This window comes from Serratia sp. T13T92, from assembly GCF_047530105.1.
GTDB classification, from domain to species: domain Bacteria; phylum Pseudomonadota; class Gammaproteobacteria; order Enterobacterales; family Enterobacteriaceae; genus Chania; species Chania fonticola.
In genome coordinates this window covers 57,672-113,249 of sequence record NZ_JBLJAK010000003.1, presented here as the reverse complement: position 1 = coordinate 113,249, position 55,578 = coordinate 57,672, and the positions used below count along the sequence as shown (strand labels likewise).

The window sequence follows — 55,578 nt, the reverse complement described above, 5'->3', positions numbered from 1 at the left end:
GGGTATTGAGGTCATTCGGTTTAAAAAATACACCCTCGACAACGACGATGAATAACAGCACAGCCGCCATCACCGGCGGCATTTTTTACACCTACACAGTAACGCTCTCAGACGCCCGTCACGCCACGCAATCCCTTACCCCGCTCCTGATTTAATTTCAAAAATTCAACGCCGCCACGACGCGAAAAATAAATTATTTTTTGAAAATAAAATTCAATCTGCGCGCAATACTATCCCCGCCACGCCTGCACGCTTCATGGGGCGGTTTTAATGCACTTGCATGACTCGGTGAAAACGGCACCAGCACTGGTGCCACAAGTAAGAAATGAGAGTAAATCACTCATGCATTTTAATGCAGCATGGACATGCAAGTGCAATTTAGCGCTTTTTACTCCAATCACTCCCCTCATTATCTGCTCTAACGCAAGCTAAAATCTCATCGATCAAAGAAATGGCAACCTCACGATCGCGAGGCCGAAGATGGACAGTCGGATCAGCGACCAAGCGTGCAATCATCTCAATACGTTCTACCGCAACAGCATGTTTTAACTGCAAATTCATTCTAAAAAGCCCCAAAGCCATCATAGTGAAATTACGTTAATCATAAATAACCACATACTATTTAATGTGCATTAAATACGTAGCACGATAATAAACTGTCTGATGATAGCCAGGTCGGCAGCTCTATCTTTAATCATTTGGAAATCCTCATTTAATCAAACGAAAGATTCCCCTGGAAATTAAAAAACTCACAAAATCACTGCATTTTTTGGCTGCACGTTATGATTGTTTTCCGCTTCAAGATACCTGTCAGAAAGCGTTATGCAACACTGGCTGAAAGCTCACTTTCCCACTCCCTGCCAAGCATCTGTAATGTTACTCGAAGCAATCATTCATGATGCTAACATTAATTTTATGTTGTAATTTATGGTATTGATAGTAACAAGGTGTTACTACTTGCAGAGAAGGAAAAGTAATATGATGAAAAATTTTTCAGAAGAAATTGGCGCTGCCAAACTTGACGCAGCGGTCGGGATCGCAATTGCAACACTTTCACGCGGACAGCAGTTAACCATTTTCGGGACTCGAATGCAGGCAGGAAAGAAGGTCAGTTGCCATTCTCATAGTGAAGGGGAGGAGTGGTATATTATTTTGTCCGGTAAAGGACTGATTTACCTTGCAGATGAGGACAAAAGCACTTTGACAAACCAGCGCTCCCACTTTGTCACAAAGGGAGATGTCTTTTGCATACATCCCCACACAGCACACCAGCTAGTCGCCGATACTGACCTTGACTTAATTTTCTTATGCCCGGAGTCACACCTCTCGACTGACAGACTCATGTTTGGTGATTTGTGCTAAATCATAAAACATTGGCAAAAGTGACTTAATGAAACCCAGTTAATAATAAAACAAATTCCATCAAATTATTAACATAAAGGATTCACATAACTTTACAATTACGTTACACAAAAAAAGAAATCATTGGGTATAAAGACGCCTCCTAGACACGCCGAGGTGTCGAAGGATCATCCCTACTTATTGCTGGTTTTCGGCGCAGGCTAAGTTAGCCTGCGCTTTTTTTATTAAAACGAGATGGATTAAAACAGGCGATTGCCTCCACCCACAACTTACAACTCAAGCAAGATATGTTTTTTGCGTATAAATGCCGATGGAACATAGGAAGCCCACCCCTTAGCCTCACAAAAATCAAATAGCGATAAGTTATTGGACACTTGCGCCTTTTGATAAATCAAATGAACTTTTTGCCGAACCGTCCCGGGCGTCACGTTTAAAACTTGTGCAATTTGCTTTTGACTCATTCCTCTAAACATTAAAAATATCACCTCCCACTCTCTTGTTGTAAAGAAGCTTGATGGTTCAGAAAAGATAATTGAGGCGGGTTTCCTGTCTGTAATAAAATATTTTAATGAATGATGCGTTTGTTGTTGCGCATGAAAAACTGTGCCAATACACTCACCCTCAGCATTATAGAAAGGGGTTTTATTGAAGATATACCCTTTCAATGTTTGTTCACGACCAAAGGGATGGATCTCCAGCGAGCTTAAGCGCTGCCCCAAAGCTTCAACCTTACGGTCATGCCGTTGAAAACTGGCCGCATACTCCGCCGTTATCGCAGGCAACTCACTGTCAAGTCGCCCCTCAACATTGAAGCCTTTGGGTAGATCCAACAAATCACTGTATGCAGCATTTGCATAGACAAACTCTGACTTAAGGGATTTTACCCCGTAAGGCTCATTCATTCTTTCCCAAAGTGATATTAATTGACGCGGAATTTCCTTTTTCATTATGTACTATGCCCCGGCATTGTGCACTAATATTGGCAACACTGACACTTCAGTCATAATTACTAACAAAGGAAAACGACGCCCAGCGACTTCACAAAAAACCGTAAAGCCGAGAGGGGTTATAGTAGAACCCTATAATATGACAATGTTTATTTTATAGATGGTGACACCTCACAATAAATAAGATGAAAGATTTTATGTCTGTTGACTGACACACGTCAGCCCTTAATGATTGGTATAGCAAAACTGTATTTTTTAACAAGGGCAGATGATTGCATTTGACACAATAATGATATTTAATTTTGTAACAGGCTACATATTTATAGCAGGTATTTAATTTTATTCTGTTTTTTCCTGCATGGCGTATGCCTCAACTCCTGCTGCGCAGCATTCATCCAAATATTCGCGCAAAGATAGCTCCCCTTCTCTTTGTAACCCCTGGCGGCTATCAGAGACAAAATCACAGTAACCAGACAAGCGGAAAAACTTGCCGCGAAACGCCCCTATTTCCGGAACATAGCTGATAAGCGCCAGTTACCCAGCTATTTGAATGATGTTGGGTGCTACTGGTGTAGTCATGTTTTAACCCTATATTTTTCATGCGTATTCGCAGGCTAAACTCTGTACTGTTAACCGTACCCGGTTAAGGATGGGGATAAGTACAAATTGGCGCAAAAACTGGACGCTTGAGAGCTACACTCACAACAGGCAGTTGGCGGGGATTTCTCCCCGCCGTTGCCCTTACCTGGATTCGTAAGCCATGAGTGCAGCAACCTCCCTGTTTCCGTCCCGTATTCGCAACTCACAGAGTGAATCACGGGTAAGCAACGTAAATGCTAATATCGTCATACAGATGATAAATAAGCACCAAACAAGGCGACTGTGCCTCATGATTTCGGCTCCTTGCCTTTCGGCATGTAAGAGGCTACTATCATGTTGTCTATGCATGAAAGGGCCTCGGGTTGATTAATATCGACTCGGGGCTTTTCTCTTTCTGCCTCAGGTGTGCTAGAGACAGAAAGTCTCAAGCGCCCGTTTGAAATATATCACAATCCCCCGTTGGCCTTGAAGCTATCAATAGCTTTTTGCTACCTCTCTGCCCTGTTCCTTTTAGTTACGTTCATCGCTAACCGCAAATGTTGCCACGTGCCACATATCCCGCACTCGCTCAACTTCTACTATGTGCCAGCCTTTCTCTTTCAACGAGGTCAATAACTCAATCACTACAGATGGCGCGCAATGCTTATAAAGGGCGTCGAGTGAGTGCTCAATCCCTGCTCCGCCGTAATAATGCGTATCCAATGCCAAAAGCTTTAACTCATTATAATTAGACACATTTACGACCTATAGTGCATTACTGAATCCAGGCCACTCATCAAGGGCCGGATATGAAAATTCTTTACCGTCGAAAATCACCGTTGCACCGCGTGTTAGCGCCTTAAGCTCCCAACGCTCGGCTGTGATCCCCTCGCGCGCCAGTTCAAGCAGAATTTTAGGTATGCGGTCACGCTCTGCAAACGTCAGACGGGCTGATGGGCCGTCAATTCGTGATTTATTGCGGTTTTTGATACGCTGCTGTCTGCCTGCCTTTGGTGATTGCCCCCTTACAGCGTCCTTGAGCACCTTGGAGACGTCTGGGTCATCCCAGCTAACATCCCCGCTCTCAATCAAATTCATCACCGCTGTGACGTACTCAGGCGGCGTAACAGTCAATACCTGCTCCGGTTCTTGCCCAACCTCCCCACAGTTATTGACAGGACTCCGAGGCGCGCCAGAGGCGCTTTTTAAAGTCAAAAGATCCAAATCAACGTCAACGGCCTTGCGAACAATCCGCCATTCCGTGGTGCGGGTTTCAAATACGTGGCCCTGGCCAAGATGGGGGGCGAAGATGCCAACCACCTTTTGCACCTCTTCATCGTAGGCATTCGGCTCATCGGCCACCTTGCGCGCAACACGCACGGTCTGAATGTCACGCGGTACGTTTGCACCACCCTGACCGGCTATGTATGCCGCAAAGTCCCCCGCAGACGCCGCAGCGCGAACGGCCTCGACACGCTCGTCAAAGCTCTCGGCCAGACTAATCCAGCGGAGGCAGTCGGCACGGCACTCGCGATATGCGCCCATGGTAGGAACGCCAATGGGTTTAAATTGAGGGATGCGCCAGGTAGACGCCCAGGAGGTCACAGCAGCGGCCATATCTCGCAGCGGCTTACCGGTGTCGCGGTCTATTTCACCGTCGAGCGCATAGCCGTCGATATTCTTGGCGATGTATTTTGCGATGTACCCCGCTGCACCACCTTTATTCAGGTGCTTGGCTTCAAAGCGATTTTTTGCGGCTCCGCGTTCGTTGCCATCTTCTTTCAGCGCATACCGGCGCATGATGTCGATAACCTGCTGGCACTGCTTGCGCTCGCAAAAGAGCATCATGTGCCAATGTGGCGTGCCGTCATGGTGCGGCTCAACGACGCGCATACCGTAAACACTCAAGTCACGGTCTTTAAACGCGGTGCGCATCTTGCTCCAGATGTCGACAAGATAGCGCTGGCCGTCTTTGGGGGAGAAGGCTTCCAAATCCCAATTATGATTAAACTGAACCTTTGGATCGTCTTCTTTGCCGACAACGCGGGTCGGATGGTATTTGGACGGCGTGGTGATGGTGATAAACATGCCGACATGCTTTTGGCTGGCAGCGTATTTTTCTATGCCTGCAATGGTGCTCATCAGCTCCATGCGACGGATATCCGGGTTAGAAATGCTCGCCATCACCTTATCAATCAGGTCGAAGCGCTCGCCGGTCTCGACGTTCTCAAGGTCGCACCCTTTCAGGTATTCCATGTTGGCCAATCGCCGCGCCTGCACATCCCTGATGGCCTGCTTGCTGGCGTAGGGGTATTTGTTGCGGTTGACCTCACCGGCAGCTATCAGCAACGCCTCGCGCCAGCGCGTGCGCAGTGCTTTCAACTGACGTTCCCACCACTCGGAGTTAACCAGCCGTTGCAGACCAGCAATGGCCGAATCAGCATCCAACCTGCCTTTGCGGTATTTGCGCCAGTGCATCGGCGTAACATTGAACGCACGGGCCATATTGCCAACTTGGCCATAAAAATCAGCCTGCACGCTGTTGCTGATTAACCCGGTGTTATCGCCGCCATTGGCTTCGATAAACTCCTCACAATAACGGTCATAGTTCTGCATTAACTGCCCGGCAATACGGTCAGCAAAGCGCCGCAGCTCTTTATCATCCATCCCCGGCAGGCGCGCATAGTTGTCCACCTCCGCCATAAAGCAGGGTGACACGTTGGTATTCATGGCATTTTTAGCGTTAACGATTTCGATACGTGGCCAGATACGGCGCTGAAACTGGAGCATTAGCCATTTATTGGCATCGTGTAGCCCTTTATCTTTCAGCAGGTAAGCATGGCGCGACAGGAAAATCGCACCAAGGAAGTGCGGGAGGGATTGGATATTGCGTAAAACAGCTTGCGCCTGAGCGTGTTGCTCACGGGTAAGCGGTCTCTCTTTGCCAATAGCCTGTTTGGGCGAGTTCCATGGGTGAACACCGACGAACGGCTCGCCGGTGTTGCCTGGGTAGGCTAGCGGTGGAGCGGGGGCAATGCGCCCCCGGCCTGCCTCGCTCATTCGACAGCAGCCGAGTGATTAGCGAAAGCCTCCTGACACAGCAGGCCAATGTACTCAACCCTCAAAGGCAAATCGGCAACGTCGATAATGTCAGAATCACGGATATCCTGATGAATGAGGCCCGAAACCAGTTGCATGAGTGTTGGGTAATAACCAACGGCGTCGAGCCACTCCTCGCCCGCCTTGCTGCCGCTTTTAACGGTCTTTTTCCGGTTTAGGATGAATTGGAATGTGTCACTGGTAATTACCCAGTCATCACCGATAGCGATACGCAGCATGATTAGCCCCGGAAATGTTTGGATTGTTGCTCAAAGATGGTCTGGCATGACACACAACGAATCACACCTGGGAAAGCCGCGCGGCGCGTCTCAGGTATTGGTTGGTCACATTCCTCGCAAATAGACGCAGACACACCGCCACGGTGACGAGCTGCATTAATCTGGCTCGCGAGAGTTTCCTGCTGACGCTGTTGTACTAAATCCATTAAATCCGGCATGGTTGCTTCTCCTCTTTTTTATTAAGCTCAACAATCGCATTGCGACACAGCCCGGCTATATATGCTCCTTGGCGAGAAAGGTCGTTAAAGCTGGTGATGGTTTTCAGAAATACGCCACGCTTTACTGACAAATTAATAATGTCAGCCGTGAGCTTTAATTCATCAGAGTAAATGGCAATGGTCGGGTAAACTTCGTGACCTGTTTCTTTATCCTCCTTAACATCACCGAGAATAAAACACCCGGTGCGCATTTTAGTAATTGCATACCAGCCATTGATAACGACGCGATTAGCCGGACCTTTAGCAGCGCGGACTTGCTTATCCATGAGCGACCAGCCTTTGCGCGCGCGCCTCGTGGTCGAGCTTCTCGGACTCTATGCGTAACAGTTCGATAATCTCAACACTAGACAGGCCATTAACTGCCGCGTGGGTTGCCATGAGGTCTAGTCGTGACGAGAAGCTTGTCGCCGCGTCGGCCTTGGCCTCGTTGCGGGCGTTTTTCAACATCCATTCACGTGACTCATTGTCAGTCTTATTACGCATTGCTTGGCCAACGGTTTTATACATGTGCATTTTATTTACCTCTTAAAAAGGGAGTCCATTATCAAACCCATCAAGCCAATCGAGTCCGCTCAAAAAAGTCCGCTTTCGCTCGCGCATCACATATTTAATAATCTTCACAATCTCACTAATGGAAAGACACACAGAACCAACCGGCACAACAACACTGGCGGGCTTTGATTTGATGCAAAATAAATACCCAACCTCACAAGGGGCTAGAGTAGAGTCTACGGCGATGCGAATAAGATTGTGAATATCGCATTTGAATACACGCGCGTCATTTGACGCATAAACCTCGCCCCAGAATTCAATCACCTTAGAAAGGTTTGTTTTTCGCACCCTCTCTATTAATAAGTCCATACATTAACTCCAGATAATAGAATTCCCGACGCAGTGAAGCGCATTTAAAAAGAACAGGCATTAATTAATGTAAATACTTTTCGGGCTTAACCGCCGTCAATATTGTCGGGGCACGCTCGAACAGATTGAATAACTCACGCAGCGCCTTGAATAGCGCCTCTCGCCAAGCACATGACTCTTCATCAATGCGCCAGTATGGCTGACTGAATTCAGCCTCGGTTAATCCTGCGTGAAGAAATAGCGTGCGGCGCTGAGCAATGGCCAATCGGCCAATATAACCAGACTTGCTAATACCATGCTTGCGGTACTTGGCAAACGCACTGCGTAATTCACCAATAGCACAGACAACGCGCTCGCAGTCGGCCTCGCTCATTTCCTCCAGTTTCAGCACAGAGTGACGCTGTTTAAGCTGCGCATGAAAACAGACAGTCAGGCGCTCACGCTCCATCATGTCGTTATAGAAATTGCAGGTTTCACGCCAGCGAGGCGCGGCAAGGTGCTTACCAATAAGACCACGCAGCCCGGCGGGCTGACTACGGACGGTTGCAACGGTCATGACTGTCATTTGAACCCCCTCCGCAAAACGGATTTGATTGCAGGAATCCAGCGGCCAGCGCGACGGGTGCGGATGATAATGCCCTTGCGCCCTTTGCCGTGGGTGATAGTGGTATCAAGTGTGCGGGCCGTCTGGTTGTTCCAGAGCAGCGGCGCGATAGAGATAGGCTGTTGCATGTAACCCCCTAATCAAATCAGGCCGAATGACGCACCAATGCCGCTCATGGCATCAACTACGCTGGCCGTGGCCGGGTTGACCTGTAGCCGGGCCTGTAACGCCAACGCAGAGAGGGAAAGCATTCTTATCCCTGCGTTCACGCTTTCAATCATGCTGTGCTTGCGGGCCACGGTCAGACGTTCCGCCGAAGCAACACCGCCAGCCAGCTCGCCGAGTTCACTCATTGCGCCCATGACATACGACTGCAATTTATCTTTTGCTAATTCGTTTACAGGCACGCATGGCAGGCAATGGATCTGCGCCAGAAAGCCATCGACCAGGGCCGAGTCCTCTGTGATATCTGTCAGCCGCCAGATTTCCGGCGGCGTAAGCTGATGCGGCTGCTCCGGGTTGAGCTTGTTGCGCAAGGTCTGGACATTCATGTCCGCGCTCTTTGCAAGCTTTGCCATATTGTGACGCAGCGCGAATTGGCGGCAGGCATCATCAAAGTACGGCTGTGTGGAAATCTGAAAATCAAACATGATTGCTCTCACGTGAATCACTAAGATGAATTACGCATTAAGTGAAATTTTACATTCACTTAATGCCTCAACAGTGAGAGCTGCCATGTTGACTTCGACACGCCCGCGAGGCTTGTCGCCTTTACCACGGATAGGCAAACGGCCATCGCGAATCATGTCGCGTGCAGTACCCATGGCAGTGCCAGTAAGGCGGCAGTACTCATCCAGCGGAAGGTAAGGCGTGGGAATGGTGATTGTAATACTAGGTCGCATCGTGCAAACTCCTTTTTCCACCGAACTCGGCAAAGCTCGATAACATTCACTAAATGAAGATGCAAACGAGGATATATTCTTATTGTGAAATGTCAATGCGGATATTGCACAATTTGGGAATATTATGAGATTCACATGATAAAAATCGACTACGACGGCGACAGCACACCAGTGTTAGATAGAATCATTGAGGCTTATGGGTTCACCTCTAAACTCATGTTTGCTAACCACCTTGACGTCGCAGCAAGCAGCCTTTCCAACCGATACCGACGCGGGGGCTTCCCTTCCGACCTAGTGGTCAGGTGTATGGCTGAAACGGGCGTAACGTTAGAATGGCTGGCAATGGGCCAAGGTAAAAAATTTGATGATGGCGCACTGGATATTCTGAAGTTTCCACGTCAGAAATTGGTTGACGGACATTTGTATGATTCAGGCATGGCAATGCTTGATAAAGTATTTTTTCGTGATGGTTCCGCCTTGCCATCTGAACCGTTTTGTTTACTGGATGACAAGGTGCAATACATCATTGACCGTCAGTTTACTCAAATCTACGACGGTGAATGGCTGGTTAACATCGAAGGGAAAATCAACATTAGGACGCTAGTACGCATACCTATCAACAAAGTGCGGGTAAGCGGAGCTAGCACGCCTTTTGATTGCGCCCTTGAGGACATTGACGTCTTAGGCCGCGTAGTTATGACCATTATGAACTAACTCATTATGTCTATTAGAAAACAGACTGACGGGAAATGGCTTCTCGACTTTTACCCCGAGGGAAAGCCGAAAGGAAAGCCAAGCAAACGCATCCGCAAAACCTTCTCGACCAAGGGGGAGGCGCTCGCTTATCAAAATCACATCGTTGAAAACATCCATGTAAAACCTTGGCTGGACGGAAAAGAAGACCGGCGCAAACTTAGAGACCTCGTAACTCAGTGGTTTGACGAGCATGGTGTAACACTTGACGATGGCGAGAAGCGCAAGAGTTCAATGGAGTTTGCCTGTGCCAGCATGGGGGAGCCAACAGCGCACGAATTCACGTCAACCATGTTTTCCATCTACCGCAAAAAACGCCTTTCCGGCGAGCTATCAAGAACGGCGCGCGTTGATAAAGTGACTCCGCGCACCGTCAATCTGGAACTTGCCTATTTTCGGGCTGTGTTCAATGAGTTAAAACGCCTCGGCCACTGGAAAAACGACAACCCTCTAGACTTGATGCGCCCCTTTAAGTCAGAAGAGAGTGAACTGATTTACCTCGAAAACGAGGCAATAAAACGTCTGCTTGATGAATGCCTTAACAGTCGCAACCCTAACGCTTATCACGTCGCCCGTATTTGCCTCGCAACTGGTGCCCGGTGGAATGAAGCCGAAAGCCTGACAAAACATCAAATTGCCAAAAATCGGATATCGTTTTTTAAAACGAAAGGGAACCGCAACCGAGCCGTTCCGATAAGCCAAGATTTTTATGACTCCTTACCAATCCCTGAAAAGGCCGGGCCGGTATTTTCGTCCTGCTACTCAGCTTTTCGAAAGGCCGTTCAACGAGCCGAAATCGAACTTCCTGACGGCCAGCTCTCACACGTTTTACGGCACACCTTTGCTTCGTATTTTATGATGAAAGGCGGAAACATTTTGGTTTTGCAGCGTATACTCGGGCACACAGACATCAAGATGACGATGCGTTATGCGCACTTTGCACCCGACCATCTTGAGGAAGCAATCAGGCTTAACCCACTAGTGGAACTATGACCCCTTTTTGCCCCCTCAGGACTCAAAAGCCCAACATTAACCAATAACATTCAACAGCCATGTTGTTGTATTTAATGGTAAAGCATTGATTTCCCTAGGTGGGTCACGGTTCTCATAATCGCTTGGTCACTGGTTCAAGTCCAGTAGGGGCCACCAAATATAACAAGGACTTACGCTAAAAACGTGAGTCCTTATCTTTTTCTAGGATACCGCAACGAAGTATAAGCGAGTATTACCAAGGGGGATTAATCATTACAGAAACAAAGAATTGCATGCTCAGACGCGCCATTTTGAGCATGTCTTTTGATCGTAATGATGTTCCTGATGCTGTTACGATCCAGAATGTGCAGACCAGATGGCCGTTATTAGCCGATGTGGGGCTTACTCCGAGGAAAATACTCGAACTGGCTAATAGTGATGATGAATCTATTCTTCCCGATAGCCTAATGAGAGAAATTATGGATTCTTTAAACTGGTATAACGAATATCACTCGTAATGCGTGATTGATAGCTGGAACGAACGCCCCCACATTGATAGTAAGAGCGCCTTGAGTAGTTAACCCATTTGCTAACGGTCAACTCACACTAGAGCTCGGAGTTCTTCTTGCATGTACGAAGAAAAGTATTCAGGATTTTTAATAACAACACGCCCACCAGACTGAATTTTATCAGCCCATCCGGCCACTTTTTTCGTGAACCCGGCATCCCATCCCTCCTTAATACCACGTGCAGTGACATCGACTGGGCTAGCCGGAACACCTAATTCTTTCAAATACTTCAATATTCCCTTAGCGGTACTTTCATCCATGGGATGCGGCGTGGGTACTGATGTGTTCATACCGCCAATGAAGTCCAGTGCTTTATCTATTACTGTTGACATACTCTTATCCTTAAAATTAACCACGTAATAAACAAGTTTATAATATGAACTAAAATAAGCCGTGATGTCATAGGGATCATTAACTTTATTTCATTTTTCGTGTAGTCAAACAATTGATGAAGGATAACTTGTTGTCATCGGTATAGATCCCTTCGGAGATGATATTTACCAGCTTTATCAGCCACCAAAGGGCAACGCATGCAGCATCGCCCCTTGGTTTCCATCCCACCAGCCATCCCCCCTATTGCGGCTTCTGCTGAACCTCTTTCCACAGCTTCAGCGCCAGCAATACCAATCCCCCCGCCCCCAGAACCAGCAGGAGCCAGAGCAGACCTTTCTTCCACATGCTGGCCTCTTCTGCGGCATCCACCGCGCTCAAACGTTCGGTGCCACCCAGAGTTACTTGGGATTGCAATCCAGCTTCTGGCAACGCATCGGCATCTATCGTTTTACGCAGCTCTGCCGGGATCAGGCTATCTAAAGGGATAGCCTGAGGTTGGGCGGCTTTATTTCCCCACGCCAACATGAATGGCGTGGTTCCCTGGGCATTGAATATCAAGGTTTGGCTGTCGCGCTGGGCCGAGACTTCCGGCAGTGAATCGCCCCATTGCTGGTTGATACCTTTCAAGCGGATACCCTGCACCAGCAAGCCGTTCATAGGGATTGCCTCTGCGGTGCGGCCATTCACCGAGAACACCACCTGTTTGGTCAGAGGGTGCCAACTGTCACTGGCTGCGCTGCGGTAATCGATCTCGAGTGGCAGCACCGTATTCCCCTGCGTCGGCCGAATGCTGATATTGTTCAAGGGCTGAGGATTCGGCCAGCTATATTCCGCCTCACCAGCCGTAATGGCTTTTTGGTTGACGGTCAGACCGATCCTTTGCTGTTCGGTGTGTCTGGAAGCCGCAATCCCCTGCACTGACTGGATCTTCAAATCAGGGGCCGTTTTGGCATCGTTGAACACCAAGAGCAAATAACGAGGTCTGGCATAGTCATCAAGATCGATGGTATCCAACAGCAACCGATCGCTGCCGGAAACCAGATCCATCAAGGGCACATCCTCAGCGCTGCTCGACCAGTCTTTTAAGTCGCTGCTATGAAACAGGCTAACGCGAGTCTGCCAATTTTCGGGCAGACGCTCCCAGGCCAGTTTCAACTGGGTCAGGCGGGGATAGTTGCCCTCATGCTGCGGGATCTCCAGCAGATAGGTGTTCCCCATTGGCTGGTCGCTATCCACAGGCAAGGTCACTTCAACACCACCCGCGGATTTTAACGAAATCACCTGTTGTTCCTGATTAGTGACCCTTTTACCCTTCATCGGGAACAGGCGCAGAGGGAAAGTCTGGCTATTCTCCTGAGTGGTGACGTTCGCAGCCAGCGCAAAGGGGACGGCCTGCCCCTGATTGTTGAACACTCGCACATCGCGCAGATCCGGCCAAACGCTCTCGGTATACACGGCCTCAGGCAGTTCAATACGGAAAAATGGCGCGCTGCCTTCAGTGGTTAGCGATATGCCATAGGCGAAGTCTTGCGGTTTTTCAGCCACCGGCTCCGCACTGGCAGCACCAGCCAGACAAAGCGACCCCAGCAGCAACCAGTTATTCAGTTTTACTTTCATACATTCCCTCGTTCGCTTGCCACATTGGGTTCCTTACCGCGCACCGCTTTGGGTGGCAATGGAGAAAAATATCCCACGATCAACACCAGTATCGCCACACCGATAAACGCGATGGCACGAGCCAATCCCCCACCCCGAGCGCTATCAACCAGCATCAATTTAACAATGACGATACCGAGCAACGCCGCACCGCCAAACCAGACCTCACGTTGTCCACGGCGGGTTGATAACACCATGACGATCAGCGCTATCAGCATCCACAGCAAAGCGAATGTAGTCTGCACCAGACGGGAGCCCCAGAGCGTATCGGCGCGCCAGGCAATATCGGCGTAATAGGCCAGCGCACGCAGGACCGCCCCATTGCCCCACCAGAACAGCATCGCGAGGGTGAACAGCGGCAGCGCCAGTTTCAGCAATGCGGCAAATTGCGGGTATTCCCGCCGGACAAACAGCCCCAGAGTCACCAGAGCCAAGAGTGCAAAACCAGCCCCCTCTTCCAACGGGTTCAACAACGGTAAAGAACGCCAGCCTATACTGACCCCATCAAACACGTTGCCTACCAGCAACAGCAGCAGAGCCAACGCCGCCAATGGGGCCAGGGCAATCGCCCCATACAGTTGACGATGTTCGGCAAACGGCCAGCATCCTTTGCGCAGCGCACCATGTGTAGCCAAGATGATCAGGGAGAGGAAGCCCATTTGCAGGCCCAGCTGCCATTCATCCATACCCCACGGCAAGCGCATCGTGCGCCAAAAAACTTCATAACCCAGCGCAAACACCACCATCCAGAACAGCGACAGGTGTAATCCTTGCTGCAGGCGCAGTAACGGCAGAGAGCCTGCTTCGCGCTTCAGCAGCCAGTACGCCACCGGCAAGGTCAGTAACCAGACCAGATTCGGCCAGCCGAAGAACAATAAAGAATCAAAGTCGACTAATTGGAACAACAGCATGGCCAACATGCCCGGCCACAGCAGCCAAATGCTATAACGTAGTTCGAGCCAAGCCAGCCTTTGTGCCGTCCAACGCCACAGCACTACGGATAGCGTCAACAAGGCCAACGCCAGGAAAGCCCCGTAGCCATAATCCAGCGGCAATCGCCCGGCAAAACCGAGCAGGCAAACCAGCCAGAGCAGGATGCCGCCAGCCAGGAAGGAGCGGCTTACAACCAGCCTGAATGCAGCATCGCTCTCCAGATCGCGCCAGAGGAATGCCACCGCGAGCCAAGTTAATGCCAGTACGGCGAACACCAGCGTGAAGGAGAGCGTCGTCATTCCAGCGCCAAGAGCGACCAGGGCTGAAGCCAAGGCCAGCACCAACAGACCAGAACCGCTGAGGCTCATGCGGATTTGCTTTTGTTCACGACCAAGCCACAGAATGCCCAACCCTTCCAGCGCCCAAGCCATGGATGTCCACTCAGCAGACAGTGCCAATGGGATCGCCAGCGTAGTGAACACTCCGCCCAGCGCCAAACCGGAAACCGCCAACATGCGGCCCAGGGATGGGTAGCGCTTCAATGCGGCCCAGGCCAGTAACAGGTAAGCCAAACCGAAGCCCAGCGCCGAGAAGGCCGGGCCAAACTCCCACTGGCGAACGATCAGATACTGCATGCCAAAACCGATTAACGGTGGGCCAAACAGCAGTGCACCATCGATAATCTTCTCGCCAGGTAACTGTGCACGTAGAGTCAAAGCCAGGCATAGCACACCAAAAATCACGATATTGGCAATCAGGAACAGCTGGCAGCCCAGGTAGTATTCCGGCAAGTAGTTGTTTACTCCCCACAGCCCAGCGACGCCAAAGGAAAAAACAAAGCCCAGCAGGTTAAGTGGCCGCCATGGCTGCCAGACGCTGATCGCCAAAATGCCCAGCGAAAGCAGCAGATAATAGGAGAATAGCGCGACATAGCTGCCGCCACCGGTGGACAGCAGCAAAGGTGAAAGATAGCCGCCAATACTGGCAAGCATCGCCAGGCTGAGGGCGCGCTGCAATACGGCCAAGCCCACGCTGGCGGCGCAGATCACCAGCATCAGGCCAAATGCCAGCATATGTGGCAACAGTTGATAAAGCCGGAAGGCACCAAATACGGTGATATAGAGCGCGCCAACCGCGCCCCCTTGCAGGATCAGGGCATACATCGTCTGTTTAACACGCAGACGCCAGCCAAACCACAGTAAAACGCCGCTCGCCACCGCCGCGCCCATTAACCGGAACTCAATAGGCAGCATGTCGCGTTCAACGGTGTATTTCATCAGGTAAGCCAAACCGAAGAACAGCAGCAAGACACCCAACTTCGCCAGCGGGTTGCCTTGCATAAACCAGCCCACCAGCCCGCTGAGCAGGTCGTTTTTCGGCGGCTGCGGCTTATCAATGGCAGGTTTATCAGCAATAGGTGGGCGAGGGATGGTTGTTACTGGTGCGGCTGGTTTTGGAGCTGCGGGCTCCCATGGCGATATAACCGGCGGGGAAACGGCCATGTCAGTTGCGGGTTTAACGGCATACTGTTGTGCCGCGTGCGCCGCAAAGTCATGCGTTGTCTTCGCCGCCACAGGTTGCGCCTGAGAAACGGGCGTTGGCCGCGATCTCCCGGTTTCCTCGAAGCGGAGATCATCCACCTGTTTTTGCAACTGGGTGATGGTCAGTGTCAGTTGGGCAATTTCCCGCTGATTGCGGTTGCCACGGCTGAGCGATACCACCACTGAAATGGGTAATACCACCAGGCACAGGAACAACGCCAAACCAGCGATAAATATCAATCCATCCATGGTGCACCTTTAGATCATTTATCGTGGCATCAGTCTTACACCAAAACATAACCGCCGACAATGGATTGATACCTGCCAACCCGGCTCAGACTAATAAAATACCGTTAGCTTGGCGGCTGTTCTTCGGCTGATTCAGGCTGGTTTTTTCTGAGCCGTGGATATTTCCATAGCCACCGCCCGCTGACCATACGCCAATAGAAGAAGACTCCGCGAACGGCCCAGTCCAAGAACATCCCCAGCCAGACACCCACTACGCCCATGCCCAGCACGATGCCCAGGATATAACCAGCGACTACCCGGCAGCCCCACATGCCCAACATAGTCACCCACATGGCAAATCGGACATCACGCGCGCCCTTCAACCCAGCGGGTAACACCCAGGATGCAGCCCAAATCGGCATAAACGCGGCATTAAGCCAAATCAGGATTTTGACTACCTCTTTAACATCGTCTTCCTGGGTATAAAATGAGGCAAACAGCCCGGCAAAGGGAGCGGTTCCCCAGGCAATCACCGTCAGGCCAATCGTCGCCAGCCAAAAGACGTGCTTCATCTGCCGTTCGGCCTGAGCAATTTGCCCTTTCCCCAGACGCCTGCCGACGATAATGGTCGAAGCAGATCCCAAAGCATTCCCCGGCAGGTTAATGAGTGCCGCGATAGAGAAAGCGATAAAGTTACCGGCGATGACGTTGGTGCCCATCCCGGCGACAAACATTTGTGTCAGCAGTTTGCCCGCGTTGAACAGCACCGATTCGATACTGGCGGGAATACCAATCCCCAGCACCTCACGCAGGATGCTGCTGTTAAGTGGCGTAAAATAGCTTTTGAGCGTAATACGCAGCGCCGGATTAAAGCCCACCGCCAGAACAGCAATAATGGCGATCGCGCCAATATAGCGGGCAATGGTCAGCCCCAGCCCCGCGCCAACAAAACCCAGCCCTTGCCAGCTAAATACCCCATAAATCAGCGTACTGCTGATGAGGATGTTGAGGATATTCATGCCGCCATTGATCAGCAGCGGGATCTTGGTGTTGCCCGCCCCACGCAGGGCACCGCTACCAATCAGGGCGATGGCGGCTGCCGGATAGCTCCAGACGGTGGTTTGCAGATAAGAGAGTGCCAACGCTTTGACTTCGGGCGTGGCTTCACCGGCGATCACGTTAATGATCTGTTGCCCGGCCAAATGGATCCCAACCGCCAGCAGCACCGCCAGCACGGTCATTAATACCAGCGATTGACGTGCCGCCGCCCGCGCCCGTTTGCGATCGCGAGTGCCAAGACTAAAGGCCACCACCACCGTGGTGCCCAGATCCACCGCAGCGAAAAAGGCCATGATGACCATGTTGAAACTGTCTGCCAGGCCAACACCCGCCATCGACTCTTTGCCGAGCCAGCTCACCAGGAAGGTGCTGAGCACCCCCATCAGCAGTACGCAGGTGTTCTCTAGAAAGATCGGTACCGCCAGTGGCGTGATCTCGCGCCAAAAAAGCACCCGATAGCTTTTTCGCTTGGCATGCCAATGCGTCTTGGCAATCTGCTGGGGCAGTAGCCCGTGTAAGTTCAAGGTTGGCCTGTAGCAAGGAAGTGAAACATCGTTTCAAATGATGATTTATCAACGCTTACTCTGCAAGCGTTTTCTGCTCACTATGCATTGCGAAGGATGACGGCGACTCAGAGAAAAACATCGTGCTATTAGTTTCACTCTTACCCCGTAGCCAAACCAAATAACGCCCCGATCCCCGAGGACACCCCCATTGCCAGTGCACTCCAGAAGGTAATGCGCATCACTCCAGGGCCGATTGGTGCACCGCCCACTTTGGCCGAAACGCCCCCAAGCACCGCCAGGGAGACCAATGCTGAGCAGGCAATGGCGAGGATGGTCCATTCAGTTGTCGCGATGGCCGCTACACATAGCGGTAATATTGCCCCGGCTGCAAAACTCAACGCTGAAGCCCACGCGGCCTGTAAAGGACGCGCGGTGGTGATTTCTGAGATCCCCAGTTCATCACGCGCATGGGCTCCTAGCGCATCATGGTGCATCAGTTTTTCTGCCACTTGTTTAGCCAGAGCCAAATCAAGCCCCCGATGGACATAAATCGAGGTTAACTCCCGGTGTTCACCCTGAAAATCGCTATTCAGCTCAGCTTGCTCTTCAGCCAGTGCGGCCTTTTCAGTATCGGCCTGGGAAGACACTGAAACATACTCACCGGTTGCCATCGACATCGCACCAGCCACCAAGCCAGCCACTCCGGTCAATAGCAAACTTTGCTGAGTTACGTTAGCCGACGCTACGCCCAACAGCAGACTGGCGGTAGAGACTATCCCGTCATTAGCACCGAGAACAGCAGCCCGCAGCCAGCCAATTTTTTCCATGCTGTGTCGTTCCCGGTGCATCTTGTATCCCTTTATGGACCCGTAGTATCAAAGTTTATCGAGTCGTTGTTGAATGTCCTGATGGCGGCCTTTATCGGCTAATTCTCTGCCTGGACGGGCCGGAGCCGCCAGCGCTTTCTGTAGATAGAGTTTGCCCTGTGCCTTACGCCCTTGATCTATAAGAAAGTCACCGTAGAAATAGTTTGGATCAATACCCGTTGGATTAATCTGTAAAGCCTGTTTCAACAACCGTTCAGCCTGCTTGTCATCACCAAAGCCAATCGGCCAGCCAGGAACCTGATAATAGAGGGCACCGAGACTGGTATAAGCGGAGCCATCCAGCGCCTTGTCATCCAACTTTATTGCCAGTTCCAACTTCATTCTCGCTTCTTTGGCCAGTTCCAAAGCCCCCAGCCCCCCCTTCTCACCGGCCCAACTACTCTTGACGATCGCAGACCAGATCAACAGGTCTACGCGTGAACCGTTAGCTGAACTGGCTTTATCCGCAACGGCGCTGAGTTGCTCCAGACAGCCTTCTTTCTGTTTCGCCGCAACCTGATACTGGCAAACCGCCCATTGGTTCTGAATATCGGCCAAATCACTCTGGGCAACAGCGGTTGTACTACCAAAGAGCGTCAACACCAACAATAACTTTTTCATCGTGAGTCCTTCTTCTCAAGGGCAGCTTTGGCATGGCGGGCAATAATATGCCGCTGTTTAGCCAACGCTTTATCGACCACTGCGGGGAACAGTGCATTCAGTTTGACAAAGAACCGCTCTGGCCAACCCAACCATCGTCGTTTTATCTGTTTGTTTAGAGCAACAATCACCTCATCAGCAACCCATTCAGCACTGTCACTTTTGGTGCCTAATTCAGCATTCATGGCATTCACCGCCGCAGAGTTAAGCGTGGTTTGTGTCGCCCGGGGGGCAAAATAGAGCACGTTAATCGATGAGCCGACAAGTTCCCTGCCGAGAGCTTCACTGAAGCCACGCAGTGCAAACTTGCTCGCACAATAAACGCTATATCCGGCATAACCAATGCTGCCAAAGCTGGAACCAATATTCATAATGATGCCAGGTCGGTCTATATAAGGCAGCAAAGCCCGGGTCAGTAGTATTGGGGCCTGAATATTTATGGCTAACTGCTGCATTATTTGTTGCTCGCTTTGATCCTCAAGCCAGGCAAAATGATTGGCCCCGGCATTGTTGATCAGGATATCAATATGCTGTTGTTGGCAAAGCAGCTCAACTTGCTTTGTCAATTGCGTGAAATCGCCAAGATCGGCGATCCAAACCTGGTGATTTTCCGGGCGGGGTAATGTATTAGCTAGCGTGGTGAGAGCCGTTTCATTACGCCCATGTAATATCAGACAAGCCCCCTGCTTTGCCAAAGCATGAGCCAGTGCCTGGCCAATACCACCGCTGGCACCGGTAAGAAAAATACGGCTGTTGTTGAGCCTCATTGCGCTGGCTCCATCAGGCCACGCAGCATGTCGCCATAAAGTTGGTAGACCACTTTGGCAGTATGTATAATCGCGGCACGATCTTCACTTTTTTCCACCTGGTCCATTAATGATGCAAAAAAGGCCAGATGTTCTTTGTCCAATTCACCATGCGAGCTGAGATAACTCATGGCTTTCTCTGGTAATCCCAGGCCCTGTTTGAGCTGTTCGGCAACGGTAGTAGCAATGGCGACGCTGGTGCCCTCAAGGACATGCACCATACCGAAAATACCCATAGGGTTGAGGCGAGAGACGTGATCGTAGAGGAACGCAATCATCAACTCGATTGCCAATACCGGCTGGCCATGACGAACCGCTTCGGCATCCCCGCCGCACGTCCTGATATCATTTAATATCCATTCCTGATGGCCATACTCTTCATCAATGTATTCGGCAATGGCTCCGCGAACCCATTCATATTCTGAGTTCATCCGGCCACCGGCAGTCATCAATAAAGGCACGGTATGGCTGACATGATAAAAAGCCTGTGTCAAAAAGGCGATATACATTGCGGCATTAATATTCCCGCAGCGGCAAGCCTCTATGACCGGGGCGGAAAGGAGCTTCTCTCTGTCCACCGCCGTCTCTCGCTGTAACAATTGATAAAAACTCATGTGATATCTCCCGCGATTAACTGATGAATACGTGTGTGATAGGTGGAAAAAATCTGCTGTCTTTTCGGGCGCCCATTGGTGGTTAATAAACCGTTTTCAACCGTTAACTGTGCCAAAAAATAATGATGGATCCGTGCATAGTCAGGTAACCGTCCATTAAGTTGAGATAGCTGATCGGCAAGGCTACTTTCATAACCGGGTGTCACCTGGATCAGCGCAACATTTGCGGGTAAGCCATCACCAAAGATGACCAAGCGGGATATTGCTGGAAAAAGCTGAGCTTCCGCCTCGATCCATTCCGGTGAAAAATTTCGGCCAAAGGCGGTGATCTGAATATTCTTTTTACGGCCGGTGATATGAAGAAAACCTTGGGCATCAAAATGACCGAGATCGCCGGTTGCCACCGGGGATCTTGCAACAGGTTCCCCCAGATATCCCAGCATTGTGGCGCCAGAAATCAAGATCTCCCCATCCGGAGCAATGGTTATTTGGCAGTGCGGTAACGGTTCACCCACCGAGCCAGGCAATGCATGCCCTGGCGCATTGAGGGCAACAACCGAGCCGCATTCTGATAAGCCATACCCTTCAAAAACCGGCAAACCCAATTGATGCGATTTAACCACTAAATCCGCAGTAACCTTTCCCCCGCCGACGGCGACAAAACGCAGGCTCTCCGCCAACCCTGGGTTATGGGTGCACATCATAACGAATAAACGCAGCAGTTCAGGCACCAATACCAAGCTGTGCGGCCGCCATTGTGTAATAGCTTGGGCAAGGATCTGAGCAGAGAACTGGCTAGATCCTGTCAAGCCCACTTCAGCCAGCGAGGGGATACGGCTACATGCGCCACTGAGCAACGGAACATACAGCCCGGTAATGTTTTCAAGCAAAGTAGACAGTGGCAGCAATGTCAGATGCTGCTGTATGTTTGCCGCAGCAACCCGCTCGGCAAGCGCCAGGCTGACTTGCATCAAGTGCTCCTGACTCAAACATACCCCTTTGGGATGCCCGGTTGTCCCTGATGTATAGGTGATCTTGGCCGTATTGGCGGGCAATTCAGCAACAGATAGTGGCTGCCGACGTTGCAAAGGGTAATCAAGGAAGGGGGTCGTTATCCACCCTTGCCGGGCAGGCCCAATCAAGGCATCGGCACCGCTACTTTCCAGCAACCAGTCTTGTTGTTCAGCACTGAAAAAAACGGGGACCGGTATGATGACAATATTGGCTAACAGGCAAGCCAGATCGATCATGGCCCACTCCAGGCCATTATTCAAAAACAGGGCCAGCCGCGATATTTTCTCATTACTGAGTTGCTCGGCCAGAGAAGTGGTTTGTCGCAATAAATCGGCGTAGCTGATGCTCTGCTGACTATCACATAACGCAGGGCGAGAGCCGTCTGTGGCCGCAATGTGTTCAATACGCTCAAAAAGGATCATAGCTGCACGCTCATTTGCACGGGAAAGATATCCGGCATGGGGCCAAACAATGAAAGCAATAAACTGGTTTCACTCAGAATTTGGCGGCCCTGTTTAAGATCGCCAACCATGACACAGGGCTGCCCCTGATAATATTCTCCCCAGGCCTGGGCATCCTCACCCATTCGATCCGGCAATGCGGGGGCCAGCTCCAGAGGGGTTAGGTGCAACCGGTGGAAGATATTTCTCAACTTTTTGGTCCCGGTAAATGCCACATAGTCGAGTTGGTTTTCGTAGAGTAGCCGGCAAATTGCCGCAAACATGATCCGGGCATTTCCGGATTCAGAGCAGGCAAAGTTTCCTATTTCAACCAGGCGGTTACGTGGCAAGATGGTTCCCGTCTGTGCGGCAACCACCTCTTCAATCGGCGCATCCAGATAACGCTCAAGGTACAGTGGCGCGTTGTCAGCGCGGTTCAGACCACAGGCACCAACCAGAACGCCATCAGCTCGGTACATACCTAACAGATAAGGCAGGAAGTGAGGAATGAGCGCATTAAACTGCCGACCATATTCGTGCTGTATATAAGCCTGTAATAAGGCCCTATGCTCATGGTTCTCAGCAAATAACAACTGGTACGGTGCCTGGATATGCATACTCATAATCGCGCCCCTCTGACTGATAATGGGCAGTGTAGCGATATAAGCTTAAGAAAGAGTTAAGGCGAGAGAGCACAGAACCCTATTTAAAACTCAAGGCCATCAAGCAACCTGGCTGCTTTATCCACTATTTCCCTTCACCGTTAACCTCAGGTAGTATCACCACAAGCTGTATAAAAAAACAGGTAACGACATGCAACCCTTACTGCTGCAATCCGCCAAGATTTCCCGCGATCAATTCCGTGGTGAAACCATCACCAACGGCAAGTTTCTGAACTGCGATTTCTCCGGCACCGATCTGACCGATACCCAGTTTATCGGCTGCGTTTTCTATGACGAAGAGACCCAGCTCGGCTGCAACTTCAGCCGCGCGGTGTTGAAAGATGCCAGCTTTAAAAGCTGCGATCTCTCGCTGGCCGATTTCAGAAATACCCAGGCCCTCGGCCTGGAGATCCGCGAATGCAAGGCACAGGGGGCCGATTTTCGTGGCGCCAGCTTTATGAACATGATTTCTCAGCGCAGCTATTTTTGCAGCGCCTTTATCATCAAAAGCAATCTGAGCTACAGCAATTTCTCCAAGGTGGTGCTGGAGAAATGTGAGCTGTGGGAAAACCGCTGGAGTGGCGCTAACGTGTTGGGCGCCAGCTTTATTGGCTCCGATCTGTCCGGCGGGGAGTTCAATCAGTTTGACTGGCGGGCCGCCACCTTCAACCACTGCAATCTGACCGGCGCAGAGCTGGGGGAGATGGATATCCGCCAGGTTGATCTGGAGGGGGTACAGTTGGATAGCCAGCAAGTCGTTGGGCTAATCGATCGGCTGGGGATAATCCTGGTCAGTGACTCCTGATTGCCAGCCGCCATCACAGTGCCTAATACGCCATTAAGATTAATCATCGGCCATCGCCTTGATTTTATTGCGCCGTTCGCCAATGATTCCAAATACTTTTCCCATCCTCAAGGATCCGTATGAACCCATCGGCCACTGTTCTCTACACTGATAGCGACTTTTTCAGCCCCTATGCCATGTCGACCTTTGTGGCGCTCACGGAGAAAGGCATGCCGTTTACCGTCAAGCCGGTGGATCTTTCACTGGGGGAACAGCAAAGCCAGGCCTACGGCAGCCTGTCGTTAACGCTGCGGGTACCGACGCTGGTGATGGGCAGCTTCCAGCTTTCCGAGTCTTCCGCCATTGAGGAATATTTGGAAGAACTCCACCCAGCCCATCCGCTCTACCCGCGTGACATCAAACAGCGTGCCAAAGCCCGTGAGATCCAGGCATGGTTGCGTAGCGATCTGTTGCCGCTGCGGGCCGAACGCCCAACCGAGGTGATTTTCAGCGCGGTCAAATTTTCCCCATTGAGTGCGGATGCCCAACGGGCAGCCAACAAACTGCTGACCGCGGCGCAAAAGTTGCTGAGCCACGGCCAGGATCATCTGTTCCACGAATGGTGCATCGCCGATACCGATCTGGCGCTGATGCTCAACCGGCTGGTGATACATGGCGATCAGGTGCCGGAGCCGCTGCGCCACTATGCACAAAAACAGTGGCAGCGCCCATCAGTGCAGGCGTGGTTGGCATTACCAGAGAAAATGCGGAGCTAAAAAAACCGGCGGCCACGACGCCGCCGTTCTCAACGGTGAGAAACATCACTTCTTGCTCGGAGGAAACGCTCCCAGCGTAGGCCAGCGGGGAGCGTTCAAGTCTTGAGGGTTAACAGCTCACGTCAATACACAGATACTTCAGTTCCAGATACTCTTCAATGCCGTAGCGAGAGCCTTCGCGACCCAGCCCAGACTGTTTGATACCGCCGAAAGGCGCCACCTCGTTAGAGATCAAACCGGTATTGATGCCCACCATGCCGTATTCCAACGCCTCCGGCACCCGCCATTGACGGGCAGCGTTTTGCGTAAACAGGTAAGCAGCCAGACCAAATTCGGTATCGTTGGCCATCGCGATAGCTTCCGCTTCGTCATGGAAACGGAACAGCGGCGCCACCGGGCCAAAGGTTTCTTCTTTGGCAAAGCGCATCTGCTGGGTCACACCGGTAACCACCGTTGGCTGGAAGAAGGTCCGGCCCAGCGCATGCGGCTGCCCGCCGGTGGCGATCTGCGCCCCTTTGATCAGCGCATCATCAATGTGGCTCTGCACTTTCTCTATCGCGGCCTCATCGATCAGCGGCCCCTGCGTTGTCCCTTCCTGTGTGCCATCACCGACTTTCAGTTGCTCAACCGCGGCCACCAGCTTATCCACCAGGCGATCGTAGATACCGTCCTGAACGTAGATGCGGTTGGCGCAAACGCAGGTCTGCCCGCTGTTGCGGAATTTGGAGGCCATGATCCCGGCGACGGCCGCGTCCAGATTCGCGTCGTCAAACACGATCACCGGCGCGTTGCCGCCCAGTTCCAACGAAAGCTTTTTAATGGTTGGCGCACATTGGGCCATCAGGATGCGCCCAACCTCGGTCGATCCGGTAAAGCTCAGCTTGCGCACTACCGGGCTATCGCACAGCACTTTACCCACCTGTGCCGCTTCGCCGGTTACCACCTGCAATACGCCAGCGGGAATACCGGCATCCTGCGCCAGTTTGGCCAATGCCAATGCGGTCAGCGGCGTTTGCTCAGCCGGTTTAACGATCATGGTGCAGCCTGCGGCCAGCGCAGGTGCTGCCTTACGGGTGATCATCGCTGCCGGGAAGTTCCACGGCGTGATCGCCGCACAGACGCCGATCGGCTGTTTCACCACGACCAGACGTTGTGAAGCCTGTGGTGCCTGTAATACGGCACCGTCTACACGCTTGGCTTCCTCGGCGAACCAGGTAATAAACGAGGCGGCATAGGCCACTTCGCCACGCGCTTCCGCCAGCGATTTACCCTGCTCAGCGGTCATCAGCTGCGCCAGATCTTCCTGAGCCGCCATGATTTTATCGGCCCAGGCCAGCAACAATACGGAACGCTGCTTGGCGGTCTGTTGCTTCCAGCCGATTTGTGCCTGCTGCGCGGCATTAATTGCCTGCTGAGTTTCCTCTGCACTCACCAGAGGCACCGTTGTCAGCTCCACACCGTTGGCCGGGTTGATCACGGCTTCACGTTTGCCGCTGCGCGCATCGCACCACTCGCCGTTAATCAAGCATTGGCTACGCAGCAGATCGGGATTTTGCAGTTTCATGGATATTGCTCCTTATTGGGCCAGCGCGCGGGAAAGGATTGCCAGCGCCTGGTTAAACTGGGCATCAGGAATGGTCAGCGGGTACAGGAAACGGATCACGTTACCGTTCACCCCACAGCTGAGTAGCAACAGTCCTTCTTCCTGAGCTTTTTGCTGTACCTGACGGGTAAACTCCGGCGACGGTTTACCGGTTGCCGGGTCGTTGAACTCTACTGCCACCATGGAACCCAGCGCGCGAATATCCACAATCGCCGGGCAGTGGCTACGTGCCTGTTGCAGCACTTCCACCAAATGTTGCCCCAAACGCTGGGAGCGTTGGCACAGCTGCTCTTCTTCAATTACGTCCAATACCGCCAGCGCGGCAGCAACGGCTAATGGGTTACCGGCGTAGGTACCGCCAAGGCCGCCGGGAGCGGGGGCATCCATCACTTCAGCACGGCCCGCCACGGCAGACAGCGGCATACCGCCAGCCAGGCTCTTCGCCATGGTGATCAGGTCCGGTTTCACCGCATAGTGGTCCATCGCAAACAGCTTGCCGGTACGGGCAAAGCCGGTTTGCACCTCATCGGCGATCAACAGGATACCGTGTTGGTCACACAGCGTACGCAGCGCCTGCATGAATTCTGCCGGAGCCACGTTAAAGCCCCCTTCACCCTGCACCGGCTCCAGTACGATCGCGGCAACCTGCTTGGGATCGATATCGGCCTTAAAGATGCGTTCCAGGCTGTTCATGGCATCTTCGGTGCTGACACCATATAGCGCATTCGGATACTGGCCGTGGAAAACGGAGCCAGGGAACGGGCCAAAGCCCAGTTTGTAAGGGGCCACTTTACCCGTCAGCGCCATGGTCATATAGGTACGGCCATGGAATCCGCCGCCGAAGGTGATCAGGCCTGGGCGCCCTGTGTATGCGCGGGCGATCTTCACCGCATTTTCTACCGCTTCTGCGCCAGTGGTGAAGAAAGCGGTTTTACAGGTGCCTTCGATCGGAGCACGTTGGTTGATGCGCTCTGCCAGCGAAATATAGCTTTCATAAGGAACGATCTGGTATGCCGTGTGGGTAAACGCCTGGAGCTGCTTTTCAATGGCGGCGATCACCTTGGGATGACGGTGGCCGGTATTAAGCACCGCAATGCCCGAGGCAAAGTCGATCACCTCATTGCCTTCCACATCCCACAGGGTGGCATTTTCTGCACGCTCGGCGTAAAAACCACACATCACGCCAATCCCTCTTGGGGTAGCGGCCAGACGACGTTGATTCAGTTCTGCGTTTTTCATGCTGTTCTCTCCGGGCGGGACCAGTTATCGGTTTTGTTCACAAACGTGAAACATTGCGTTTATTTACACCTGATGTGGCCCTATAATCGAGTGCCAGTTACGATTAATTGAGGGATCCAATTGCGCTCATTGAGTGGTGACCTGCTGCTGCAACGCCTCGGCGAGCAGCCCGATGATAAACTGCACAAGCGGTTATACAATGCCATTCGTACCAGTATTCTGGACGGCAGCCTGCCCCCTTCCAGCCGCCTGCTGGCGTCACGCGACCTGGCACAAGAGCTGGGTCTCTCACGTAATACGGTTTTAACCGTTTATGAACAATTGCTGGCGGAAGGATATGTGTTTTCACGCCAGGGAAGTGGAACCTTCGTCGCAGAAACGGTACCCGACAGCTGTTTATCCACCGCCAGCCAGCCGATTGGCGGTGACGGCGAGCCACGGCGTGCCGAGCTGTCGCAACGTGGCATCACGCTACTGCAACACGCCAGCGCCAGCCCGAAACAGTGGGGAGCCTTTATCCCCGGCGTCCCCGACGTGAATGCATTCCCGCATCACATCTTCAGCAAACTCCAGGCACGCATCAGCCGCCGCCCGACATCGCAACGCTTAACCTACAGCAACCAGGGCGGCAGCCCGGAACTGCGGCATGCGCTGGTGGACTATCTGCGGGTGTCACGTTCGGTGCGCTGCTCGCCGGAACAAATTCTGATCACCGAAGGCATTCACCAGGCGATCGATCTAGTCACCCGCATGTTGTGTAATCCGGGAGATGACGCCTGGATCGAGGAGCCCGGCTATTGGGGGATCCGCAATATCCTGCGCATGAACGGCGTCAATATCTGCCCCTGGGCGGTGGACGAGGCCGGGATGGTGCCACCAGAACAACCAGCGGCCTTGCCACGGCTGATTTTTGTCACCCCTTCGCACCAATACCCGTTGGGCTCGGTGATGAGCCTGGCACGTCGGCAACGGCTGCTAGCTTTGGCCCGTGCGGCTGGCGGCTGGATCGTAGAGGATGATTATGACAGCGAATTCCGCTTCTCCGGCCAACCGATCCCCGCCTTGCAGGGGTTGGAAGCCGATGCGCCGGTGATCTACATCGGCACCTTCAGCAAAACGCTCTATCCCGCCCTGCGGCTGGGCTATGTGGTGCTTCCCAAGCCACTGATGGACGAGTTAAAAACGGCCCACGCCGAGCTTTATCGTGGTGGTCACCTGATCATTCAGGCGGCGCTGGCGCAGTTTATTCAGGAGGGCCACTATACGGCGCATATCCGCCGTATGCGGTTGCTGTATGCCAAACGCCGTGGGTTCCTCACCGCGTTGATTGAGCAGCATCTGGGTAAGCAGGCGTTAAGCGAGTTCAACAGCAATGCCGGGCTGCACCTGGTGCTCAATCTGCCGGATGATGCCGACGATGTCGCCATCGCTGCGGCGGCCAATGAACGCGGGGTGCTGGTAAGGGCGTTATCGCGGTATTACATGCTGCCAAACGCGCGGCGCGGGCTGCTAATGGGCTTTGCCTGCGTGCCCGAAGAGCAGATGGCGGCGGCGTTTGACGTGTTGTTGGAGTGTATAGGCCCCTCACCCAAACCCTCTGGGTTGGGGTGAGGGGTAATCTATCAATCCAGCAAATCGCCGATATCATCCTGGGTGGATGGAGGATCCTGACGCATCCCCTTGGTCAGCCACAGCAGATAAATAAAACCGGCAAACAGCCAGGTGAAGCCCACTTTCAGCGCTTCGGGATCCAGGTTGACCCATAGCCATACCGACATGCCAAAACCAATCAGCGGCAGCAGACCGTATTTGAACATCGCGTTCAGCCCACGGCGTTTTTGGTTAATCAGGAAGTGTTTGATCACGCTGAGATTAACGAAGGTGAACGCCCCCAGTGCACCAAAGCTGATCATCGACACCACCATGCTCAAATCCATCCACAACGCCAGCAACGAGATGATCGCGACAAACACAATCGCGCGCCACGGAGTGCGGAAACGAGGATGAAGGTGGTAGAACACTTTGCGCGGCAACACGCCTTCACGCCCCATGGCGTAGAAAATACGTGAGACGCCGGTTTGTGCAGACATTGAAGAGGCATACACCCCGGTAAGATAAGTGGCCATAAAGAAGTTGTACATCCACTTGCCGCCGACATGCTCCGAAATAATCAGGCTGGCGGTGTCCTGATGCGGGATCAGTGATTGCCAGTCAGGATAGGCCAGATGCGCGGCGTAGGAGACGGCAACAAAGATGCCACCGGCACAGATCACGGTAATCAGGATCGCACGCGGCAGAGTGCGTTTGGCGTCGGCGGCCTCTTCAGCCATGGTAGCAATAGCGTCAAAGCCCAGGAAGGCCAGGCACAGCACCGCAGCCCCAGCGATCAGACCGGAAAAATCACCAGCATCCACCAGCAGCGGCTTCATCAATGACGCCGGGCTGAGATCGGCCTCGCTAAACGCCAGCACGATAAACAGCACGATAAACACCATCTGCAAGGCAATCAGCGTGAAGTTCACCGAGCTAAGCAGGCGCACGCCCAGAATATTCAGCGCGCTGACGCTGGCAATGGAGCCAAGAATAAACACGTAAGCAGGGATCGACGGGAATGCCTCGTGCAAGAAGATACCTAAAACCAGATAGTTAAGCATCGGCAGGAACAGATAATCGAGGATCTGCGCCCAACCTACCAGGAAACCGGTTTTACCACCAAAACTACGCTGTACGTAGGAATAGGCCGAACCTGCCAGCGGCATGGCGTTGGTCATCCGGCAATAGCTCAGGGCGGTAAACAGGATGGTCACGATGGTAACCAGATAAGCGACGGGTAAGTGGCCCTGGCTTAACACGGTAACCTGACCGTAGGTGGTAAACACGCCCAGTGGCACCATATAGGCAAGGCCAAACGCAACCAGGGCGGGGGTTTTAAGAACTCGTTGCAACCGAATGTTTTGCGGCATTACCGTATCATCTCCTGGCGCAGCTCAGCGCTATTCAGGGCCAATCCCAATAGGCTATTTGATTCGCTGCGGTAAAAACAAGGGGACGGATTCTGGCACAAGTTAGGCTGCCGGGGAAGCTAACAATCCGCTTTCAGAAAACCAGGTGGCAATAGGTAAAGAACTGGGGCACAACCCGTTGATTTATTGTTTGCAGGATGAGGAAAAGCGGTAAAAATTACCCTTCATGGCAATGTTGCCGAATTTGTAGAGGCGCTGCATGCAACGCCTCCAGGTAAAATGACCGCTTAATTCACATTGCTATCAGGATTGATAGCTGATCTTCCCACCAACCAACGTCCGCTCGATGCGGGTTTGGTACAGTTTCTCTGCCGGTTGCTCAAACAGATTATGGTGCAGGACGATCGCATCAGCAAATTTGCCCACTTCCAGTGAGCCAATGTACTGCTCTTTGGCGATCATATAGGCCGCATCGATGGTGGCTGCGCGCAGCGTCTCGATCAGGGTCAGATCGCGATCGTTATCCAGACGTGGCCCAGCAGGGTTGCCTTCGCTATCCCACGCGCGGCGGGTCATCCCCACCTGCAGGTTATACCACTCATCCAGGCGATCGATCGGCCAGTCGCTGCCATAGGCCAGCCGCGCACCGGCATCCAGGAAGCGTGCCGCGGGCTCCAGGTGAGGGAAACGAGCTTCACCCAGCATCTCGCGCTCTTCATCGATCAGCACGCCTGGTAAACCGGCCCACTGGAACGAAAGTACCGCCGTCGCGGCCAAAGAGGCAAAGCGCGCATACTGATGCGGCGCAACCAGTTCGTTATGGGCCAGCCCTGGACGGATATCCTTGCCCGGGCAGGCCGCACGCATCAGCTCAACCGCATCCAACACCTGCTCGATTGCCCCATCGCCTACCGTATGGGTATGCGGATGCAGACCAGCACGACCACATTCGACGATCAGTGCGTTCAGCACCGGCGTGGTGAAGTAGAGATCGCCATAACGCTCACTCTTGGCCTCCCCATGATGTTCGCGGTAAGGCTCCAGCAGCGCTGCTGTCATAGTGGGTGGCTGCAAAACACCATCAACAAACAGCTTAAGATGGTCAACAGAGATCCCGGCCAGTGGCGTCCAAGGCTGGCTGCTCCACTGTTCGGCAAAGGCGACAACCTCTTGCACCGCACGGGCAGCGTCTTCCGGCCCTTGTACGCTGTCTGGCGTGACTTCTTTAGCCCCCAGCACGCGTAAGGTCAGCTCACCGCGATCGCGCAGTACGGCGAAAGCCTCCAGTTGCTCCGCAAACACGCGGGTGTCCATCACCGTGGTTACGCCCTGCTCATGCAACACCTGCTGCACATGGGCCGCCACCTGCACGTTCTGTTCCGCCGTGCCGGAAGGAATGCTGTCGAAGGCGCGCATGGCCGGAGCATCTTCCAGGATCCCGGTCAGTCGGCCATTGGCATCGCGGGCGATCTTGCCATCTGGCGGCACTGGCGTATTTTCATCAATGCCCAACATCTCCAGCGCACGGCTGTTAGCCGCCAGCGTATGGCAATCGTTAGCGAACAACGCTACCGGGCGGCGGGTGTTCAGAGAGTCCAGCAGAGCACGGCTCATGTCCGCCCCCACCGGGATCATCGCCTGACGCTGCCAGGCGCGCACCGTCAGCCATTCGTCATCGCCAGCCGGATACTTATCCAGATGATCCTGTATATGCTGCAAGGTCTGTTCTGCCGTCAGCGCCGCATAGTGCAGGCTGCACCCCTTGAGCTGTTTGCCACCCCAGAATGGGTGCATATGGCTGTCGATCAGGCCCGGCATCATCATTTTGCCATGCAGATCGATGCGTTCGGTGGTGGGTGTCGCCAGCGCAAGCACCTGCTCATCTGTCCCTACAGCAAGAATGTATCCTTGCCCTATCGCCAACGCACTACAAACACGATTTTCCGCATCTGCGGTGAAGATAGTGCCGTTGTAATAAATTACCTCGGCTGCTGTTGCCACTGGAGTCATAGTCATTGTCTCGAAACCTCACAAAATGACCTTAAGTATACCAAAAACTCCCCAGCTTGGCCCCTCAGGCGGGGTTACATTGCTTGAAAGCACCAACCCGCTGCCGACCAAGCCAAACGATGGGTCAATCGCAGCGCCTGCAAGAAATCCTCATCGTGCGATACCACCAGCATCGCCCCCGGGAACTCCGCTAGCGCCGCTTCAATTGCCTGCGATGAGGCCAGATCCAAATGGTTGGTCGGTTCATCCAGCAGCAGGAGTTGCGCAGGCTCACGCCGCCACAGCACACAGGCCAGCGCCGCTTTCAACCGCTCTCCGCCACTCAATGCCACCAACGGCAGCGTGACCCGGTCGGCATTCAGTTGCAGTTGCGCTAGTTGGCTACGCAACACTCCTTCGGCCAGCGGGGTATCCTGTAAACCCAGATGATCGACCACCGAACGCGTCAGATCGAGCTGGGACAGGTTTTGATCGAGATAGGCCAGCGATACCGAGCAATGGCAATGACCAGCGCTGGCAGCCAGTTGCCCCAGGATCACCTTCAACAGCGTGGATTTTCCACAGCCGTTCGGGCCGGTGATGGCGACGCGCATCGGGCCATCCATCCGCCAGTCGAGCGGCGGCAAGGTGACAAACGGCAGCTGTAACTGTTCCAGTACCAACACCTGTTTACCCGCAGCCACCGCGCTGCCCGGTAAGGTCAGCATCACCGGGTTATCCTCTTCAACCCGTTCCTTCGCCTCGCGCACCGCTTCATCCAGCGTGTTCTTTTGCCCCTGATGCTGTTTACGCAAGGTGCCCATCGTGTCGCGCGCAGCCCCTTTGAGGGCCGCTTTCTCAAAAGAGGCGATATTCAGCGAATCCACGGTTCTCAGCGTGCGGGCGGAATGGCGCTGGTAATTGTCATGCTCTTTCTGCTGGCGGGCGCGGACGCGCCGTCTTTCCAGCGCAGCATGTTCCAGTTGGGCACGCGCCGCCTGTTGCTCTTGCTCACGCAGCCGATGGTAATCGTGATAGTTGCCGCCATAGCTGCGCAGCGCCTCGGGTGTCAGTTCGACAATCCGCTGCATCCGCGCCAGCAGTTGTCGATCGTGGCTGGCAATCAACAGACCACCCCGCCACTGTGCCAATTGCTGATACAGCCATTCACGGCCCGTGCTATCGAGGTGATTGGTCGGTTCGTCCAGCAACAGGAAATCGGCCCCCGACATTAACGCGCCACACAAAGCCGCACGCATACGCTCGCCGCCACTCAGCTCTCCGGCTGGCCGTTGCGGGTCAAAATCAGGCAATCCCGCCGCCGCAAAAGCCGTGCTCAAGCGATCCGCCAGATCCCACAGGCCCTCAAGACGATCGATATCGTCCAGCCGCGGGCAACCTTGCTCAAGACGGGCCAGGGCGGCAAACACCTCGCCGTAGCCCAGCAGCGTTGCCAGAGTCGTCTGTTCGGTGAAGTGCGGCTGCTGCGCCACATAGGCGAAGGTTGCCTGCGTCTCAATATGGCCAGAGGCGGGTTGATCCAGCCCGGCAATCAGACGTAGCAGGCGAGTTTTCCCCACGCCGTTACGCCCCACCAAGCCACAGTGCTGCTGTTCAACGGCCAGATTAAGCGGGCCAAACAGCGTTTCGCCATTGGCAAACTGACAGGTTAATTGATGTAAAACGAAATAAGGGGACTGCGCAAAATGAGCCATAAGCACTCCTGAATGAAATCAAAACCTCCCCATACGGCACGAGCGTGCTCGGTATAGGGCCAGATATCAGCAGGTGTGGTTGTTCATTTTCGGTAATGGCTCCGCAGAGAGAAAAGGGATAAAGCGAGCCGATGTTAGCCGATCTTTTATACCGATTGCAAACATGAGGTCTATCACATTCAGCACATCCGCGTTTCCCAAGTGCGCCGACAACGGCTAGATTTATCTCATCCGACCACTTGAGTGGTCGTCAAAACTATAACAACTCATACCCTATGGATTTCAAGCTGCAGCTAGGCGACAAGCTTGCTCATCCCCAGGAGCTTACTTTTGGGTAAGTGACTGGGGTGAGCAAGCGCAGGTAACAACGCTGCAGCTTGAAAGACGACGGGTATATATTTTGGAGACTGCAATGAGTGCTTACCCCCACCTGCTTGCGCCGTTGGATCTCGGCTTCACCACCCTGAAAAATCGGGTGCTGATGGGCTCGATGCACACTGGCCTGGAAGAACTGCCTGATGGCCCCGAGCGTATGGCAGCATTCTATGCCGAGCGGGCCGCTGCCGGTGTCGCCCTGATCGTGACCGGCGGTATAGCTCCCAATGAGAAAGGCGTGGTGTATCGCGGGGCATCGGTCCTGAACCAGCCACAGCAGGTTGCCCATCACCGGATCGTGACCGAGGCTGTCCATCAGGCTGGGGGCAAGATTGCCCTGCAAATCCTGCATACCGGGCGCTATAGCTATCAGCCACAGCCGGTAGCCCCTTCGGCGATGCAAGCGCCGATTAACCCATTCAGCCCAGCGGCGCTGACTACCCAAGAAGTTGAACAAACCATTGCCGACTTCGCCAACTGCGCGGCATTGGCTCAGCAGGCTGGCTATGACGGCGTAGAAGTCATGGGGTCTGAGGGCTACCTGATTAACCAGTTCCTGGTCTCGCGCACCAACCAGCGCACCGACCAATGGGGCGGCAGTTTCAGCAACCGCATGCGTTTCGCCGTCGAGATTGTGCGGGCCGTGCGTGAAGCGACCGGGCCGGAATTTATTCTGATCTACCGCCTGTCGATGCTCGATCTGGTGGAGGATGGATCCAGTTGGCAGGAGATCGAACAGCTTGCCGTGGCGATCGAACAGGCTGGCGCAACGCTGATCAACACCGGCATTGGCTGGCACGAAGCACGCATTCCTACCATCGCCACCATGGTGCCACGCGCTGGGTTCAGCTGGGTGACGCGCAAGCTGATGGGCAAAGTGAAGATCCCGCTGATCACCACCAACCGCATTAACGATCCGGCGGTGGCGGAACAGGTTTTGGCCGATGGCTGTGCCGACATGGTCTCCATGGCGCGCCCGTTCCTGGCGGATGCGGCGTTCGTGCAGAAAGCCGCTGAAGGCCGTGCAGACGAAATCAACACCTGCATCGGCTGCAATCAGGCCTGCCTGGATCAGATTTTCGATCACAAACTCACTTCCTGCCTGGTCAACCCTCGCGCCTGCCGCGAAACCGAAATGCCATTCATCGCCACGGCAATGCCTAAAAAACTGGCCGTGGTGGGTGCCGGGCCTGCCGGGTTGGCGTTTGCCACCACCGCCGCCAGCCGTGGGCATCAGGTAACCCTGTTTGACGCCGCCGAGCAGATCGGTGGCCAGTTCAATATCGCCAAGCAAATCCCCGGCAAGGAGGAGTTTCACCAGACGCTGCGCTATTTCCGCCGTCAGTTGGTGCTCAATGAAGTGGAACTGAAGCTGGGACAGCAGGTGCAACCGCAGGATCTGGCGGATTTCGATGAGGTGATCCTCGCCTGCGGTATCGTGCCGCGTATGCCAGCGATTGCGGGCATCGAACACGCCAAGGTGATGAACTATCTCGATGTTTTGCGCGATAAAAAACCGGTTGGGCAACGGGTCGCCATCATCGGGGCCGGGGGAATTGGCTTCGACGTCGCCGAATACCTCAGCCAGCACGGCACCTCCAGTAGCCTGGATCCGGCAGCGTTTAACCGCGAATGGGGGATCGATTCGCTGCTAGAGCAACGCGGGGGGCTGAGCGCCCAAGGGCCGGAAGTACCAGCCTCGCCACGCCAGATATTCCTGTTGCAACGCAAAACCAGCAAGGTCGGTGAAGGCCTGGGTAAAACCACCGGTTGGATCCATCGCACCAGCCTGGCGGTACGCGGCGTGAAGATGCTCAATAGCGTGAACTATCAACGGATTGACGACGAAGGTCTGCATATCCTACGTGCCGAGCAGGAAAGCTGCTTGCCGGTAGATACAGTGGTGATTTGTGCCGGGCAAGAACCGCGCCGTGAATTGCAGCAACCACTGCTGGAGATGGGGAAAACGGTGCATCTGATTGGCGGTGCCGACGTGGCTGCCGAGCTGGATGCCCGCCGCGCTATCGATCAGGGCACGCGGCTGGCCATGGCACTGTAATCCATTGATTAGACGGGCGCAGTATAATGCTGCGCCCCTACATCAATAACGCGCGCCAGACTTGACCGCTTTGAGGATCAAGAACTTCTGGTTGGAGGCCACGGTGGTGCAGTTGCCGAACAAACGCCTCAGCTTCTGGTAGTAATCCAGATGGCGGTTGCCGACGATCCACAGCTCACCCCCCACTTGCAGGCAGCGCTTGGCGTCGCAGAACATCTGCCAGGCGGTGTGATCGGTGATCGCATGCTGCTGGTGGAACGGTGGGTTGCACAGTACCGCCTGCAGGCTTTCACGCTCAATGCCCGCCAGCGAGTTGTTCACTTCAAACTGACAGCGATCCATCTCCTGCGGCAGGTTGTGCGCCACGTTCAACTCGCTGGACGCCACCGCCATGTAAGACTCATCGACGAAGGTCATCTGCGCTTGCGGGTTCTGCACCAAGGCACACATACCGATAATACCGTTGCCACAGCCGAGATCGACAATATGGCCCTGCAAATCCTTCGGCAGGTTTTCCAAGAACAGGCGTGCGCCAATATCCAGGCTACCGCGTGAGAACACGTTGGCATGGTTGTGGATCAGCCAGTCCGTGCCGTCGAGCAGCCAGTCGGTGGTTTCCGGCGCTGCCGGTGGCACGATGTCAGCTACCTGGCAATAAATCAGGCGGGCCTTTTTCCAGGCCAGGCTGGTGCGGGTTGGGCCAAGCACCCGCTCAAACACTTGCATGGTCGAGGTATGCACGTCACGCGCTTTGGCACCGGCCACGATCAGCGTATCGGGTGCCACCACGTCACGCAGGGCACGTAATTGCTGCTCCAGCAGCGCCAACGCTTTCGGGATGCGCATCAACACTACTGCCGGGTTGGCAGGCAGTTCAGCCAAGCTGTCTTGCAAGGTGACCTGCTCAACATCGAGCTCATTCAGCTTGAGGTTATGGCGCGTCGCCAGTTGGCTCATGTATGAGTCGCTGATGCTGTAAGGCTTATAGCCATGCAGGGCACAGGCCAGCGTGCCGAAGTTGTCGTTAAAAATCAGTACCGGGCGTTCACCGATGTCGACATTTTCCAGCTGTTGCAGCAGATATTCGTCCGCCGCTTCCCACGCCTGCAGCTGGGTGGCTTCTTCCTGTTGGGGATAACGCTCCAGCTCAAGTTGCTGTGTTCCCAGATCGAGTTGGCTCATTGCCCCTCCTGAATAGTAAATTTGGGCTGTTTATCCCCTAAAAACGCTCGGCAGTAAAATGTTTTTTGGGATTAATTGCCCTTTAAGGGATTTGAGCAACAAAACGTCATACAATGCTCGCCCCGGTTTACCACTGAATACTGAATAACATGTCTGAACTGAGCTACCTGCAAGGCTACCCCGATCATCTGCAAATGCAGGTGCAACAACTCATCCAGCAACAGCGTCTGGGCGAGGTTTTGTTGCAGCGCTATCCGCAGGTTCATGGCTGCACCACCGACAAGTCGCTTTATCAGTTTACCGTCGATCTGAAAAATCAGTATCTGCGTAATGCTCAACCGCTGAGCAAGGTGGCCTACGACAGCAAAATCCAGGTGATGAAGCACGCCTTGGGGCTGCATACCGCCATTTCCCGGGTGCAAGGTGGCAAGCTGAAAGCTAAAGCCGAAATCCGCGTGGCGACGGTGTTTAAAAACGCCCCGGAGCCTTTCCTGCGCATGATCGTGGTCCACGAGTTGGCGCACCTGAAAGAGAAAGACCACAACAAGGCGTTTTACAGCCTGTGCTGCCATATGGAACCCAGCTATCACCAGTTGGAGTTTGATACCCGTCTGTATCTGACCCATCTCTCCTTATTCGGTGAACTCTATGAATAATCAGCCTTTTTAAGCAAATATTCGCCTAATCTCTGCGGCGTGATAATCTGGTTCCTTGAGCTATCTTCCTGTGGAAACTGGAGTCACCCATGATTCGCTTTGCTGTTGTCGGCACCAACTGGATCACCGAACGTTTTATCGATGCGGCTCACGAAAGCGGCAAGATGAGGCTGACCGCCATCTATTCGCGTAAGCTCGAACAGGCGCAGGCCTTTGGCGCCAACTATCCGGTCGAACACTTCTTTGACTCGTTGGAAACGCTGGCGCAATCCGACGTGATTGATGCGGTGTATATTGCCAGCCCCAACTCTCTGCACTGCCAACAATCTCTGCTATTCCTAAGCCATAAAAAGCATGTGATTTGCGAGAAGCCGCTGGCGTCAAATCTGCGCGAAGTGGAACAACTGGTGGCCTGCGCACGGGAAAATCAGGTGGTGCTGTTTGAAGCGTTCAAAAGCGCCCACTTGCCCAATTTTCTTATCCTGCAACAGGCATTGCCGAAGATTGGCAAACTGCGTAAGGCATTTATCAACTATTGCCAATACTCCTCTCGCTATCCCCGTTACCTGGCCGGTGAAAATCCGAATACCTTCAACCCGCACTTTTCCAACGGCTCGATCATGGACATTGGCTATTACTGCGTGGCCAGCACCGTGGCGCTGTTTGGTGCGCCGCAAACGGTATTGGCTAGCGCAACATTGCTTGATACCGGGGTGGATGCCCACGGCAGCGTGTGCCTGAACTATGGTGACTTTGACGTGGTGATCAGCCATTCCAAGGTCAGCAACTCGGACATTCCGAGCGAGATCCAGGGCGAAGAAGGCACGCTGGTGATTGAAAAAATCTCCGAAGCCCAAGGCGTGGTGCTGACGCCACGCGGTGAAAATAGCCAGGTACTGACCCAGCCGCAACACATCAATACCATGCTGTATGAAGCACAAGTGTTTGCCGAACTGGTGGAAAAACGGCAGGTCGAGCATGTGGGCCTGGAGAATTCCCTGATCGTCGCCAGCCTGCTGACGGAGATCCGCCGCCAGACCGGCGTAGTGTTCCCCGCTGACGGAGAATAAAATGAAACCGCTGTTGTTGATGCAAACCGGTGATGCACCGCAGATGATCCAGCAGGAGCAGGCCAATTTTGAGCAGATGTTCCTAAAACAGGGGAATATCGACGCCGATCGAGTACATATCGTGCACGTCCTCGCCGGTGAAACACCGCTGCCTCCGGAAGATTACTGCGGCGTGGTGATCACCGGTTCAGCTGCGATGGTGACCGAACGACTTCCCTGGAGCGAACAGGCGGCAGAATGGTTGCGCCAGGCAATGCAAATCAATCTGCCGATATTTGGTGTGTGCTACGGCCACCAGCTTTTGGCTTATGCGCTGGGCGGCGAGGTGGGCTACCACCCACAGGGCATGGAAGTCGGCACTCTCGAGATCGAGTTATTACCCGCTGCCCGCTCAGATAAGCGTCTTGCCACCCTGCCTGCTCGCTTCAACGTGAACCTGATCCATGCGCAAAGCGTACTAACGCCGCCGCCAGGGGCTGAAGTGCTGGCCCGTTCGCAACAGGACGCCTGCCAAATCCTGCGTTACGGTGATAACGCCCTGACCACCCAGTTCCACCCGGAATTTAATGGGGCGATCATGCAGCGCTACCTGAGCTGGCTGAGCGAGTTGGAACCGGCCAAGCAGCAAACTTATCGGCTTAAACAACAACAGGTTAGCGATACCCCGTTCAGCCAGCTGTTGCTGCAGGACTTTGTCGCCAGCCTTGGCGCCCAGCAGGCATTGGCCGGGGTCGGTTGAGGTTGGCCGCCATAATCTGTTATCCGGGGCGCTAGACGCCCCGCGATTATTTGGCAAATAGCCATAAACGCCAAATGTTATGACGATCACACAAATGTAAACAGCATGTTATCAATCATTGATCCATGCAGGTAATTTCATCATCTCCCCTTTTCAAGATCCCCCATTTACTGAATACTGGCATAGCAAACATACTTAGTTACAGATATGACGATAAGTTGCCCGGCCACGTTTCAGCTGAGGCGCAGCAATCTGTACATCACATTCTCAGGGAGCGGAAACGCAAGCGCATCATGAATAAACTCTTACTACGCATCACTCAGGGCAGCCTGGTTAAGCAAATATTGATCGGCCTGGTAGCGGGCATTGTGGTGGCACTGGTTTCGCCAGCCGCTGCAGTAGCCGTTGGCCTGCTCGGCTCGTTGTTCGTTGGCGCGCTGAAGGCGGTGGCACCGCTGCTGGTACTGGTGTTGGTCATGGCCTCCATTGCCAACCATAAGCAGGGCCAAAAAACCAATATCCGCCCCATCCTGTTCCTCTACCTGCTGGGTACCTTTGCCGCCGCGCTTACCGCCGTGGTGATCAGCTTTATTTTTCCTTCCACGCTGGCGCTGGCTGTAGGCACCACCGATATCAACCCGCCGGGTGGCATCGTTGAAGTGCTCAAAGGCTTACTGATGAGCGTGGTGGCGAACCCATTCCATGCGCTGATCAACGCCAACTATATCGGCATCCTGGCCTGGGCCGTGGGTTTGGGGTTGGCACTACGCCATGCCTCTGATACCACCAAATCGCTGATCACCGATATGTCCCATGCAGTGACCATGGTGGTTCGTGCGGTGATCCGCTGTGCGCCGCTGGGTATCTTTGGCCTGGTAGCGTCAACCCTGGCCGATACCGGCTTTAGCGCACTGTGGGGCTATGCCCAACTGCTGTTCGTGCTGATCGGCTGTATGCTGCTGGTGGCGTTGGTGCTGAACCCGCTGATCGTTTACTGGAAGATCCGCCGTAATCCTTATCCACTGGTGTTCACCTGCCTGCGCGAAAGTGGCGTTACCGCCTTCTTTACCCGCAGCTCCGCAGCCAACATTCCGGTGAATATGGAACTTAGCAGAAAGCTGAATCTGAACGAAGATACCTATTCGGTTTCTATCCCGTTAGGGGCGACCATCAACATGGCCGGTGCCGCGATCACTATCACCGTGTTGACACTGGCGGCGGTTCATACGCTGGGCATTCCTGTTGATGTACCAACTGCACTGCTGCTGAGCGTGGTTGCGGCGATCTGCGCCTGTGGGGCTTCCGGCGTGGCCGGTGGTTCACTGCTGTTGATCCCGCTGGCTTGCAACATGTTCGGTATTCCTAACGAAATTGCGATGCAGGTCGTTGCCGTCGGCTTTATCATCGGCGTACTGCAGGACTCGGCTGAAACCGCGCTCAACTCCTCCACCGACGTGCTGTTTACCGCAGCGGCCTGTCAGGCGGAAGACCAGCGTTTGGCCAATGAAGATCCGCTGAAAGTTCGCTAAGTCCCCTCACCCCAACCCTCTCCCACAGGGAGAGGGAGCTGATAGCCTCTACTCTGTTGGAAGCGTGGAGGTAATCTCAGCAACCTGCATTTTATTACTTAATGGGCTGACATTCTCTCCCACAGAGAGGGAGCTGATAGCCTCTGCTCTGTTGGAAGCGTGGAGGTAATCTCAGCAACCTGCACTTTATTGCTTAATAGGCTGACACTCTCTTCTACAGGGAGCTGATAGCCTCTGCTCTGTTGGAAGCGTGGAGGTAATCTCAGCAACCTGCATTTTATTGCTTAATAGGCTGACATTCTCTCCCACAGAGAGGGAGCTGATAGCCTCTGCTCTGTTGGAAGCGTGGAGGTAATCTCAGCAACCTGCACTTTATTGCTTAATAGGCTGACACTCTCTTCTACAGGGAGAGGGAGCTGATAGCCTCTGCTCTGTTGGAAGTAGAAAGACAATCTCGGCAAACTCGATCCCCCTCATCCAATGAGTCACTACAATTTCAAATCCACTCGATCGGTCCCCTCTCCCTGTGGGAGAGGGTTAGGGTGAGGGGCCTGATGCTCTTCATCAGACACCTTTTTTTCGACCGCAAAAGGATCGATGCCGCGCAGTTGCAGGCGGCGGAAGCGGATAATGTTGAAACCGTTCATCAGCAGGAAACTGCCTTCAATCAGCGAACCCCCGATCGAACCAAGCCAGATGTTGTGGGTAACCCAGCAGGCCGTTGAACACCACATTACACAGCGGGTGGTCAAACCCCGGGTGCGGAACAACGCCCAGGTGCTGACGGTCGTACCGCAGATCGGGAGTATTTCGATCCAGTGGTGAAAACGGGATAAACCGATGATGAGCGTGAGGGAGATAAAGATCCACATTACCCATAGGCTGCGAGTCTTCATCGAGACCAGGTTGCGGCAGGCGCTGAGCAGTGCGCTACTCCCTGCAGCATTAGCCCCCATCAGGAGAAAGTGGATGCCGATAATCAGGCTGTAACCCGACAGCTGCAGTTTGAAACGCTGGTCATCGCGATTAAAAAAGCTGGTGATGCCTACCAAAAAAGCCAGCACGCCAACGGACTGCGCAAACCAATAAAACGTCATTAGGGAGATCCTGGGGCGGAAGTAGCAAGGCGTTTAAAACAAAACGCCGTTTTATGCTACTCCCGCTGGCTAGGCTTTACAACGTGACACCGCTTTTAAAGATCGCCAACTCGCGGAAATCATTCACTTCATTACGCGCCGGAGCGCCATCGGCAATGTCCACGATCAGATCGACAAACTGCTCCAGCATCTGCGCCATCGGCAAGCCGTGGATCAGGCGGCCTGCATCAAAATCGATCCAATGCGGTTTCTTCGCCGCCAGTTCCGAGTTGGTCGCCAGCTTCACCGTTGGCACAAAGCCACCGTAAGGCGTCCCCCGCCCGGTGCTGAACAGCACCATATGGCACCCTGCTCCCGCCAGCGCGCTGGTAGCGACCGCATCATTGCCCGGCGCACTCAGCAGGTTTAGCCCCGGCAGACGCAGGCGCTCACCGTATTTCAACACGTCTACTACCTGGCTCTGCCCGGCTTTTTGAGTACATCCCAAAGATTTCTCTTCTAACGTGGTGATGCCCCCAGCCTTGTTGCCCGGTGAAGGGTTCTCGTAAATCGGTTGGTTGTGGGCAATAAAATACTGTTTGAAGTCGTTGACCATACTGACAGTTTTTTCAAAGGTGTCTTCATCGCGGCAGCGGCTCATCAGAATGCGCTCGGCACCAAACATTTCTGGCACTTCGGTCAGTACCGTGGTGCCGCCGTTAGCAATCACATAATCCGAGAAGCAGCCCAATAACGGGTTGGCCGTGATCCCCGATAAACCGTCCGATCCCCCGCATTCCAGGCCAAACTTCAGCTCGCTGAGCTTGCCCGGCTGGCGGCGATCGTCGCGCATAATCTGATATAGCGCATGCAAATGTGCCAATCCGTCGGCAACTTCATCATCCTGTTGCTGGCAAACCATAAAGCGCACGCGCTGCTCATCATATTCACCCAGCGTAGTGCGGAAGGCATCCACCTGGTTGTTCTCACAGCCCAGGCCAATCACCAGAACCGCACCAGCATTGGGGTGACGCACCATATTTTGCAGCATGGTGCGTGTATTTTCATGATCCTGGCCGAGCTGCGAGCAGCCGAAGGGGTGGCTAAAAAGATGTACGCCGTCGATCCCCTCTGCTTCCCCGGTTTCCTTCAAAAAACGTTGCAGGATCTGACGTGCGATGCCGTTCACACAGCCCACGGTCGGGATGATCCACAGTTCGTTGCGGATCCCTACCTCACCGTTGCTGCGGCGGTAAATCTGTACCTCACGATCTGCCGCCTGCGCCGGTAAGGTCTGGAACTCCGGTTGATACTGATAGCTGTCGAGATCGCTCAGGTTGGTTTTGGCATTTTGCGAATGAATATGTTCGCCCGCAGCGATGGCCACCAGCGCATGCCCGATCGGCAAGCCGTACTTGACGATCATCTCACCGGCAGCGATCGGCTCAAGAGCAAACTTGTGCCCCCGAGCAACGTCTTGCGCCAGTGCGATCGCCTGCCCTTCCCAGACAGGCTGGTCACCAGCCGCCAAATCACATAGTGCGACCGCCACATTATCTTTTGCATGGATCTTTATGATGCTTTGCATAAACCAACCTCGAGCTGTAACTACGCTAATTCGATAGCAAAATAGTGTTTGGCATTGTCGAAGCAGATGTTTTTCACCATCTCACCCAGCAACGTAATGTCCGCCGGTGCTTCGCCATCTTCCACCCAGCGGCCAATCATCTGGCACAGGATGCGGCGGAAGTATTCGTGACGCGTGTAGGAAAGGAAGCTGCGGCTGTCGGTCAGCATGCCCACAAAGCGGCTAAGTAGCCCAAGCTGTGCCAACTGCGTCATCTGGCGCTGCATACCGTCTTTCTGATCGTTAAACCACCAGCCTGAACCAAACTGGATCTTGCCCGGCGTACCTTCACCCTGGAAGTTGCCGACCATGGTGCCGATCACTTCGTTATCCCGTGGGTTCAGGCAGTAAAGAATGGTTTTCGGCAGCGCCCCCTGCTTGGCTTGAGCATCCAGCAGGCGGGACAGTGATTCGGCTACCGGCTGATCGTTAATGGAGTCGAAGCCAATGTCCGGGCCGATAGTCTTGAACATCCGGCTATTGTTATTACGCAGCGCACCGATGTGGTATTGCTGCACCCACTCGCGGCGCTGATATTCAGCAGCCAGGAACAGCAGGACGGCGGTCTTGAACTGGGCAATCTGCTGCTGCGTTGGCAGCTCTCCGCTGAGGCGCTGAGCCAGGATCTTGTCTAACGTGGCCTCATCGGCCTCTCCGTACATCACCACGTCTAACGCGTGATCGGAAACCTTACAACCGTGAGCGGCAAAGTGATCCAGACGTTTTTTCAGCGCATCACACAAATCGCTGAAGCGGCTGATGGAGGTGTCTGCGGCGGCTTCCAGCTGTTGCATATAGTCATTAAACCCAGCGGCTTCAATATTGAAGGCCTTGTCTGGGCGCCAGCTTGGCAATACTTTGATATCGAAGCTGCTGTCATCAGCGATGGCTTGATGGTGGCGCAGATCGTCGATCGGATCGTCGGTGGTGCCCACCATTTTCACCTTCATCTGTTTCATGATGCCGCGAGCGCTGAAAGCCTCCTGCGACAGCAGTTCATTACCGCGCTGCCAGATTTCATCTGCGGTAGTCGGGGAGAGCAGCTTGCCGGTGATGCCAAACGGACGGCGCAGTTCCAGGTGCGTCCAGTGATACAGGGGGTTGCCAATGGTATGCGGCACCGTTGCCGCCCAGGCATCAAATTTTTCCCGGTCAGAGGCATCGCCGGTACACAGGCGTTCAGCCACGCCGTTGGTGCGCATCGCACGCCACTTATAGTGATCGCCCTTCAGCCAGATATCGTACATGTTTTTAAAACGAGTGTTTTCGGCAATTTGTTGCGGTGGCAGATGGCAGTGATAGTCGAAAATAGGCTGATCCGCTGCATAGTCGTGATACAGGCGGCGGGCAAATTCACTGTCTAACAAGAAATCATCGCTCAAAAACGTGGCCATATGGGTTCCTCACCTTTTTCCTGGCTAGCCTTGCTGTCAACTTTTGGAAAGTTATCACACCAATTCATCATGGAGTCTAGCTAAATTTCACCTTGGTTAACCCATCATCACGGCTTCCAAGCGCCTATCCAGACGACTCCCATTAAACCAATGCCTTATGATGACCAGCATTATCACTTAAAAAAATAATGGTTTTTGTGATATCACTCAACTTTTAAATCTGTATGACAAGTTATCTTCTCGCCACCCTGCTACTGGTTTATAACCACGGTTCAATGGCAACGCGCAGGACGGCGTCGGTAAGCGGAATACCGACAACCAGATGAAAAGGAATCACCACCATGACCGCCACAGGCTTGCCGGTGGCCGAAATTTTTAGACTGGGAGAGATTTGGGATGCGTAAAATTAAAGGCTTACGCTGGTATATGATCGGCCTGGTGACTATCGGCACCGTGCTCGGTTATCTGACCCGCAATGCGATGTCCGTCGCAGCCCCCTCGCTGGAAGGTTCACTGGGGATCACGACCCAACAGTATTCCTATATTGTTGCCGCCTATTCAGCCTGCTATACCCTGATGCAGCCCGTTGCAGGCTATATCCTCGACGTGCTCGGCACTAAAATCGGCTATGCGATGTTTGCCATCCTGTGGGCCATCTTCTGTATGGGCACCGCGCTGGCCAACAGCTGGGTCGGTCTGGCTATGGCCCGTGGTGCGGTCGGTATGGCCGAAGCGGCGATGATCCCTGCCGGGTTGAAAGCCAGTAGCGAATGGTTCCCGGCCAAAGAGCGCTCCATCGCGGTGGGTTACTTTAACGTCGGATCCTCGGTGGGCGCGATGCTCGCTCCCCCTTTGGTGGTCTGGGCGATTGTGGCGCACAGCTGGGAAATGGCGTTTATCATTACCGGTGTCCTGAGCCTGATCTGGGCCATCTGCTGGCTGATCTTCTATAAGCACCCGAAAGACCAGAAGAAACTCAGTTCCGAAGAACGCAGCTACATTCTGGATGGTCAGGAAGCGCACCACCAGACCAGCAATGCCAAGAAGATGTCCGCCTGGCAGATCCTGCGTAACCGCCAGTTCTGGGGCATCGCGCTGCCGCGTTTTCTGGCTGAACCCGCCTGGGGGACCTTCAACGCCTGGATCCCGCTGTTCATGTTCAAGGCTTACGGCTTCAACCTGAAAGAAATTGCCATGTTCGCCTGGATGCCAATGCTGTTCGCCGATTTCGGCTGCATCCTGGGTGGCTATCTGCCGCCATTCTTCCAAAAACATTTCGGCGTCAACCTGATCGTCTCACGCAAACTGGTGGTCACCCTGGGCGCCGTGTTGATGATTGGCCCAGGCATGATCGGCTTGTTCACCAGCCCTTATGTCGCCATTGCCTTACTGTGCATCGGGGGCTTTGCCCACCAGGCACTGTCCGGTGCGCTGATCACCCTGTCGTCGGACGTCTTTGGCCGCAACGAAGTCGCTACCGCCAACGGGCTGACAGGTATGGCTGCATGGACGGCGAGCACCATGTTCGCTCTGGTGGTCGGCGCATTGGCTGACACCATGGGCTTCAGCCCGCTGTTCGCCGCCCTGTCGGTGTTCGATATCCTGGCCGCCATCGTGATCTGGACCGTGCTACAAAACAAGCCGGTTTCCGAACTGGAACAGGAACGATTACAAACGGCAGATGCCAGCAGCTAACCCCCACAGCCCGGCCTTTGTGCCGGGTTTTTCGCATCTGACTCGCTAGCAGCTACAACGGATAAGTGGTATAACAGGTCCTATGGCATCACGCCCTTCTACCACCGAGTATTCACTATGGAATTCACTGAAACCAGACGCCTTTATCAGCAATTGGCCGCCGAGCTAAAACGGCGCATTGAGGGCGGGGTCTACCCGGTCGGTGAGAAACTGCCAGCCGAGCGTTATATCGCAGAAGAGATGAACGTTAGCCGCACCGTGGTGCGTGAGGCGATCATCATGCTGGAGGTGGAAGGTTACGTCGAAGTGCGCAAAGGCTCGGGCATCCATGTGATCTCCAACCAGCAGAAGCACCTCGTGGTTCCGGGCGAAAGCCTCGAATTCGCTACCTCTGGGCCTTTTGAACTGCTACAGGCGCGCCAGTTGATCGAAAGTAACATCGCCGAGTTCGCCGCCACCCAGGTGACCAAACAGGATATCGTCCAACTGATGGAGATCCAGGAGCAGGCGCGCAAAGAGGATCGCTTCCGCGATTCGCAATGGGATCTCAAATTCCACGTTCAGGTCGCGCTGGCGACCCAGAATACCGCCATGGCCACCATAGTGGAAAAAATGTGGGCTCAGCGTGTCAGCAACCCTTACTGGATCAAACTGCACGAACATATCGATGAGCGCTCCATTGCCAGCTGGTGCGACGATCACGATGAGATCCTTAAGGCGCTGATACGTAAAGATCCTCACGGTGCCAAACTGGCCATGTGGCAACATCTGGAAAACACCAAGCAGATGCTGTTCAATGCCACCACCGACGATTTCGAATACAACGCCGATCGCTACCTGTTTGCCGAGAATCCGGTGATCCATTTGGATAATATGGCCACCACCACCAAATAGGGTTTTGGCGTCAAGAAATCGCACCGAATGTCAGGTATTGTAAAAACGGCTGAATCGATCCCGGTACAGCCGCCCACTGCGCGATATTTCCCCAGCGACCACGTAGATTTCCCTGTTGCCAATCGTGCTATTTTGGTAGAGTTAGCCCACTTTTTTATCGACTGACTTTGGGGTGGAACGCGAATACATGCGCTGGTTGTTTGCCATGCTTATTGCTCTTTCCTGCTGGACCGGTTCGGTCTCCGGCCCAAAGCTCTATGCAGCACAAACCGCAGCCTTAGCTTCCGCGTTAAGTGCTCAGGCATTATTTGATGAGCATGTGGTTTCCCCCTACGATCAGGATTACCGTCCGCACAGTGAACTCCGCCGCAAGCCCCTCAGCAAACTACTGCTGTCTTTGCCCCGGATGCATTCCTACCCCAGCTCGTTGCAGGCCCCGACCCAGTCGGTTCCGACCTATACTTTAGCAACAGATCTGGGCTACCGCCTGAGGCCTCAGCGGCAGGCAGATAACCCAGCCCCTAACCGGTTGCGGCAGGTCAATTGGACGCTGAACTTCCCGCAGCAGCAAAGCAGGCTCGGGGGTTGGAAAGAGAGCAATATACTTTACCGTGGCTCGCTAACGTATCACTCATGATCCGGTGTCGCCCCAAAAGAACCAAAGAATAAAGCAACACCGTTCATCATCTTCAGCAGCCAGGGCCCTCCGCGAGCTTACCGCCCCCCAGCCGCTGAACGAAAATAACAATGACGTTTTTAGGAACACCGGATGGATATCATTAAGCAACTGTTGGATGCCTTATGGCAGCAAGACTTTGAAACGCTGGCCAATCCCTCGTTGGTCTGGACGCTGTACGTCTTGCTGTTTATGATTTTATTTCTGGAAAATGGCCTGCTGCCCGCCGCCTTCCTGCCGGGTGATAGCCTGCTGATCCTGGTCGGCGTCCTGGTCGCCAAAGGCACCATGAATTTCCCGGTGACCATTCTTATCCTGACCACCGCAGCCAGCCTGGGATGCTGGGTTAGCTACATACAAGGCCGATGGCTAGGCAATACGCCTACGGTACAGGGCTGGCTAGCTCATCTACCGGCCCATTATCATCAGCGTGCCCACCAGTTATTCCACCGCCATGGCCTGTCGGCCCTGCTGGTTGGCCGTTTCCTGGCTTTCGTCCGTACGCTGTTACCTACCATTGCCGGGTTGTCCGGTTTGAGCAACGCACGCTTCCAGTTCTTTAACTGGATGAGTGGCCTGCTGTGGGTTCTGATCCTGGTATCGGTCGGTTTTGCCCTCGGGAAAACCCCGATGTTCCGCAAGTATGAAGACCAGTTGATGTTCGGCCTGATGATGCTGCCACTGGTGCTACTGGTCGCCGGGCTGGTCGGTTCGCTAGTGGTACTGTGGCGCAAAAAGCGCGCCGACCGTGCAGGCAAAGACGCGTGATAGCCAAACGCCCACGCTGGCAATACGCGCTGATGCTTTTATTACCATTGCTGGCATTGGCCGCCGTGCTGGCGCCTTACATCTTGCGTACGGAAAACGAACTGCGTATTCACGTGGTTCAGCAGGGCTTATCGTTGCCAGATGGTTTTTACGTCTATCAGCGCCTGGATGAACGCGGTATCCGCATCAAAAGCATTACGCCGGAGGGCGATGGCCTGGTGATCCGCCTGGATTCCCCTGAACAGCAGTTGCTGGCCCGTGAAGCCCTGGAAAACATCCTGCCCCCCGGTTATTCCATTGCCCTGAACGAGTCTCCTATCCCCAGCCGCTGGGTGCGTAAATTTGCACGTGCGCCACTTAATCTGGGATAATCCCTTTCTCATTTAAGGGATTATCTTAGCTGTCGTTACATCCGGCTAATCGGGCGCAGCATGCAGCGCCCCTACATTTGGGGTTCTACGCAATTTGTGACTATGCTGATTGTCTGCATGGGTCAGCCGCGTAGGCCACCTGTCGTACTGCCCCTTGGGCAGCAGGAAACCGGGAGCATCCTCGTGATCTCCCAGCATTAAGGAATTGAAATCATGAAATTACGCCACACATTGTTACTGGCCATCCCCCTGTTCACTTTTTCTGCGCTTTCACAGGCAGCGGTCGAGACTTGTGCCAGCAAAGCCCAGGAGATCCAGACCCAGATCGATTATGCCACTAAGCACGGCAACAGCCACCGCGTGGCAGGCCTGCAGAAAGCCCTGAGCGAAGTACAAACCCACTGCACCGAAGCCGGTTTACAAGCCGATCGCCAGAAGAAGATTGCTGATAAGCAGGAGAAAGTGGCCGAGCGTGAGCAGGAGCTGAAAGAGGCTCAGGAAACCGGCAAGGCAGATAAAATCGCCAACAAGCAGAGAAAGCTGGCAGAAGCCCAGGCAGAGCTGAAAGCCGCGCAGGCCGAATAATTTTTATATTAGCGGATTTATCGATAAGAGCCCCATCTGGCGGGATTTTACCAACCAATAATGACATTGGTTAGTGATATCCACCGGGGATAAGCCCTTTGCTTAAGTGAATAAATCCGCTATGTTAAAAGTCTGTCGAAGTTAATGTTAAGGAGTTATCGAAATGGCACATGATTCACATGCAGAAAATTTACGCGCTGAACTGAAGTCCCTGGCCGATACGCTGGAAGAAGTGCTGAACTCTTCCACCGATAAACCTAAAGCTGAACTGGACAAACTGCGCTCCAAAGCAGAAGGCGCACTGAAAGAAACCCGTGCCCGTCTGAGCGATGCCAGTGACAAACTGGCCCACCAAACCAAGCAGATGGCTGGCCAGGCTGATGATTACGTGCGTGAAAACCCGTGGACCGGTATCGGTATCGGCGCCGCGGTTGGCGTGGTGTTAGGCGTTCTGCTCGCGCGCCGCTGATTATGGCAGAGCAGCCGCAAACGCGCGCTCAGGGCCCCGGTAAAGGGGTCCTGGATATCGCCCAACGGATTGTCACCATTATGGTCGGCATGGTGGAAACTCGGGTGCGTCTGGCCGTTATCGAGCTGGAAGAGGAGAAAGCCAACCTCATCCAGTTGCTGATGATGGCGGGGCTTACCCTGCTGTTTACCGCCTTCGGCCTGATGAGCCTGTTAATCCTCATCTTCTGGGCTATCGACCCCGCTTATCGCCTGATGGCGTTGGGTACGACAACCGCCGTTCTGCTGTTCCTGGCCGTTGTGGGGCTTGTCTGGACGCTGTCCAAGGCTCGCCGTTCGACACTGTTAGGGGCAACACGTCAGCAATTGGAACTCGACCGTGCTGAACTGGAGGAGAAACATGAATCGCCGCCAGTACCGTGAACGCAGAAAAGAGCAACTCATCCGGCAGATCCAGCAACAACGTCTGGATCTGGCCGCCAACAAAAGCCAGTGGCTGCAAAAGACCGAATCCTTTGATCGCAGCTGGCAGACCCTATATGGTCTGCGTAAATATATGGCTATTGGCTCCAGTGTGATTGCGCTGTACGGCATCCGCCATCCTAGCAAGTTGATCCGCTGGTCACGGCGGGCGCTCAGCGTCTGGGGCACCGTTCGCCTGATCCGTAACGCCCTTCCTAAAAAATAACCGCGCTGCCACAGGTTCAATTATCCCGTTGGTAATCCCTCCCCTCTGCGTGGTTTCTATCCAAAAATCCAACGTAACATGCTAACGTATTGATTTAAAAATTCTTTTATCTCATGGCAGATATTCAGATTTTTTGAAAAATTACGACAGTTTTACTTGCTAACAACCCGCAGCGTTCCCGTCTAACATTCACTCCATCAACCGGACATGGCAGCTACAAGGCCCCCTGGCGGTACCAATGCCAAGATTGGCAAGCAACAACACTTTTTGGAGTTAATGATGAAAAAATTAGAAGATGCAGGTTTGCTGGTTGCTCGTATTCTGATGCCAATCCTGTTTATCGTTGCAGGTTACGGCAAAATGGGTGATGCCTATGCCGGCACCCAACAATACATGCAGTCGATGGGCGTACCTGGCTTCTTGCTGCCACTGACCATCCTGCTGGAGTTCGGCGGTGGCCTGGCAATCCTGTTCGGCTTCCTGACCCGTACCGTGGCACTGTTCACTGCCGGTTTCACCATCCTGACCGCGCTGCTGTTCCACACCAACTTTGCCGACGGCGTGAACCAGCTGATGTTTATGAAAAACCTGACCATTGCCGGTGGCTTCATCGTGCTGGCGGTTGCAGGCCCTGGCGGCTTCAGCATTGACCGCATTTTGAACAAAAAGTGGTAAGCTTATAATATCGCCAAAAGGCTCGGCTCTTCATGCCGGGCCTTTTGACTTTCACTCTCGGATATTTTGGAGGATCTCATGGGACAACTCGTTGATGGCGTTTGGCAAGACACCTGGTATGACACCAAATCCACCGGGGGCCGTTTCAAGCGTTCAACCTCTCAGTTTCGCAATTGGGTCACCCCTGATGGCGCAGCGGGAGAGCATGGCAAAGCGGGTTTTAAAGCCGAGCAAGATCGCTACCATCTGTATGTTTCCCTGGCTTGCCCTTGGGCACACCGTACCCTGCTGATGCGCAAGCTGAAGGGGCTGGAGCAAACCATCCCGGTTTCCGTGGTGCATCCGCTGATGTTGGAAAACGGCTGGACCTTCGGCCAGGATTTCCCGGCAGCAACCGGCGATGCGCTGTATCACTCCGATTTTCTTTACCAGCTCTATCTACGGGCCGATCCGCAGTACAGCGGCCGCGTTACCGTGCCAGTGCTGTGGGATAAACAGCAACAGACCATCGTCAGCAATGAGTCTGCCGATATTATCCGCATGTTCAACAGCGCTTTCGACGCCGTCGGCGCTCGGGCTGGAGATTACTACCCGGCAGAACTGCGTGAAAAGATCGATTCACTCAACGACTGGATTTACGACTCGGTAAACAACGGAGTGTACAAGGCCGGTTTTGCTACCAGCCAGGATGCCTATGACGAGGCGGTGAACGGCGTGTTTGCCTCTTTGGAGCGGCTGGAGCAGATCCTCGGCCAGCACCGTTATCTGACCGGTGATCGACTCACCGAGGCCGATCTGCGCCTGTGGACCACGCTGATCCGTTTCGATCCGGTCTACGTCACTCACTTCAAATGTGACCAGCGCCGCATCAGCGACTATCTCAACCTGTACGGCTTCCTGCGCGATATCTACCAGATGCCAGGGATTGCCGAAACGGTCGATATGGCGCATATCCGCAACCACTATTATCGCAGCCATGCCACCATCAATCCGCATGGGATCATTTCGATCGGCCCCGCGCAGGATCTGGATGAACCCCACGGGCGCGATGTGCGCTTTGGTTGATAGGTAGGGCGAGAAAATAGCGTGCTGTCTGTTATTCCGTCGTCGCAAATCCCCCCTCACCCCAGCCCTCTCCCCAAAAAGGAGAGGGAGCTGCCCGGAGTGCGTAATTAGCCCGTACAACTTCGGAAAATAGGGAGTAGGCAGGATAAAACGCAGAGCAATTAGCGAACTCGATCGGTCCCCTCTCCCTGTGGGAGAGGGTTAGGGTGAGGGGCCTTATAAAATGCGAGAATGCGAAGAAGTTACTGATTCTCCTCGCGTGCAAACAGGCGTGGGATCTCACGCAGGAACCAGGATTTAGCCTCGCCCATGCTGTCGCGCCGCCAGGCCATGATAATGTCCGCCTCACGGCTATATTCCGGCCCCACCACGCGTAAACGCCCCTGCTCGATATCCTTCTCCACCATCTGATATGGCATGGTGGCAACCCCCAGCCCAGCCAGCAAGGCGCGGCGCTTATCTTCGATGGTACTCACCGTCAGGCGCTGCTGTTTATCCAGCAATTGCACCGTCAGCACTGGCCGCTCCCGCGCGGTATCTGCAACCGCAATACCACGGTATTTCACCCGCGTCAGCTCCGACAGCGGCTCCGGCTCCAGGTGGATCGGATGTTCCGGTGCGGCAACGTACACGCTCATCACCTTATACAGCTTGCGGGTGTTGATTTCAGAAGAGGCGCGAAAGTGCATATCCGGCGCAATAACGATATCGGCCCGCCCTTGCTCCAGCCGCTCCCATGCCCCGGCCAACACTTCGGTAAAGATCGAAACCTGGGTATTGGCCTTCAGCGCCAACTTATCAACCAAGGGGAACAGCTTGTAGGCAGGGGATAGCGCTTCACTGACGATGGTGAGATGAGTTTCCCACCCCCGCGCCAATGCCTCTGCATCGGTCGTCAGCTTGTCCGCCGCCTCGAGCAGTACGCGGCCACGCTCAAGCAGCATACGCCCAACGTTGGTAAATTTGGTGCGATGCCCAGAGCGGTCAAACAGCACCACATCCAGTTCTTCTTCCAATTTTTGCATGGTGTAGCTGAGTGCCGAAGGCACTCGCCCCAGCTCATCGGCGGCGGCGGCAAAGCTGCCACGGCGGTCGATCGCATCCATAACCCTAAGCGCTTCAAGCGTTAACGCCCGATCTCTGGCCATCGAAACTCTCTATCAGGAAATTTGAATATACCGACCAGATTAACTGGCTAACAATCCGCCGTCCAGATGCTTACCATCAAGAGATTGAATTTAGAGAGCCGATTGCCATGATCACATGCAGAACAGCACAACAATGCGGGCAAGCTGACTTTGGTTGGCTGCAGGCTCGTTATACCTTTTCCTTTGGCCACTACTTCGATCCCAAACTGATGGGCTATGCGTCGCTGCGGGTACTGAATCAAGAGGTATTAGCACCGGGTGCCGCCTTCCAGCCACGCACCTATCCCAACGTAGATATACTGAATCTGATCCTGCAGGGTGAAGCCGAATACCGGGACAGCGACGGCAATACCGTACGCGCAGCGGCAGGAGAGGCGTTATTGCTGGCTACGCAGCCGGGGCTTAGCTATAGCGAACAGAACGTCAGCAGCAGCACGCCACTGACCCGGATGCAACTGTGGCTGGATGCCTGCCCAGAGCGCAGTAACGAGCGTGTGCAGCGTTTGAGCCTGCCAGATCAGCCCTATACGCTACTGGCCTCACCGGATGGTGCTCAAGGCAGCCTGCAACTGCGCCAACAGGTCTGGATACATCATTTGAACTTACCGGCGGGAGCACAGCAGACGCTTACTCTGCATGGGCCACGTGCCTACCTGCAATCGATCCACGGTACCGTTGAGGTCAATGGCGACCATCACCAGAGCCAGCGCCTGACCTGTGGCGACGGCGCGTTTATCCGCGAGGAAAACCGCCTAACCATCCAGGCCGAAGCGCCGCTACGTGCACTGCTGATTGATTTGCCAGTGTAGGATATAGATAAAGAAAAACCCCGCGCGACTCTCGTCACGCGGGTTATCTATATGGCCAGTAAACCCACTAGTCAAACCCAACAGCTGACTCCCGCAGCATACACATGGGGTTAATAGCTCATGTGTATCTCTGACCGCATGCCATAATTTCTATAGATTTATTAATATTCAATGCCATAACAATTACCCGACTAAACATCAAAAGATAATGTTGCTACCGTCGGTTTGGCTTTCTTCTGTATTACGCATAAATCAACAGTACCGCCAGGCGATCCCAGACTGGTGGCATCATGCATACTAGTCTTTCTCAAATATCCTGCTATCAACCCGTCACTTTCCACTTTGAAAACACACCTTATAGTTTTGAGACTCAAGGTATCAAAGCCCTTATTGAACCCGATGACTTACCCTTCAAATTGAGAAAATCGATATAGAGGTGATGTGATTGCACAAAAGCCGTGCCTACAACATGTGACG

The 55,578-nt window shown here is 53.8% G+C and carries 59 protein-coding genes and 1 pseudogene (1 of these 60 cut by a window edge); 25 read left to right on the top strand and 35 right to left on the bottom strand.

What is annotated here, in order from left to right; translation table 11 throughout:
• Positions 1–55 carry the final stretch of a phage portal protein gene (locus ACMV5I_RS05500; RefSeq protein WP_414823827.1) on the top strand. The gene continues 974 nt to the left of window position 1, outside the view, so the window shows 55 of its 1,029 coding nt (coding positions 975–1,029); its start codon lies off the left edge, out of view; its stop codon occupies positions 53–55.
• A 323-nt stretch (positions 56–378) separates the two neighbouring features.
• Here ACMV5I_RS05500 and ACMV5I_RS05495 read toward each other — a convergent pair whose 3' ends face one another.
• Positions 379–585, bottom strand: coding sequence for a hypothetical protein (locus tag ACMV5I_RS05495; RefSeq protein ID WP_414823826.1), 207 nt, complete (start codon positions 583–585; stop codon positions 379–381).
• Between the two features lie 393 nt (positions 586–978).
• Here ACMV5I_RS05495 and ACMV5I_RS05490 point away from each other — a divergent pair, with 393 nt between their 5' ends.
• Positions 979–1,362, top strand: coding sequence for a cupin domain-containing protein (locus tag ACMV5I_RS05490; RefSeq protein ID WP_414823825.1), 384 nt, complete (start codon positions 979–981; stop codon positions 1,360–1,362).
• Between the two features lie 269 nt (positions 1,363–1,631).
• On the opposite strand, the gene ACMV5I_RS05485 is transcribed toward ACMV5I_RS05490, so the two are convergent.
• The 14 genes and pseudogenes from ACMV5I_RS05485 to ACMV5I_RS05420 form a co-directional block, all read right to left on the bottom strand.
• Positions 1,632–2,309: a helix-turn-helix transcriptional regulator gene (locus tag ACMV5I_RS05485; protein WP_414823824.1), complete on the bottom strand. Its 678-nt coding sequence runs from the start codon at positions 2,307–2,309 to the stop codon at positions 1,632–1,634.
• A gap of 348 nt (positions 2,310–2,657) precedes the next feature.
• Positions 2,658–2,843 (bottom strand): annotated as a pseudogene (locus tag ACMV5I_RS05480) (toxin-antitoxin system HicB family antitoxin); the annotation flags it as partial.
• A 207-nt stretch (positions 2,844–3,050) separates the two neighbouring features.
• The gene (locus ACMV5I_RS05475; protein ID WP_115160074.1) at positions 3,051–3,200 is read right to left on the bottom strand and encodes a type I toxin-antitoxin system Hok family toxin; all 150 of its coding nucleotides are present in this window, start codon (positions 3,198–3,200) and stop codon (positions 3,051–3,053) included.
• 219 nt (positions 3,201–3,419) lie between these two features.
• On the bottom strand, positions 3,420–3,644 hold the full coding sequence (locus tag ACMV5I_RS05470; RefSeq protein ID WP_414823823.1) for a hypothetical protein: 225 nt from the start codon (positions 3,642–3,644) through the stop codon (positions 3,420–3,422).
• Positions 3,645–3,653: 9 nt separating this feature from the next.
• Positions 3,654–5,948: a replication endonuclease gene (locus ACMV5I_RS05465; protein ID WP_414823822.1), complete on the bottom strand. Its 2,295-nt coding sequence runs from the start codon at positions 5,946–5,948 to the stop codon at positions 3,654–3,656.
• A complete protein-coding gene (locus ACMV5I_RS05460; protein WP_414823821.1) occupies positions 5,945–6,226 on the bottom strand; it encodes a DUF5405 family protein in 282 nt (93 codons plus the stop codon). The genes ACMV5I_RS05465 and ACMV5I_RS05460 overlap by 4 nt, the downstream gene beginning before the upstream one ends.
• Before the next feature lie 2 nt (positions 6,227–6,228).
• Complete coding sequence (locus tag ACMV5I_RS05455; protein WP_414823820.1) at positions 6,229–6,444, bottom strand: TraR/DksA family transcriptional regulator; 216 nt, start codon at positions 6,442–6,444, stop codon at positions 6,229–6,231.
• Positions 6,432–6,770 (bottom strand): DUF5405 family protein, encoded by a 339-nt coding sequence (locus tag ACMV5I_RS05450; RefSeq protein WP_414823819.1) that lies wholly within the window; start codon positions 6,768–6,770, stop codon positions 6,432–6,434. Before ACMV5I_RS05450 ends, ACMV5I_RS05455 begins: the two co-directional genes overlap by 13 nt.
• The gene (locus ACMV5I_RS05445) at positions 6,763–7,011 is read right to left on the bottom strand and encodes a DUF2732 family protein (protein ID WP_414823818.1); all 249 of its coding nucleotides are present in this window, start codon (positions 7,009–7,011) and stop codon (positions 6,763–6,765) included. The genes ACMV5I_RS05450 and ACMV5I_RS05445 overlap by 8 nt, the downstream gene beginning before the upstream one ends.
• Positions 7,012–7,029: 18 nt before the next feature.
• Positions 7,030–7,365: a hypothetical protein gene (locus ACMV5I_RS05440; protein ID WP_414823817.1), complete on the bottom strand. Its 336-nt coding sequence runs from the start codon at positions 7,363–7,365 to the stop codon at positions 7,030–7,032.
• A 64-nt stretch (positions 7,366–7,429) separates the two neighbouring features.
• Positions 7,430–7,930 carry a replication protein B gene (locus ACMV5I_RS05435; protein ID WP_414823816.1) on the bottom strand — a complete coding sequence of 167 codons (501 nt, stop codon included), beginning with the start codon at positions 7,928–7,930 and terminating at the stop codon, positions 7,430–7,432.
• Positions 7,927–8,097, bottom strand: a complete 171-nt coding sequence (locus ACMV5I_RS05430) for a hypothetical protein (RefSeq protein ID WP_414823815.1) — start codon at positions 8,095–8,097, stop codon at positions 7,927–7,929. The genes ACMV5I_RS05435 and ACMV5I_RS05430 overlap by 4 nt, the downstream gene beginning before the upstream one ends.
• A gap of 12 nt (positions 8,098–8,109) precedes the next feature.
• Positions 8,110–8,619: a phage regulatory CII family protein gene (locus ACMV5I_RS05425; protein WP_414823814.1), complete on the bottom strand. Its 510-nt coding sequence runs from the start codon at positions 8,617–8,619 to the stop codon at positions 8,110–8,112.
• 30 nt (positions 8,620–8,649) lie between these two features.
• The gene (locus ACMV5I_RS05420; RefSeq protein ID WP_414823813.1) at positions 8,650–8,871 is read right to left on the bottom strand and encodes a regulator; all 222 of its coding nucleotides are present in this window, start codon (positions 8,869–8,871) and stop codon (positions 8,650–8,652) included.
• A gap of 135 nt (positions 8,872–9,006) precedes the next feature.
• Between ACMV5I_RS05420 and ACMV5I_RS05415 the strand changes: the two genes are divergently transcribed.
• From ACMV5I_RS05415 to ACMV5I_RS05405, 3 genes are all read left to right on the top strand, one after another.
• Complete coding sequence (locus ACMV5I_RS05415) at positions 9,007–9,585, top strand: phage repressor protein CI (RefSeq protein ID WP_414823812.1); 579 nt, start codon at positions 9,007–9,009, stop codon at positions 9,583–9,585.
• Positions 9,586–9,591: 6 nt separating this feature from the next.
• Complete coding sequence (locus ACMV5I_RS05410; RefSeq protein WP_414823811.1) at positions 9,592–10,617, top strand: tyrosine-type recombinase/integrase; 1,026 nt, start codon at positions 9,592–9,594, stop codon at positions 10,615–10,617.
• Positions 10,618–10,889: 272 nt separating this feature from the next.
• Positions 10,890–11,114 (top strand): hypothetical protein, encoded by a 225-nt coding sequence (locus ACMV5I_RS05405; protein WP_024483063.1) that lies wholly within the window; start codon positions 10,890–10,892, stop codon positions 11,112–11,114.
• Between the two features lie 83 nt (positions 11,115–11,197).
• Here ACMV5I_RS05405 and ACMV5I_RS05400 read toward each other — a convergent pair whose 3' ends face one another.
• The 10 genes from ACMV5I_RS05400 to ACMV5I_RS05355 all read right to left on the bottom strand — a co-directional run bounded on the left by ACMV5I_RS05400 (position 11,198) and on the right by ACMV5I_RS05355 (position 22,444).
• Positions 11,198–11,497 (bottom strand): DUF1889 family protein, encoded by a 300-nt coding sequence (locus ACMV5I_RS05400; RefSeq protein WP_024483064.1) that lies wholly within the window; start codon positions 11,495–11,497, stop codon positions 11,198–11,200.
• 241 nt (positions 11,498–11,738) lie between these two features.
• Positions 11,739–13,115: a DUF3999 family protein gene (locus ACMV5I_RS05395; RefSeq protein WP_414823810.1), complete on the bottom strand. Its 1,377-nt coding sequence runs from the start codon at positions 13,113–13,115 to the stop codon at positions 11,739–11,741.
• Positions 13,112–15,877, bottom strand: coding sequence for a DUF2339 domain-containing protein (locus ACMV5I_RS05390; RefSeq protein WP_414823809.1), 2,766 nt, complete (start codon positions 15,875–15,877; stop codon positions 13,112–13,114). Before ACMV5I_RS05390 ends, ACMV5I_RS05395 begins: the two co-directional genes overlap by 4 nt.
• A gap of 104 nt (positions 15,878–15,981) precedes the next feature.
• Positions 15,982–17,439: an EmmdR/YeeO family multidrug/toxin efflux MATE transporter gene (locus ACMV5I_RS05385; protein WP_202672902.1), complete on the bottom strand. Its 1,458-nt coding sequence runs from the start codon at positions 17,437–17,439 to the stop codon at positions 15,982–15,984.
• 140 nt (positions 17,440–17,579) lie between these two features.
• Positions 17,580–18,269 carry a VIT family protein gene (locus ACMV5I_RS05380; protein WP_202672904.1) on the bottom strand — a complete coding sequence of 230 codons (690 nt, stop codon included), beginning with the start codon at positions 18,267–18,269 and terminating at the stop codon, positions 17,580–17,582.
• A gap of 27 nt (positions 18,270–18,296) precedes the next feature.
• Positions 18,297–18,908 carry a tetratricopeptide repeat protein gene (locus ACMV5I_RS05375; protein WP_261262764.1) on the bottom strand — a complete coding sequence of 204 codons (612 nt, stop codon included), beginning with the start codon at positions 18,906–18,908 and terminating at the stop codon, positions 18,297–18,299.
• Positions 18,905–19,714, bottom strand: a complete 810-nt coding sequence (locus ACMV5I_RS05370; protein WP_414823808.1) for an SDR family oxidoreductase — start codon at positions 19,712–19,714, stop codon at positions 18,905–18,907. Before ACMV5I_RS05370 ends, ACMV5I_RS05375 begins: the two co-directional genes overlap by 4 nt.
• Positions 19,711–20,367 carry a TenA family transcriptional regulator gene (locus tag ACMV5I_RS05365; RefSeq protein ID WP_261467008.1) on the bottom strand — a complete coding sequence of 219 codons (657 nt, stop codon included), beginning with the start codon at positions 20,365–20,367 and terminating at the stop codon, positions 19,711–19,713. The genes ACMV5I_RS05370 and ACMV5I_RS05365 overlap by 4 nt, the downstream gene beginning before the upstream one ends.
• Positions 20,364–21,803 (bottom strand): AMP-dependent synthetase/ligase, encoded by a 1,440-nt coding sequence (locus tag ACMV5I_RS05360; RefSeq protein ID WP_414823807.1) that lies wholly within the window; start codon positions 21,801–21,803, stop codon positions 20,364–20,366. Before ACMV5I_RS05360 ends, ACMV5I_RS05365 begins: the two co-directional genes overlap by 4 nt.
• Positions 21,800–22,444 carry a thermostable hemolysin gene (locus ACMV5I_RS05355; RefSeq protein WP_261262760.1) on the bottom strand — a complete coding sequence of 215 codons (645 nt, stop codon included), beginning with the start codon at positions 22,442–22,444 and terminating at the stop codon, positions 21,800–21,802. The genes ACMV5I_RS05360 and ACMV5I_RS05355 overlap by 4 nt, the downstream gene beginning before the upstream one ends.
• A 190-nt stretch (positions 22,445–22,634) precedes the next feature.
• Between ACMV5I_RS05355 and ACMV5I_RS05350 the strand changes: the two genes are divergently transcribed.
• Both ACMV5I_RS05350 and yfcF read left to right on the top strand, forming a co-directional pair.
• The gene (locus ACMV5I_RS05350) at positions 22,635–23,288 is read left to right on the top strand and encodes a Qnr family pentapeptide repeat protein (RefSeq protein ID WP_121607907.1); all 654 of its coding nucleotides are present in this window, start codon (positions 22,635–22,637) and stop codon (positions 23,286–23,288) included.
• A gap of 119 nt (positions 23,289–23,407) precedes the next feature.
• On the top strand, positions 23,408–24,043 hold the full coding sequence (gene yfcF / locus ACMV5I_RS05345; RefSeq protein ID WP_024483076.1) for a glutathione transferase: 636 nt from the start codon (positions 23,408–23,410) through the stop codon (positions 24,041–24,043).
• Between the two features lie 109 nt (positions 24,044–24,152).
• On the opposite strand, the gene ACMV5I_RS05340 is transcribed toward yfcF, so the two are convergent.
• Both ACMV5I_RS05340 and ACMV5I_RS05335 read right to left on the bottom strand, forming a co-directional pair.
• Positions 24,153–25,607, bottom strand: a complete 1,455-nt coding sequence (locus tag ACMV5I_RS05340; RefSeq protein ID WP_021180637.1) for an NAD-dependent succinate-semialdehyde dehydrogenase — start codon at positions 25,605–25,607, stop codon at positions 24,153–24,155.
• 12 nt (positions 25,608–25,619) lie between these two features.
• Complete coding sequence (locus ACMV5I_RS05335; protein ID WP_024483077.1) at positions 25,620–26,885, bottom strand: 4-aminobutyrate--2-oxoglutarate transaminase; 1,266 nt, start codon at positions 26,883–26,885, stop codon at positions 25,620–25,622.
• A gap of 120 nt (positions 26,886–27,005) precedes the next feature.
• Here ACMV5I_RS05335 and ACMV5I_RS05330 point away from each other — a divergent pair, with 120 nt between their 5' ends.
• Positions 27,006–28,496 (top strand): PLP-dependent aminotransferase family protein, encoded by a 1,491-nt coding sequence (locus tag ACMV5I_RS05330; protein ID WP_414823806.1) that lies wholly within the window; start codon positions 27,006–27,008, stop codon positions 28,494–28,496.
• An 11-nt stretch (positions 28,497–28,507) separates the two neighbouring features.
• Here the strand turns inward: ACMV5I_RS05330 and ACMV5I_RS05325 are convergent, their stop codons facing one another.
• The 3 genes from ACMV5I_RS05325 to ACMV5I_RS05315 all read right to left on the bottom strand — a co-directional run bounded on the left by ACMV5I_RS05325 (position 28,508) and on the right by ACMV5I_RS05315 (position 33,552).
• Positions 28,508–29,848, bottom strand: a complete 1,341-nt coding sequence (locus ACMV5I_RS05325) for an APC family permease (protein ID WP_024483079.1) — start codon at positions 29,846–29,848, stop codon at positions 28,508–28,510.
• Between the two features lie 303 nt (positions 29,849–30,151).
• On the bottom strand, positions 30,152–31,858 hold the full coding sequence (locus tag ACMV5I_RS05320) for an amidohydrolase (protein WP_202811063.1): 1,707 nt from the start codon (positions 31,856–31,858) through the stop codon (positions 30,152–30,154).
• Between the two features lie 74 nt (positions 31,859–31,932).
• Positions 31,933–33,552 (bottom strand): ABC-F family ATP-binding cassette domain-containing protein, encoded by a 1,620-nt coding sequence (locus ACMV5I_RS05315; RefSeq protein WP_414823805.1) that lies wholly within the window; start codon positions 33,550–33,552, stop codon positions 31,933–31,935.
• A 412-nt stretch (positions 33,553–33,964) separates the two neighbouring features.
• Between ACMV5I_RS05315 and ACMV5I_RS05310 the strand changes: the two genes are divergently transcribed.
• The gene (locus ACMV5I_RS05310) at positions 33,965–35,986 is read left to right on the top strand and encodes an FAD-dependent oxidoreductase (protein ID WP_414823804.1); all 2,022 of its coding nucleotides are present in this window, start codon (positions 33,965–33,967) and stop codon (positions 35,984–35,986) included.
• 42 nt (positions 35,987–36,028) lie between these two features.
• Here ACMV5I_RS05310 and rlmG read toward each other — a convergent pair whose 3' ends face one another.
• Positions 36,029–37,168 carry a 23S rRNA (guanine(1835)-N(2))-methyltransferase RlmG gene (rlmG, locus tag ACMV5I_RS05305; RefSeq protein ID WP_414823803.1) on the bottom strand — a complete coding sequence of 380 codons (1,140 nt, stop codon included), beginning with the start codon at positions 37,166–37,168 and terminating at the stop codon, positions 36,029–36,031.
• A 149-nt stretch (positions 37,169–37,317) separates the two neighbouring features.
• Between rlmG and ACMV5I_RS05300 the strand changes: the two genes are divergently transcribed.
• The 4 genes from ACMV5I_RS05300 to sstT all read left to right on the top strand — a co-directional run bounded on the left by ACMV5I_RS05300 (position 37,318) and on the right by sstT (position 41,162).
• Entirely contained in the window at positions 37,318–37,824 is a 507-nt protein-coding gene (locus ACMV5I_RS05300; RefSeq protein WP_021806929.1) for a M48 family metallopeptidase, read from the top strand.
• A gap of 89 nt (positions 37,825–37,913) precedes the next feature.
• Entirely contained in the window at positions 37,914–38,894 is a 981-nt protein-coding gene (locus ACMV5I_RS05295) for a Gfo/Idh/MocA family protein (protein ID WP_414823802.1), read from the top strand.
• Between the two features lies 1 nt (position 38,895).
• Positions 38,896–39,633: a glutamine amidotransferase gene (locus tag ACMV5I_RS05290; protein WP_414823801.1), complete on the top strand. Its 738-nt coding sequence runs from the start codon at positions 38,896–38,898 to the stop codon at positions 39,631–39,633.
• Positions 39,634–39,926: 293 nt separating this feature from the next.
• The gene (sstT, locus tag ACMV5I_RS05285) at positions 39,927–41,162 is read left to right on the top strand and encodes a serine/threonine transporter SstT (RefSeq protein WP_414823800.1); all 1,236 of its coding nucleotides are present in this window, start codon (positions 39,927–39,929) and stop codon (positions 41,160–41,162) included.
• Between the two features lie 488 nt (positions 41,163–41,650).
• Here the strand turns inward: sstT and ACMV5I_RS05280 are convergent, their stop codons facing one another.
• The 3 genes from ACMV5I_RS05280 to uxaC all read right to left on the bottom strand — a co-directional run bounded on the left by ACMV5I_RS05280 (position 41,651) and on the right by uxaC (position 45,259).
• Positions 41,651–42,259 (bottom strand): YgjV family protein, encoded by a 609-nt coding sequence (locus ACMV5I_RS05280; RefSeq protein WP_237735591.1) that lies wholly within the window; start codon positions 42,257–42,259, stop codon positions 41,651–41,653.
• 76 nt (positions 42,260–42,335) lie between these two features.
• Positions 42,336–43,826 (bottom strand): UxaA family hydrolase, encoded by a 1,491-nt coding sequence (locus ACMV5I_RS05275; RefSeq protein WP_261262682.1) that lies wholly within the window; start codon positions 43,824–43,826, stop codon positions 42,336–42,338.
• Positions 43,827–43,846: 20 nt separating this feature from the next.
• Positions 43,847–45,259: a glucuronate isomerase gene (uxaC, locus tag ACMV5I_RS05270; RefSeq protein ID WP_414823799.1), complete on the bottom strand. Its 1,413-nt coding sequence runs from the start codon at positions 45,257–45,259 to the stop codon at positions 43,847–43,849.
• Between the two features lie 396 nt (positions 45,260–45,655).
• Between uxaC and ACMV5I_RS05265 the strand changes: the two genes are divergently transcribed.
• The 11 genes from ACMV5I_RS05265 (at position 45,656) to ACMV5I_RS05215 (ending at position 53,144) form a co-directional block, all read left to right on the top strand.
• Positions 45,656–46,954, top strand: a complete 1,299-nt coding sequence (locus tag ACMV5I_RS05265; RefSeq protein ID WP_121607918.1) for an MFS transporter — start codon at positions 45,656–45,658, stop codon at positions 46,952–46,954.
• A gap of 117 nt (positions 46,955–47,071) precedes the next feature.
• On the top strand, positions 47,072–47,848 hold the full coding sequence (exuR, locus tag ACMV5I_RS05260) for a transcriptional regulator ExuR (RefSeq protein WP_024483091.1): 777 nt from the start codon (positions 47,072–47,074) through the stop codon (positions 47,846–47,848).
• A gap of 187 nt (positions 47,849–48,035) precedes the next feature.
• A complete protein-coding gene (locus ACMV5I_RS05255; RefSeq protein WP_121607919.1) occupies positions 48,036–48,485 on the top strand; it encodes a hypothetical protein in 450 nt (149 codons plus the stop codon).
• A 132-nt stretch (positions 48,486–48,617) separates the two neighbouring features.
• Complete coding sequence (locus ACMV5I_RS05250) at positions 48,618–49,292, top strand: DedA family protein (RefSeq protein WP_021180653.1); 675 nt, start codon at positions 48,618–48,620, stop codon at positions 49,290–49,292.
• Positions 49,292–49,663: an EnvZ/OmpR regulon moderator MzrA gene (mzrA, locus tag ACMV5I_RS05245; RefSeq protein ID WP_121609042.1), complete on the top strand. Its 372-nt coding sequence runs from the start codon at positions 49,292–49,294 to the stop codon at positions 49,661–49,663. Before ACMV5I_RS05250 ends, mzrA begins: the two co-directional genes overlap by 1 nt.
• 213 nt (positions 49,664–49,876) lie before the next feature.
• Entirely contained in the window at positions 49,877–50,248 is a 372-nt protein-coding gene (locus tag ACMV5I_RS05240; protein ID WP_024483094.1) for a DUF1090 domain-containing protein, read from the top strand.
• 163 nt (positions 50,249–50,411) lie between these two features.
• Positions 50,412–50,717, top strand: a complete 306-nt coding sequence (locus ACMV5I_RS05235; protein ID WP_024483095.1) for a DUF883 family protein — start codon at positions 50,412–50,414, stop codon at positions 50,715–50,717.
• A gap of 2 nt (positions 50,718–50,719) precedes the next feature.
• Positions 50,720–51,139: a phage holin family protein gene (locus tag ACMV5I_RS05230; RefSeq protein ID WP_021180657.1), complete on the top strand. Its 420-nt coding sequence runs from the start codon at positions 50,720–50,722 to the stop codon at positions 51,137–51,139.
• On the top strand, positions 51,117–51,404 hold the full coding sequence (locus ACMV5I_RS05225; RefSeq protein WP_024483096.1) for a YqjK-like family protein: 288 nt from the start codon (positions 51,117–51,119) through the stop codon (positions 51,402–51,404). Before ACMV5I_RS05230 ends, ACMV5I_RS05225 begins: the two co-directional genes overlap by 23 nt.
• Positions 51,405–51,683: 279 nt before the next feature.
• Positions 51,684–52,079 carry a DoxX family protein gene (locus ACMV5I_RS05220; RefSeq protein WP_202672031.1) on the top strand — a complete coding sequence of 132 codons (396 nt, stop codon included), beginning with the start codon at positions 51,684–51,686 and terminating at the stop codon, positions 52,077–52,079.
• 78 nt (positions 52,080–52,157) lie between these two features.
• Positions 52,158–53,144 carry a glutathione S-transferase family protein gene (locus ACMV5I_RS05215; protein WP_414823798.1) on the top strand — a complete coding sequence of 329 codons (987 nt, stop codon included), beginning with the start codon at positions 52,158–52,160 and terminating at the stop codon, positions 53,142–53,144.
• Between the two features lie 242 nt (positions 53,145–53,386).
• Here the strand turns inward: ACMV5I_RS05215 and ACMV5I_RS05210 are convergent, their stop codons facing one another.
• A complete protein-coding gene (locus tag ACMV5I_RS05210; RefSeq protein ID WP_021180661.1) occupies positions 53,387–54,292 on the bottom strand; it encodes a LysR family transcriptional regulator in 906 nt (301 codons plus the stop codon).
• 107 nt (positions 54,293–54,399) lie between these two features.
• On the opposite strand from ACMV5I_RS05210, the gene ACMV5I_RS05205 reads away from it, so the two are divergent.
• Positions 54,400–55,101, top strand: a complete 702-nt coding sequence (locus tag ACMV5I_RS05205; protein WP_098929722.1) for a pirin family protein — start codon at positions 54,400–54,402, stop codon at positions 55,099–55,101.
• Positions 55,102–55,578: the final 477 nt, after the last annotated feature.

What these genes read in the sequence shown, in the direction of transcription:
- ACMV5I_RS05495 (WP_414823826.1), bottom strand. Translation starts at nt 585, where the DNA reads ATGATGGCTTTGGGGCTTTTTAGAATGAATTTGCAGTTAAAACATGCT.
- ACMV5I_RS05490 (WP_414823825.1), top strand. Translation starts at nt 979, where the DNA reads ATGATGAAAAATTTTTCAGAAGAAATTGGCGCTGCCAAACTTGACGCA.
- ACMV5I_RS05485 (WP_414823824.1), bottom strand. Translation starts at nt 2,309, where the DNA reads ATGAAAAAGGAAATTCCGCGTCAATTAATATCACTTTGGGAAAGAATG.
- ACMV5I_RS05475 (WP_115160074.1), bottom strand. Translation starts at nt 3,200, where the DNA reads ATGAGGCACAGTCGCCTTGTTTGGTGCTTATTTATCATCTGTATGACG.
- ACMV5I_RS05465 (WP_414823822.1), bottom strand. Translation starts at nt 5,948, where the DNA reads ATGAGCGAGGCAGGCCGGGGGCGCATTGCCCCCGCTCCACCGCTAGCC.
- ACMV5I_RS05460 (WP_414823821.1), bottom strand. Translation starts at nt 6,226, where the DNA reads ATGCTGCGTATCGCTATCGGTGATGACTGGGTAATTACCAGTGACACA.
- ACMV5I_RS05455 (WP_414823820.1), bottom strand. Translation starts at nt 6,444, where the DNA reads ATGCCGGATTTAATGGATTTAGTACAACAGCGTCAGCAGGAAACTCTC.
- ACMV5I_RS05450 (WP_414823819.1), bottom strand. Translation starts at nt 6,770, where the DNA reads ATGGATAAGCAAGTCCGCGCTGCTAAAGGTCCGGCTAATCGCGTCGTT.
- ACMV5I_RS05445 (WP_414823818.1), bottom strand. Translation starts at nt 7,011, where the DNA reads ATGTATAAAACCGTTGGCCAAGCAATGCGTAATAAGACTGACAATGAG.
- ACMV5I_RS05440 (WP_414823817.1), bottom strand. Translation starts at nt 7,365, where the DNA reads ATGGACTTATTAATAGAGAGGGTGCGAAAAACAAACCTTTCTAAGGTG.
- ACMV5I_RS05435 (WP_414823816.1), bottom strand. Translation starts at nt 7,930, where the DNA reads ATGACAGTCATGACCGTTGCAACCGTCCGTAGTCAGCCCGCCGGGCTG.
- ACMV5I_RS05430 (WP_414823815.1), bottom strand. Translation starts at nt 8,097, where the DNA reads ATGCAACAGCCTATCTCTATCGCGCCGCTGCTCTGGAACAACCAGACG.
- ACMV5I_RS05425 (WP_414823814.1), bottom strand. Translation starts at nt 8,619, where the DNA reads ATGTTTGATTTTCAGATTTCCACACAGCCGTACTTTGATGATGCCTGC.
- ACMV5I_RS05420 (WP_414823813.1), bottom strand. Translation starts at nt 8,871, where the DNA reads ATGCGACCTAGTATTACAATCACCATTCCCACGCCTTACCTTCCGCTG.
- ACMV5I_RS05415 (WP_414823812.1), top strand. Translation starts at nt 9,007, where the DNA reads ATGATAAAAATCGACTACGACGGCGACAGCACACCAGTGTTAGATAGA.
- ACMV5I_RS05410 (WP_414823811.1), top strand. Translation starts at nt 9,592, where the DNA reads ATGTCTATTAGAAAACAGACTGACGGGAAATGGCTTCTCGACTTTTAC.
- ACMV5I_RS05405 (WP_024483063.1), top strand. Translation starts at nt 10,890, where the DNA reads ATGCTCAGACGCGCCATTTTGAGCATGTCTTTTGATCGTAATGATGTT.
- ACMV5I_RS05400 (WP_024483064.1), bottom strand. Translation starts at nt 11,497, where the DNA reads ATGTCAACAGTAATAGATAAAGCACTGGACTTCATTGGCGGTATGAAC.
- ACMV5I_RS05395 (WP_414823810.1), bottom strand. Translation starts at nt 13,115, where the DNA reads ATGAAAGTAAAACTGAATAACTGGTTGCTGCTGGGGTCGCTTTGTCTG.
- ACMV5I_RS05390 (WP_414823809.1), bottom strand. Translation starts at nt 15,877, where the DNA reads ATGGATGGATTGATATTTATCGCTGGTTTGGCGTTGTTCCTGTGCCTG.
- ACMV5I_RS05380 (WP_202672904.1), bottom strand. Translation starts at nt 18,269, where the DNA reads ATGCACCGGGAACGACACAGCATGGAAAAAATTGGCTGGCTGCGGGCT.
- ACMV5I_RS05375 (WP_261262764.1), bottom strand. Translation starts at nt 18,908, where the DNA reads ATGAAAAAGTTATTGTTGGTGTTGACGCTCTTTGGTAGTACAACCGCT.
- ACMV5I_RS05370 (WP_414823808.1), bottom strand. Translation starts at nt 19,714, where the DNA reads ATGAGGCTCAACAACAGCCGTATTTTTCTTACCGGTGCCAGCGGTGGT.
- ACMV5I_RS05365 (WP_261467008.1), bottom strand. Translation starts at nt 20,367, where the DNA reads ATGAGTTTTTATCAATTGTTACAGCGAGAGACGGCGGTGGACAGAGAG.
- ACMV5I_RS05360 (WP_414823807.1), bottom strand. Translation starts at nt 21,803, where the DNA reads ATGATCCTTTTTGAGCGTATTGAACACATTGCGGCCACAGACGGCTCT.
- ACMV5I_RS05355 (WP_261262760.1), bottom strand. Translation starts at nt 22,444, where the DNA reads ATGAGTATGCATATCCAGGCACCGTACCAGTTGTTATTTGCTGAGAAC.
- ACMV5I_RS05350 (WP_121607907.1), top strand. Translation starts at nt 22,635, where the DNA reads ATGCAACCCTTACTGCTGCAATCCGCCAAGATTTCCCGCGATCAATTC.
- yfcF (WP_024483076.1), top strand. Translation starts at nt 23,408, where the DNA reads ATGAACCCATCGGCCACTGTTCTCTACACTGATAGCGACTTTTTCAGC.
- ACMV5I_RS05340 (WP_021180637.1), bottom strand. Translation starts at nt 25,607, where the DNA reads ATGAAACTGCAAAATCCCGATCTGCTGCGTAGCCAATGCTTGATTAAC.
- ACMV5I_RS05335 (WP_024483077.1), bottom strand. Translation starts at nt 26,885, where the DNA reads ATGAAAAACGCAGAACTGAATCAACGTCGTCTGGCCGCTACCCCAAGA.
- ACMV5I_RS05325 (WP_024483079.1), bottom strand. Translation starts at nt 29,848, where the DNA reads ATGCCGCAAAACATTCGGTTGCAACGAGTTCTTAAAACCCCCGCCCTG.
- ACMV5I_RS05320 (WP_202811063.1), bottom strand. Translation starts at nt 31,858, where the DNA reads ATGACTCCAGTGGCAACAGCAGCCGAGGTAATTTATTACAACGGCACT.
- ACMV5I_RS05315 (WP_414823805.1), bottom strand. Translation starts at nt 33,552, where the DNA reads ATGGCTCATTTTGCGCAGTCCCCTTATTTCGTTTTACATCAATTAACC.
- ACMV5I_RS05310 (WP_414823804.1), top strand. Translation starts at nt 33,965, where the DNA reads ATGAGTGCTTACCCCCACCTGCTTGCGCCGTTGGATCTCGGCTTCACC.
- rlmG (WP_414823803.1), bottom strand. Translation starts at nt 37,168, where the DNA reads ATGAGCCAACTCGATCTGGGAACACAGCAACTTGAGCTGGAGCGTTAT.
- ACMV5I_RS05300 (WP_021806929.1), top strand. Translation starts at nt 37,318, where the DNA reads ATGTCTGAACTGAGCTACCTGCAAGGCTACCCCGATCATCTGCAAATG.
- ACMV5I_RS05295 (WP_414823802.1), top strand. Translation starts at nt 37,914, where the DNA reads ATGATTCGCTTTGCTGTTGTCGGCACCAACTGGATCACCGAACGTTTT.
- ACMV5I_RS05290 (WP_414823801.1), top strand. Translation starts at nt 38,896, where the DNA reads ATGAAACCGCTGTTGTTGATGCAAACCGGTGATGCACCGCAGATGATC.
- sstT (WP_414823800.1), top strand. Translation starts at nt 39,927, where the DNA reads ATGAATAAACTCTTACTACGCATCACTCAGGGCAGCCTGGTTAAGCAA.
- ACMV5I_RS05280 (WP_237735591.1), bottom strand. Translation starts at nt 42,259, where the DNA reads ATGACGTTTTATTGGTTTGCGCAGTCCGTTGGCGTGCTGGCTTTTTTG.
- ACMV5I_RS05275 (WP_261262682.1), bottom strand. Translation starts at nt 43,826, where the DNA reads ATGCAAAGCATCATAAAGATCCATGCAAAAGATAATGTGGCGGTCGCA.
- uxaC (WP_414823799.1), bottom strand. Translation starts at nt 45,259, where the DNA reads ATGGCCACGTTTTTGAGCGATGATTTCTTGTTAGACAGTGAATTTGCC.
- ACMV5I_RS05265 (WP_121607918.1), top strand. Translation starts at nt 45,656, where the DNA reads ATGCGTAAAATTAAAGGCTTACGCTGGTATATGATCGGCCTGGTGACT.
- exuR (WP_024483091.1), top strand. Translation starts at nt 47,072, where the DNA reads ATGGAATTCACTGAAACCAGACGCCTTTATCAGCAATTGGCCGCCGAG.
- ACMV5I_RS05255 (WP_121607919.1), top strand. Translation starts at nt 48,036, where the DNA reads ATGCGCTGGTTGTTTGCCATGCTTATTGCTCTTTCCTGCTGGACCGGT.
- ACMV5I_RS05250 (WP_021180653.1), top strand. Translation starts at nt 48,618, where the DNA reads ATGGATATCATTAAGCAACTGTTGGATGCCTTATGGCAGCAAGACTTT.
- ACMV5I_RS05240 (WP_024483094.1), top strand. Translation starts at nt 49,877, where the DNA reads ATGAAATTACGCCACACATTGTTACTGGCCATCCCCCTGTTCACTTTT.
- ACMV5I_RS05235 (WP_024483095.1), top strand. Translation starts at nt 50,412, where the DNA reads ATGGCACATGATTCACATGCAGAAAATTTACGCGCTGAACTGAAGTCC.
- ACMV5I_RS05230 (WP_021180657.1), top strand. Translation starts at nt 50,720, where the DNA reads ATGGCAGAGCAGCCGCAAACGCGCGCTCAGGGCCCCGGTAAAGGGGTC.
- ACMV5I_RS05225 (WP_024483096.1), top strand. Translation starts at nt 51,117, where the DNA reads ATGAATCGCCGCCAGTACCGTGAACGCAGAAAAGAGCAACTCATCCGG.
- ACMV5I_RS05220 (WP_202672031.1), top strand. Translation starts at nt 51,684, where the DNA reads ATGAAAAAATTAGAAGATGCAGGTTTGCTGGTTGCTCGTATTCTGATG.
- ACMV5I_RS05215 (WP_414823798.1), top strand. Translation starts at nt 52,158, where the DNA reads ATGGGACAACTCGTTGATGGCGTTTGGCAAGACACCTGGTATGACACC.
- ACMV5I_RS05210 (WP_021180661.1), bottom strand. Translation starts at nt 54,292, where the DNA reads ATGGCCAGAGATCGGGCGTTAACGCTTGAAGCGCTTAGGGTTATGGAT.
- ACMV5I_RS05205 (WP_098929722.1), top strand. Translation starts at nt 54,400, where the DNA reads ATGATCACATGCAGAACAGCACAACAATGCGGGCAAGCTGACTTTGGT.